Raw genomic sequence first — 57,139 nt, 5'->3', positions numbered from 1 at the left:
GCCGCGGCGCCCGCGACAGTGACCGCGCCGCTGCGGATGGTGACATCACCGATCGCCTCGGCAGCGATGCCGCCGAGGCCGGCGACCACGATCGGACCGAACACCGGGTCACGGCGCACACCCAGGAACAGGTCCACTCCGGCGTCGGCCATCGACTCCACCAGATAGGCCGGAGCACCGATGGCGTCGAGCGCGTCGAGGGCGGTGTCCAGCTCCGCCGCGCTGCCGATATTCAGGTGGACACCGCCGATATCGGTTTTGTGCAGCACCGTGGCGTCGAGGATTTTCACCGCGACCGGGTGCGGCAGTTCCGTCAGGGCGTCGTGGGCAGCGGCGCGGTCGGTGCACACGCGCCGTCGAGGCGTCGCGATACCGAGGACGTCCAGTAGATCCTTGGCCGCGGCCTCGTCGGCGGGCAGCGACATCGCGGGCACCGGCGGCAACGCTGGCGGGAGGATCGGACGCTCGGCTGCGGTCTCCGAGCGCAACCAGCGACTGCGGGCATCCGCGGCCAGGGCGCGCAGGCCGATACCGAGGGCGGTCGGGCCGGCGAGTACGGGGACACCGAGTTCACCGGCACGAGCCGTGGTGTCGGCGCGGGCCGCGCGCGGGCCGCCGAGGGCGAGCACGACAGGCAGGTGCTCGTGTACGCCCGCGCGATGGACGGCGTCGGCGAGATCGACCGCATCCGGCTCCGCCAGCGCGTAGACCGCCAGCGCGTCGATGCCGGGATCGGCGGCGGTGGCCGACAGCACGACGTCGAAGGCCGGACCGGGCCGGCCGGTGTCGACCGGGTTCGCCTGATAGGTCATCGGCGGCAGCACACGAGCGAGTTCGCGCTGAGTGCCGGGCATCAGGCGCGGCACCCGAACCTGGTGTGCCAGTAGATGATCCAGGATCACCAGGCCGGGACCGGCTTGGGCGGTCACCACCCCGACTCCGGCCGAAGGGGTCGCCGGCAGTCGAGTTCGGCTCAGTACCGCGACGGCCTCGACCAGTTCCGTCTCCGAATCCACCACCACCGCACCCGCTTCGGCCAGCAGCGATCGGGTGGTGTGCCAGGAGGTGGCGAGCGCGCCGGTGTGCGAGGCGGCGAACGCGGAGACGTTGCTGCGGCCGACGACCAGCGCCACGACGGGCTTGACCGCGGTGACCGCGCGTACCGCCGACAACAGCGCTTCGCCGTCCGCCACCGCCTCGACGTGCAGGGCCACCGCGGTGATCGACGGATCCGCGCTCAGATGGCCGAGCACGTCGGTGGCGGTCACGTCGACGCTGTTGCCCAGTCCCACACCGAGTCCCACGCCGACACCGTGTTCGGACAGCAGAAACGACAGCGCGTGATTCATTCCGCCACTGGCGGCAACGACCGCGACCGAGCCCGGGGTCAGATGCCGCACCGTCGGGACGAAACTCACCGTCACCCCGCCGGGCCGGAAGAATCCGGACGTATTCGGTCCCAGGACGCGGATGCCGGTACCGGCGACGATATCGGCCACCTGCGCTTGCAGCGCGACACCTTCGGCACCCGCTTCGGCGAATCCGCCGGAGCAGATCACGGCGGCGCCGACACCACAGTCCGCGGCGTCGCGCAGCGCCCGCGGGGTGGCCGACGCCGGGACGCACAGCACCGCGAGATCCACCGGTCCGCCGTGGGATTCGACGACCGAACCCAGGCTGCGATGCAATCCCGCTCGCTCGGCGCGGGGGTTGACACCGTACGTGGCGGTCGCATCGTCGCGGCCGACCGCCGCGAGCATGACCGAGCCGAGTTTGCCCGGCGCCTCGGAGGCGCCGACGACGGCGACCGACTCCGGCCGCAACAACCGGTCGAGGCCGGAACGTGGGGCGGTCGTTCGGGTGGAGGTCATCGCGCCTCCCGGGTCTCGAACGCCACCGCATCCGCGCGCCCCGACAGCACCAGCGTCGCCGCGCAGTCGCGCTCATCGGCGGCGCGGCGCACGCGCACGGCGGCCGGTGTGTCGATCACAATCACCGGAATGCCGTGCCGCAATCGGACGTGTTCGGCGCACAATGCCCGCGACAGCGGCGTACCACCCTGTACGACAACGGCTTTCGGTCGTGTCGCGATGACTGTGTCGAGATCGTCGCGGCTGGAGGACGGCAGCGAGGTCGTCCCGTCGACCGGTGCGGTGAACAGGCGAACGGGCCCCTCGGACGCATGCGCGTCGACCGTGGTGGCGCCGTCGCCGACGACGACCCGATCGCCCGAGTGCCGCGTCAGGACCAACAACCGCGAACGCAGTGTGTCCGCACCGATCCGCAACGGCGTATCCAGCGGCGCCGCAGCGTATTTCGCCTGCCACGCGTGTTCGGCGCTCGCCACGAAGGCATCGTCGCGGATACGGACCTTCTCCGCCGAAATCGCGCGGGTGAAGAAGTGGAAACCGAACTGCCACGGCTCGAACGCCCCGTAATACTCACCGAAGTGGTCCCACCACGCCAGACTGGGCAACGAGGCATCCTGAATCTTCGCCACCTGCGGCCGGCGGATCTCCTGGAAGCGCCGCAGCGCTTCGTCCAGATCGGCCGGATGCTCGGCGACCGTCCGCGCCAGCACGGCGGCATCTTCCATCGCCATCTTGGTGCCCGACCCCACCGAGAAATGCGCGGTGTGCACCGCATCCCCGATCAGGACCACCGGCGTGCCCGACTCGGTGCGGCAATACCAGTTCTCGGTACGGCGGGTGCGGAAGTTGGCCCAGCGAGAGTTGTTGGCCACCAGCGGATGTCCGTCGATCCGGTCGGCGAACAACCGCTCGAGATAGCGCTGCGTCACCTCGTCCGACTCGCCCGGTGGTGCGGTCGTGTCGAAACCGTCGAGACCCGCTCGCCGCCAGGTGTCCTCATCGGCCTCGACGATGAAGGTGCTCAGCCCCGAGCCGATCGGATAGCCGTGAACGGCGAAGTTGCCGTGCTCGGACCGTGCGTGCAGAAAGGTGAGTCCCCGGAACCGATACGTGGTGCCGAACCAGATGAACTTGACCGCCGCCTGATCGACGCGATGGCCGAGCTCGCTCGAAAACTGGTCGCGCACCGTCGAATTGGCGCCGTCGGCGGCGACGATCAAGTCGTAACCGCGGGCATCCAGCTCCGCCACGTCGGCCTGAACGGAGAAGTGCAGCCGCGCGCCCAATTCGGTGGCTCGTCGCCGCAACGCGTCCAGCAGCACACGGCGATGGATGGCCGACATTCCGTTGCCCCCCGCCGCGATGGTGGCGCCCTTCAGATGCACCTCGATGGTGTCCCAGTGGCGGCCGTCGGTGCGCAGCGCATTGCGCAGTACCGGGTCGACGGCGTCGATGTTGTCGGCCGTCGCGTCGGAGAACACCACGCCGAAACCGAAGACGTCGGATTCGGCGTTGCGTTCGTAGACGTCGATCTCGACGCCCGGCACGGAGTGCGCGAGCGCGATCGCGGCGAACAGACCGCCGGGGCCGCCGCCGATGCACGCCACGCGCCGCAGTGGCGGCGGCGGTGCGTAGGGATTGTCTGTCAGGGCCATCGGTTTCCTGTCTCGACTGGGTACGAATCGCTGCGGGTGCGCGGTCGGCGATCGGTTTCGGCGGTGCTCATTCGACGGCGGCCGTGACGGGCGCGCGGCGACCGAGGATCGCCGTGAGCACGTCCGACAGTGCGTTTTCCGGATCCGCGGGCAGCGTCGCCGCCCGCCACGCGACGATGTGGTCGGGGCGCACCAGCAGCGCCCCGTCGTCGTCGACCTCCGAGAGGCGGCGATAATCGCCGTAGCTGTCCTCGAAGTCACAACCCCGGCCGACGGTCCGCACCCGGATCGGCACGTCGAAGCGCGCGCCGACAGCCTCGGCCGCCTCCTGCCACGCCGCCCCGCCCACGCCGGTGATCAGCGTGAATTGCCCCTTGCCACAGAGGTCGAAGGTCGAGACCCGCTTCTGATTCCGGGTCACCCACGCATGCGGCAGATGCCGGCCGGGACGGGTCGTCGCGTAGTAGTAGACCTCCTCGTCACGCGGTGCCGGCACCTCCGGTGAACCGTCCGGCACGATCGCGCTCGACGTGTAGTTCTGGTTGGTCTCCACGCCGTGGGTGTTGAAGCACATGATCGTGCCCTGCAGGGCGGCATCGAACGCCTGCCGTTTGGCCCGGGCCTCGGGGGTGGGAGCTCGCAGCGCGGCCAGCGCGCGGCTCATCGTCTCCGGATCCGGGGCCGGCGGCAGATCCAGCGCCATGAACAGCGGCGGCATCAGTCCCTCACTGCGCTTGGCACGCCGCACGATCTGCTCGGCGACCGGTTGCCGCTCGTCCCGATAGGTCTCGAGCAGGGACGGGCCGGCCTGCCCGCGCACTACCATCGCCAGCTTCCAGCACAGGTTGTAACTGTCCTGGATCGAGGTATTGGAGCCGAGACCGTTCATCGGCGAATGCCGGTGCACGGCATCGCCGACACAGAAGACCCGCCCGCGCATGGTGTCCTCGGCGTAGACGTCGTTGACCGCCCACGTCGACATGGACTCGACCCGCACCGAGATGCTGTCGTCACCGATGAGCTGGTGCGCGATCCGGACGCCCTCGGCCTCGGACAGATCCGGGGCCGGACCGTCGACGTCGTAGCCCCACACACCGATCCACTTGTTCCAGGGCCGCACCATCCGCAGCACCCCGACGCCGTTGCCGCCGTGGCCCACACCGGGCTGCACGAACCAGTACATGTCGCCGGGGCGGTGCTCGACGAGATGGGTGAGGTCGGCCTCGAAGACCACATTGATCGAACCCCCGGCTCCCATCTTCCCGACCAGGGGCAGGCCGATCTGTTGCGCCACAAGGGAATTGCCGCCGTCCGCGCCGATCAGGTACTTGCTGCGAATCTCGTATTCGGTGCCGTTGATCCGGTCCCGGACGCGCGCGCTCACTCCGTCCTCGTCCTGAACGAGACCGAGCAACTCGGTATGGCAGCGCACCGACGAACCGCGAGCTGTGGCGGCGTTCACCAGAATCGGCTCGAGCAGATGCTGCGGCAGGTCGCACACCGATGTGGGGCTGGCCAGATCGTGCTCGGCCTGAAAATGCGGGTGGGTGTACCAGGTCCGCAGTCGCCCCAGTTCCGGCCCGGCCAGGCTCGTCGCGTACACGTGCTCGCCCATCAGACGCTGCGGGGTGGCCTGCCGCTGAACTTCCGCCTCCAGACCGAGGTCGCGAAACACCTCGACGCAACGCTGGTTGGTGATGTGCGCCCGGGGTGAATTCGACACTCCCCCATGCTTGTTGATCATGATGTTGGCGATGCCGTACGTGGACAGCAACGCGGCCGCGGCCGCGCCGGCCGGTCCGGCGCCGACCACGAGAACTTCGGTGTCCACGACGTTGTGGGTATTCATGGTGCTTGGCTCCTCAGGGAATCGGTGACTCGTCGTACCGCGTCGTTGTCAGTGCCGGTGCCCCCACAGGTCCGGGCCCGGGATCTCGGTCGGCTCCCAGGTCTCGTCGTCGATCAGGACGCCACCGAAGCCGAATTCGGTGTTCACTCCGACCGGTGACTGCGCGTAGAACGAGAAGACCTTGTCGTTGGTGTGGCGCCCCAGCGACATCGTGACCGGCACATCGCGGTCCAGCACCAGGTCGTAGGTGCGGCCGACCTGGTCCATATCGGGCACCTCGAGCATGAAGTGATGCAGGAAGGGCTCGTCGATGCCGAAGAACGGGCCGTCGACGAAGGCGATGCTGTGATGGCGGGGATTGGTGTGCAGGAAGCTCGCCCGGAACGGAGTGCGCATGGTGTCGCTGATCTTGAATCCGAGGATGTCGGTGTAGAAGTCCTGCAGCGCGGCGACGTCGGGACCTGCCAGCACGACGTGACCGAGGCCCAGGTCGCCGGTGACGAACTGCTCGACGTCCCGGGCGGAGGTGAACTGCCCCTCGCCGGCGGCGGCGCCGTGGTAGAGCTCCACGCGGTTGCCCGCCGGGTCGAGGAAGTGCACCATGGCGGCGACCCGCCGAATCTCCAGCTCGCGAGCCGTGGCCACCGAGACCAGGACGCCACGATCGGAGAGTTCGTCGGCCGCGGCGGCCAACGCGGCGCCGTCTGCCAGCTCCCAGCCGTAGTACGCGCCGCCGTCACGTTCGCCGGTCTCGACCGTGACCCGGTGGTGGCGGTCGTCGATGCGGAAATGCGTGGTGCCGTCCTCGCCCGCCACCCGCTGCATGCCGAGAATGTCGGTGGCATAAGTGACGAACGCCTCGGGGTGACGCGCCGAGAGCCCCAGATAGCCGAGCTGTTCGATATTCATGTTCTATTCCTTTCCGCGGCGATCACAATGCGCCGGACAAGAAGGCACGCAGCAATACGGCATATCCCTGCGCCTTTTCGATCTGCACCCAGTGGCCGCACTTCTCGAAGATGTGCAATTGCGCGTTCGGCAAGTGCTGCTGCAAATAGACGCTGGATTCCGGAGCTACGAATCGGTCCTCGCGGCCGTGCACGACCAGAAACGGGTGCGGCATCCGGCGCAGCGCCGACGGCGGCACCGCGGCCTCGGCCGGCGTCGAGGTCGGCGAGAAGAAACGCGTGTAGGACCTGCGCACCTCGGGGCGCATGATCTCGCGATGACGCTCGGCCACGATCGACGACACCGATCGGTCCAGCAGGTCTTCGTCGTAGACGAACCACGTGGTGAGGTTCTCCAGCGCGCTGATCGACGGGTCCTTGTAGAAAGTGACCATCCGCATCACCTCGGGCGTCGGATGTGCCTCGCCACCGGCACTGCCCATGAGCGAAACCCGTTCGAAGCGTTCGGGTTCGGCCATCAACAGGTGCATGGCCAGGGCGCCGCCCATGGAGTTGCCGACCAGATGCGCCCGTGCGATACCGAGGGCGTCCATGAGCGCGAGGACCTGCTCGACGCGCATGCGCAACCAGCCCAGCAGGGCGGCCGGGCCTTCGTCGGGATGATCGGTGCGACCGTATCCGACCAGATCCGGCGCCAGCACGCGATGCTCCGGAAGCAGCGGCATGAACCCGCGCCAGTTCGACGACGCATTGGCGCCGGGACCGCCGCCGTGCAACAGAATCACCGTTTCCGGATTCTCCGCGCCGCTCTCCAGCAGAAAGGTGGAGTATCCGTTCGTCGTTACGGTACGTTCGTGAATTTCGGTCACTGGTCTCGCTTTTCTTTCTCGCACGGCAGTTCCGCGCGGCCTCGAATACGCGCTGTCGAATGCGGTGTCGGCTGCTTCGGAATTCGGGATATCGTTATCGTGTGTGAGCCCGGTCTCACCGTATCCGGGCACACCACGGCAGCGCATCGGACGATCTGTCGCTCGTTTCAGGCGCGGACGCGACGATTTGTCGGACGAGAGGAGAAGCTCCGGTGAGCCTTGACGACACGGTCCAGGATGCCGCCGACCGGCTGAACACTCCGTTGGTGGTGCTGGATCTGGATCTGCGGATCGCGGCGTACAGCATTCACGACAACGACGTTCGACGCGCGCGATTGGCTCAGTTGCTAGCCGGCTGGAATCCGGTGACCGAGGACGTGATTCGCACCCACGACCTGCGTGCGGCCGCACGCCCGGTGCGAATCCCCGCCGGCGATTCCGGCGAAGCGGTCGTGCTGGCGCTGCGCCACGACAAACGACTGCTCGGCTATCTGTTCTACCTCGACGACCGGCCGGGACCGCAGACGATCGCCGCCGATATGGACGTGCTCGAACCGGCCCTGCCCGACATCGCCATGCTGCTCGCCCTGCACATGTCGGATCTGCGCCACGGCGTGGAGCATTCGAAATATCTGTTGTCCGATCTGCTGCACGGTTCGCAGCGGGAACGCCGCCACGCCGCCGCGACGCTGGTTCGCGAGGGACTGATCGAGGACGTCGAGCACTACACGGTCCTCGTGCACCGCGCGCCGGCGCATCTTCCGCAGTCGGTCACCCGTCTGGCCGTCGATGCGACGCTGGACTTCATCGGCCGCGCCACCACCGTCAAAGTCGTCGGCGCGGTACTCGGTGACGACGGCGTCGTCCTGTTCCCGCGCCGGGTCAACCGCGACCGGCTCGACCGGGTGCTCGACCGCCCCGGACTGGAACGGGTGCGGGCGGGAGTGGGCAGCGTGCAGGACGAGCTCGCCGACGCCGTGACCTCCTACCACGAGGCGCAGATCGCATGCCGCGCCGCCGATGCCGACCCGAAGCGCTACGGCCGCAAGGTGTTCTGGGAGGATCTCGGAATCGATCGGCTGCTGCTGCAACTTCCGCTCGACCGGATGACGGCGAGCCAGTTTCCACCGGGAGTGCAACGCCTGCTGGCGGCCGCCCAGGCTTCGGAGCTCGCCGCGACGCTGGAGGGATATCTCGACAGCGGCGGCGAAATCCAGGGCACCGCGCGCCGGCTGAACATTCACCGCAGCACGCTGTACCACCGCCTCGACCGTATCCGCGAGGTGACCGGATGCGATATCTCCGACGGCGCCACCCGCCTGGACCTGCATGCCGGACTGCGCGTCGCCCGCCTCGCCGGACTGTGGCCACAGCCGTGATCCGATCAGCGTCCCCGGCAGTCGATGGAGGACGAACCGAAGCTCGGACGCCCAGAACCGTTGTACACCAAAGTGTTCGGCGCATCGTCGTCGTCCGGATCGCCGGAGTCCGAAGGATCCGGCAGTTCCGCGCTCTCCTCGACGACGATTTGCGCTCGTGCCGCGCCGGGATCGAACATTTCCTGAAACGGCAAGACGAACGGCCCTCCGAGGCCGCGATGCTTCGCCCGAACAGCCGCCCATCCGAACAGTGCCGGCGGGCCGACCGTGGCGATCACGAGAAGCAAGTCCCCGCCCATGCCCACGAGCGTACCGATGATCCTTCGCTGCGCTGTGGCAAGAAAGGCGGAGGCGGACTACTCGGCCGGCTTCGCCGCAATCCACTGCGCCACCGGCAGATGCGGGCGCCAGGCGGTGAATCCGCCGAGCGGCTCGCCCCGGTAGATCTGGAATTTCCGCAGTTCGCCGCCATGTTCCGCGGCCCAGCGCAGCAGCAGCGCCTCCGATTCGGCGGTGACGGCGTTGGCGACGAGTCGTCCGCCCGGCCGCAGCCGATCCCAGCATGTCGCGAACAGACCGGCATGGGTGAGGCCGCCGCCGAGAAAGACCGCGTCGGGCGCCGGATCGCCGGGCGCGGGCAGATCGGCGGGCGCCTCGCCGCGCACGACGATCGCGGGCACCCCGAGTGCCGCGGCGTTGGCGGCGATCTGTTCACGGCGGGCCGCACTGCGCTCGAAGGTGATTGCGCGACAGTCGGAATGGGTGCGGCACCACTCGATCGCGATGGTGCCCGATCCGCCGCCGACATCCCACAGCAGTTCGCCGGGCGCCGGGGCGAGGGCCGCGACCGACAGGGTGCGGACCTCCGCCTTGGTCAGCTGTCCGTCGCCGCCGTAGGAGGCGTCGGGCAGACCCGGCATCCGGGTGAGCCGGGGCGCGCCCGGCTCACGGACCGCCTCGACGGCGACGATGTTCAGTGGATCGCCCGGAGACCGTGACCACTGCGTCGCCGTCGCGGCGACGATCCGTTCGCCGGGACCACCGAGCTGTTCCAGCACGGTCAGCCGTGATTCGCCGAACCCGTTGCGCCGCAACAGTTCCGCGACCCGCGCCGGAGAGTGCTCGTCGGCACTGAGCACCAGGAGCCGCCGGCCGTCGGCGAGTTCGGGCAGAACCGTTTCGAGGGGGCGGCCGACGACGCTCACCACCGGGGTGTGCGCACTGGCCCAGCCCAGTCGGGCACAGGCCAGCGTGGCCGACGACGGCTGCGGGTAGACCCGGATAGCCTGCGGCCCGAGCAGTTTCGCCAGCGTGACGCCGATGCCGTAGAACATCGGATCGCCGCTGGCCAGAACGCAGATACGCGAATCCCGATTCGCGGCAAGCAATTCCGGCAGCGCGGGCAGCAACGGGGTCGGCCAGGCCCGGCGATCCGCGGCGCTCGCGTCGACGGGAACCAGATCCAGCTGGCGGCGCGATCCGAAAAGTACCTCGGCCGAGGTGATCTCGGCCCGCACGCGCGGGCTCAACCCCGGCCAGCCGTCGGCACCGATGCCCACGACCGCTATCACGCGATCGTTCTCCGGCGTGTCCCGCATGTCGCCGGTTGCGAGGGCGGGTTTTTCGCCTGTCATACCGTCACCAGCCGCCGCCGTCACGACGCTGCCGCGCTGATGGACGACGCTTCAGCCGCGCCCCCAGCAGCGCTCCACCCGCGCCGCTGGGCAGCGTCCCAGCCGTGCGGGCGGACAGCGGCACTGCCGGGCTTCCGGCGCAGCGGCTCTGGCGCGCACGCGGTGTGGGCACGCGCATCACCGCGGCATCCGGCGCCAGACGGCCCGTGGTACCCATCGGGCCACGGCAGCGGCGGGTCCCAACGATCGCGGGACCCACACGCTGGTGGCGCGCCGGCGTAGGGCGGCGACCGCGGCTGCCGCCACCTGATCGGGCGTACTCGACAACGGCGCCGGGCTCATCCCCTCGGTCATCCGGCCGATGACGAAACCGGGACGCACCAGCAGCACATGGACTCCGCTGCCGTGCAAGGCATCCGACAGCCCGGAGGCGAATCCGTCCAGTCCCGCCTTGCTCGAGCCGTAAACGTAGTTGGCACGCCGCACCCGCGCCCCCGCGATCGAACTGAACACCACCAACTGGCCGCTGCCCTGGGCGCGCAGCAGATTCGCCAGCACGGTCAACAGGCTCACCTGTGCGACGAAGTCGGTGTGCAGTACCGCGACCGCCGCGGCCGGATCCTGTTCGGCGCGGGCCTGATCGCCCAGGATTCCGAAGGCCAGGATCGCGACCCCGATCCGGCCGTGGTCGGCGGCCAGTTTCTCCAGCAGCGGCTGATGACCGGACAGGTCGTCGGCGTCGAACTCCACCGCATGGACCGCGCGGGCGCCCGCCGCGCGCAGCATGGCGGTCTCCTCCCCCAGCCGATCGCTGCGACGTGCGGCGAGCACGATCTCGCGGTCCGCGCAGATCCGGCGGACGACCTCGAGTCCCATCTCGCTGCGCCCGCCGAACAGCACGATCACCCCGTCGTCGACCTCACGCACACCCATGGCGCATAGTCTGCCATCGGCGCCGGTTGCTAGCGTCGCAGCCATGACGAGTACCGCGGCCGCGCGCATCGACCTGTCCCCCAGCGCGCTGGAATTCGTGACCGAACGGCATCTGGCCACGCTGACCACCCTGCGCGCGGACGGTACACCGCACGTCGTCGCGGTCGGCTTCACCTGGGATCCCGACGCCGGTATCGCACGGGTGATCACCGGCGGCCCCACCACCAAGGCCCGCAATGCGGACCGGCGCGGATACGCCGCGCTGAGTCAGGTCGACGGCCCGCGCTGGCTCACCCTGGAAGGTCCGGCCGAGGTCTGGACCGACCGCGACCGGGTCGCCGAGGCCGAGGCACGCTACGCCGAGCGCTACCGCACCCCGCGCGAGAACCCGCAGCGGGTGGTGATCGCGGTCCGTGTCGCGCGCGTGTTGTCGAGCAGTACCCTGCGCGGCTGAGCGATACGCCGCGGCCGAGCGGAGCGACCGGGGCCGAACCGTACGGCCACCGTTGTCGGCCGACCGGACGCTTCGCTCCCGTTCCGGGCGACATCCTCCGATAGCTGCCTCGAACACTTCACGATGCCCGGGTGGAAGGACCTTCACCCGACACCTGTCGCTTCACCGAAACGTCGGGCGCGCGCGAGGCCTTACAGCACCGTCAAGCCGTGCGGACGTCGATTCACCGACTCGCCGCCATCCTCCGTGACGACCACGATGTCCTCGATGCGGGCGCCCCATTCACCGCCGAAGTAGATGCCCGGCTCGATGCTGAACGCCATCCCCGGCCGCAGCACGGTCTCGTTGCCCGCCACGATGTAGGGCTCCTCGTGCACCGACAGCCCGATGCCGTGGCCGGTGCGGTGAATGAACGCCTCGCCGAAACCCTCCTCGGACAACAGGTTTCGAGCCGCGGCGTCGACCGATTCGGCGGTGACACCCGGGCGCACGGCGGCCACCGCGGCGGCCTGCGCGCGTTCGAGGGCGGCGTAGCGTTCGGCGATCTCCGGATCGGGCTCGCCCAGCACGTACGTGCGGGTGGAATCGGAGAAATATCCGGGTTCGACGGGACCGCCGATATCGATGACCACCACATCACCGGCTTCGATGACCCGGTCGGAATGGCTGTGGTGCGGGTTGGCGCCGTTGGGTCCACTGCCGACGATCACGAAATCGGCCCGGTCGTGCCCCTCCGCCACGATCGCGGCGGTGATGTCGGCGGCGACCTCGGCCTCGGTGCGGCCCGGCTGCAACCACTCACCCATCCGGGCATGCACCCGATCGATGGCGGCACCCGCGCGGCGCAATGCGTCGATCTCGGCGGCATCCTTGATCATCCGCAACTCCCGGATGATCGGGGTCGCCGATACCGGCAGGGCCGTCAGCGCGTCCGCGATCGGGAGCAGATGCAGGGCGGGCATGGCATCGTCGACCGCGACCCGAGCGCCCGCGTTCAGCGTCGATTTCACGACCCCGTACGGGTCCACACCGTCCACCCACGACACCATGTGCAATCCGAGCTCACCGGCGGCCGAGCCGTCCAGCGCGGCCAACTCCAGTTTCGGCACCACCACCGACGGGGTTTCGCCGCTGGCCGGGACGACCAGGCAGGTGAGCCGCTCGAAGGATTGCGCGGCCGACCCCAGCAGATATCGCAGATCCGGCCCGGGCGTGATCAGCAGCGCGTCCAGATGCGCCGCGCGGGTCAGCTCCGCCGCCCGCTCCAGCCGCTTGCCGTAGATCTCGGCACCGAATCGTGACTCCGTATGCGCGCTCATGCGATACGACGTTACCCGTCACTCCGGACACGGTCCGGACGATCACGACGTTCGCGACCGGGTCGTGGCCGGATTGTCGGTGCGGCCCGGTAGCGTCTGCGCCATGCTCACCTCCAGTGCGAGTGACCGGCCACTGTTGCTGCTCGACGGCGCGAGCCTGTGGTTCCGGGCGTTCTACGCCATCCCGGAGAAGATCACCGCGCCCGACGGCCGCCCGGTGAACGCACTGCGCGGCTTCACCGATATGGTCGCCGCGCTGATCACCCGCCACAATCCGGGCCGCCTGGTGGTGTGCCTGGATCTCGACTGGCGTCCGGCTTTCCGCGTCGAGCTGGTGCCCTCCTACAAGGCCCACCGGCTCGACACCACCGCCGACGCCCAGCCCGGCGCCGAGGAGGTGCCCGACACGCTCACCCCGCAGGTCGACATGATCGCCGAGGTGCTCGCCGCGGCCGGGATCGCGACCGCGGGTGCGGCCGGGCTGGAGGCCGACGATGTGATCGGCACCCTCGCCACCCGCGAACGCGACAACGAGGTGATCGTGGTCAGCGGTGATCGCGATCTGCTGCAGGTGGTGCGCGCCGACGCTCCCCCGGTCCACGTCTTCTATGTAGGCCGCGGACTGGCCAAGGCCGAACTCTGGGGCCCCGCCGAGGTGGCCGCCAAATACGGTGTGCCGCAAGAGAATGCGGGCCCCGCCTACGCCGATATGGCGACGTTGCGTGGCGATGCGTCCGACGGCCTGCCCGGCGTCGCCGGGATCGGAGACAAGTCCGCCGCCACGCTGATCTCACGGTACGGCTCACTCGAAGCGCTCGTGGCCGCCGTCGCCGACCCCGCCTCCGATCTGGCGCGCGGTGTGCGCGCGAAACTGGCTGCGGCCGAAGACTATCTGAAGGCGGCCGCCCCCGTGGTGCGGGTCGTCCGCGATGCCGAGGTCGAACTGTCCGGCCCGGATCTGCTGCCGGCCGAACCTGCCGACCCGGACCGACTCCACGCGCTGGCCACCGCCTACAACGCCGAAAGCCCCGTCAAGCGACTGACCGCCGCCCTCGCGGCGAACACCTGACGCGCGCCGCCGTGTCGAAAAGCTCTGGCAGGCATGGCTCCCCGTGCTCGGCGTGGCCGGAAACGCTCGAATGCCACCGGGCACGCGAGCGCTGCGGACAGTCGCGAATCCGGTCGGCCATACCCATAGCCACCAAGTCGGAGCCGACAGGACGGGGCACGGCCGCAGCACACACTCACCGCTCCCGGCCTCGCAGCCACCCGGCGCACGCGGGGACTACGTAGGGCCGGGCGTTGCGTGTCGGCCGGCTCAGTTCGGGCGGCCGACCTCGTAGGTTCCGTCGTCCTTGGTGATCTTGACGGTGACCTTCTTCTGCTCGCCACCGACCTTCAGGGTGCAGTCGAAGGTGCCACCGACCTCGACCTTCTGACCCGAGGGGCAGCTGACGCTCTGGACGTCGTCGATGCCGTAGGAATCCTTGAGGACCTTCTGCACACCGTCCTGCACGGCCTTGTTGTCCAGTTTGTCGCTGCCCAGGAAGACGAAGGCGAGGACCACGGCGACGACCACCACGACCAGCACGCCGATACCGCCGAAGAGCAGGCCCTTCTTCGACTTCTTGGCAGGCGTGGTGCTCAGCTGCGGTTCCTGCATCCCCCACTGCTGCTGCGACTGGTCGGGCTGCGGCGCCCAACCCTGCTGAGTGGGCTGCTGCTGCGCCCACTGCTGCTGCGACGGCTGCGGCGGCTGACCCCACTGCTGCTGGGTCGGCTCCCACGGCTGCGCCTGCGCCGGCGGTTGCTGCGGCCAGGACGGCTGGCTCTGACCACCCCACTGCGGCTGCTGGGGTTGCGGCTGTTGCGGCTGCCACTGCTGCTGCGACGGTGCGGGCTGTCCCCACTGGGGCTGCTGCGGCTGCTGGCCACCCCACTGCGGCGCCGGTCCGGACTGGCCGGGCTGCGGCTGGCCCGACCACTGCTGGGTCGGATCGCTGCTGTGGCCCTCCCCTGGGCCAGGGGTCTCGTTCGGTCCGTACGGGCCGCTCATGTGCCTGCCTCCACTCGCACTCGTCGTCTCACATCCCCCCGCGTGAGGTGATCAGGCCCTCACCACGGTCGGTACCGGTAGTCATCCAATCACAGCCGGACACGCTACGCGGCGTCCACCGCCACAACGCCACGCCGGATGGCACGCACCGACTTCGCGGCGGTGGCGGCGATTTCGGTGTCGTCGGCGGTCTGGTGGATCTGGTCGAGCAGATCGATCACCTGCCGGCACCAGCGTACGAAGTCACCCGCGGACAACGCACTGCCCTGATCACCACTGGCCAGCAACGATTCGGCCAATCCGTCGCCGCGGGCCCATTTGTAGATGCCGGTGACGAAGCCCAGATCCGGTTCCCGGGTCGGCGGCAGCTTGTGCCGTGCCTCGTCGGTGCGCAACTGGCTCCACACGCCGATGGTGGCGCCGACCGCGCGCCGCACCGGTTCGGTCGGCCCGGCCGGGCCGAGGTAGCCGCCCTCCTGCCGCGATTCGAAGACCAGCACCGACACCACGCCCGCGAGTTCGGCGGGACCGAGCCCGCGCCACAGGCCCTGCCGAAGGCATTCGGCCACAACGAGATCCGCTTCGGTGTAGATCCGGGCGAGCCGTCGGCCGTCGGCGGTGACCTCCCCGCCGTCGACATAGCCGCGCTCACTCAGCAGCGCGACGATCCGATCGAAGGTGCGCGCCAGCGAATTCGTTGTCGCAGCGACCTTCTGGCGCATCGACTCGGTCTCACGCTCGAGCCGGTTGTAGCGCTCCCCCACCCGGGCCAGCTGCTCCCGGTCGGGCCGGGAGTGGGCGGGATGGGCGCGCAGCGCACGCCGCAGCGTCGCCAGTTCCCGATCATCGGCCGCGCGCGCACGACCACCGCGCCGGCCTCGTCCGGGGACCGAGATTCCCGTGCTGCGCAACGCCGATGCCAGATCGCGGCGCGCCCGCGCGGTGCGGTGGTCGACGTGGCGGGGCAGCCGCATGCGGCCCAGCGGCTGAGCGGGGGTCGGGAAATCGGCGGCCGAGACGCGACCGGCCCAGGTGTCGGCGGTCAGCACCAGCGGCCGGGGATCGCCCGGACTCGCGTCCGGTTCCAGGATCACCGCGAGGCCCTGGCGACGCCCGGTCGGGATGGCCACCACGTCACCGCGGCGCAGCGAGGTCAGCGACTCGACCGAAGCCCCGCGCCGGTCGGCCCGCCCCTGCCGTTCCAGTTCGCGTTCGCGCTGTTTGATCCGCTCGCGCAGCGACAGATATTCGAGGAATCCGTCGTCACCGATCTGCGAGCGCAGTTTCCGCACCTGCGCCTCGTTGCGCTCGATACCGCGGACCAGGCCCACCACCGACCGATCGGCCTGGAACTGCGCGAACGAGCGCTCCAGCAGCTCCCGCGACTGCACGGCGCCCATCCGATCGATCAGATTGATCGACATGTTGTAGCCGGGCCGGAACGAGCTGCGCAACGGATAGGTGCGGGTCGAGGCCAGGCCCGCGACGGCGCTGGTGTCGACGTCGGGATGCCACATCACCACCGCGTGGCCCTCGATGTCGATACCGCGGCGCCCGGCGCGCCCGGTCAACTGCGTGTACTCGCCCGGGGTCAGCTCGGCATGGGTTTCGCCGTTGAACTTCACCAGCCGTTCCAGCACCACCGTGCGCGCCGGCATATTGATGCCGAGAGCCAGTGTCTCCGTGGCGAATACGGCCCGCACCAGCCCGCGGACGAACAACTCCTCCACGGTGTGCCGGAAGGCGGGCAGCATGCCGGCGTGATGGGCGGCCAGGCCGCGGAAGAGCGCCTCACGCCATTCCCAGTAGCCGAGCACATCGAGATCGGCGCGCGGCAGATCACCGGTGTGGCGCTCGATCACCGCCTCGATCTCTGCCGCGTCGTCGGGACGGCTCAGATCCAGGCGCGAACGCAGGCACTGGGCGAGGGCGCCGTCGCAGCCGGCCCGGCTGAAGATGAAGGTGATCGCCGGCAGCAGCCCTTCCTCGTCGAGGCGGGCGAGCATCTCCGGGCGCGGCAGCGGACGGAAGTCGCGGCGCGGGCCACCGCGGTGGCGTGGCCCGGACCAGCCGTTCATCCGATCGGCGGCCTCGCGATGTTTGATGTAGCGAACCAGATCCTCGTCGACGAGGATCTTCTGGTCGCTGGACTTGGTGTCGAACAGATCGAACAGCCGCCGCCCCACCATGACGTGCTGCCACAGCGGCACCGGCCGCGTCTCGTCGACGATGACCGCGGTGTCGCCGCGCACGGTCTCCATCCACGCACCGAACTCCTCGGCGTTGCTGACCGTCGCCGACAGGCTCACCAGGCGCACCTCCGGCGGCAGATGCAGGATGACCTCTTCCCACACCGCACCGCGGAACCGGTCTGCCAGATAGTGCACCTCGTCCATGACGACGAACGACAGCCCGTGCAGCGCGTCCGAGCCCGCGTAGAGCATGTTGCGCAGCACTTCGGTGGTCATGACCACGACCCGGGCGTCCGGATTTATCGACTGGTCGCCGGTCAGCAGTCCGACCGCGTCGCGGCCGTAGCGGTCCACCAGATCGGAGTACTTCTGATTCGACAGCGCCTTGATCGGGGTGGTGTAGAAGCACTTCCCCCCGGCCGCGCGGGCCAGATGCACGGCGAATTCCCCGACGACGGTCTTACCGGCGCCGGTCGGCGCGCACACCAGCACACTGTGCCCGTTCTCCAGCGCCGCGCAGGCCTGCTGTTGGAACGGGTCCAGGGAGAATTTCAGGTCGGCGGCGAATGCCGCGAGTTCGCCAGTCAGCGACGGTTGTCCCACGCTCAGAGGGTATCGGAGTAGTCCGACACCGGGCGCGGAGTTTTCGGCGCGGGATCGGCCGAGACCGGTCCGCTCGCCGTCACCGGCTGGGCGGGCTCCACCGGGCTCACCCCGTCCAGATCGTCCGGTCCGCCCAGCGGGGAGGCCTCGTCGTCGGACAGCGCACCCCAGTTGTCGCCCCGGCGGGCGCGGCGCCGGTCGTTGAGCCGGGCGATCTGCACGGCCACCTCGAACAACACGGTGAGCGCGGCGGCCAGCGCCAGCATCGAGAACGGATCCTGCGGGGTGACGATCGCGGCGAAGACGAACAGCCCGAAGATCATGCCGCGACGCCACTTCTTGAGCCGCTCGTAGGTCAGCACGCCGACCATGTTCAGCCCGATGATCAGCAGCGGTGTCTCGAAGCTCACCCCGAAGATGATCAGCAGCTTGATGATGAACCCGAAGTACTGACTACCGCTGAGCGCGGTGATCTGCACATTGCTGCCGATCCCCATCAGGAAGCTCAGCGCATGCGCCACCACCCAGTACGCCAGCACCGCACCGGTGACGAACAGCACCACACCGGAGGCGACGAAGCTGACCGCGTATTTGCGCTCCTTGGCGTACAGGCCGGGCGTCACGAACGCCCACAGCTGATACAGCCAGATCGGGCACGCCATCACCACACCCGCGGTGAAGGCGACCTTGAACCGCAGCATGAACTGTTCGAACGGGGCGGTGGCCAGCAATCGGCAGGCGCCGTCGGTGGTCAGTTGCGCCCGATGTTCCGGCGGCAGCGAACAGTACGGCCCGCGCAGCAGATCGCCCAGGCTCTCGATGCCCAGGAACGAATGCGAGTACCAGAGGAATCCGAGCACCGTGGTCAGCGCCACCGCCAGCAACGACTTCAGCAGTCGCGAACGCAACTCGTGCAGATGTTCGACCAACGACATGGTGCCGTCGGGATTCGTCCTGCGCCGGCTACGGCGGGGGTCGAACGGAATGCGCATGGATGTGACTGCCTCGCTGATCACCTGGCCGGATCCGGATGAAACGCCCAACCGCCATCGCACCGCCACCCCGCGGGCGTTACCGGGGTGACGGCCTCGAGACGGGCCGGATCAGGCCGTGTGACGATCCTTGTCGGCCTGCGGCGCCGGATTCACCGGCTGAGCAGGCGGCAGCTCGGCCGCGGGCGCCGACTGCTGTGCGGTGCCGGACGCGTTCGCCGATCCCGTGTTCGCAGAACCCGCGTTCGCCGAGCCCTCGGACTGCATCTCGCTCATCTCGCTCTTGAAGATGCGCAAGGAACGTCCGAGACCCCGGGCGGCGTCGGGCAGCCGCTTGGCGCCGAACAGCAGCAGGATCACCAACGCAATGATGAGCCAGTGCGTCGGGCTCAATGAACCCATCGAAAACCTCCCAAGACTGTGGTATGTCCGATGCTACCGGACCCCGATCCGGCGACGACGCGCGTCGTCACCCGCGAATCGGCGAGACGGTGTCGTAGGTCAGCTCGACACCGGCCGCGTCGCCTCGCGGGCGACCGCTCCGCGCAGCTCCGCGAGCAGGTCGGGGCCGGTCCAGCGGCGTTCGTCGCCGTTCTCCGCGGCCCGGATCAGGTCGACCAGCCGTGCGTTCACCGGGGTGGGCACCGCCACCATCCGGCCCAGCTCGACGATTTCCCCACAGAGCCAATCGATTTCGGTGCGCCGGCCCAGGGCCAGATCGTCGGCCATCGACGAGCGCGCCTTCGGGTCCACCGCGAGCACCCGTCCGGCCACCCGCTCGAAGACGGCATCGGGAACCGTCAGCAGGCGGGCCATCACGCGCGGCGGCAGCACGGTCAGCCGCGCGGGGCGGATCCGGGCGCGCCGCATCGCCGCGAGCGCCTCGTCCTGCGCCAGCGCCAGACAGCGCCGGTAGTCGCGGGTGGCCAGTTCCTCGCGCAGCGGCCGGCCCGACAGCGCGTTGATCGCGTTGTTGAGGTTGAGCAGCAGTTTGGCCCACTGCACCGGGCGCAGATCCTGATGTCGGTCCAGGGGCAGCCCGGCCCGTTCGAACAGCGGCGCGAATCGGGACAGCGCCGGATCGTCGGCCACCGCCACGGTGCCGTCGGTGCCGCGATGGAAATGACCGGGACCGCTGTGGACGACGTTGAACATCACCATGCCGGCCGAGACCACCGCCGTGGGCAGCACCTCCCGGATCGCCGCATCGTTGCCGACACCGTTCTGCAGGCTGACCACCACGGTGTCCGCGCGCAACCGATTGCGCAGCTGCGCCGCGGCCTGGGCGGTCTGCGCCGACTTCACGGTGACCAGCACCAGATCGGCGGTGGCGGCGCTGTCCGGTTCGGTCTCGGTGCGGAAACCGCTCGCCGCGACGCGATCGTCGCCGCCGTCGAGATCGGTCAGCCGCAGCCCGTGCGCGCCGATCTCGTCCAGCAGCCGCGGTCGTCCGACGAAACTGACCTCGGCACCGGCGGCGGCCAGTTTGCCACCGACGAACAGACCGATACTTCCGGCGCCCAGCACCGTCACCCGGAATGTCACGCGGGCCCGACCTCCTCGACCATGTTCCGGTCGTAACCGAGGTCGCCGACCTCGTCATAGGCGGCCAGCGCCGCGGCCGACCGTTCCCGCACCGCGCTCACCAGCTCCGGCGGGCCCAGCACGGTGACACCGGAACCGAAGCCGAGCAGCAGTCGCGCGATCCAGCCCAGCGTGGCGAACCGCATCGTCGCCTCGACGCTGCCGTCCGGGTGGACCACCACCGGATGCATCGGATACTGATCCAGCACCCACCCGTAGTCGCCACGAATGCGCAAGCGCGCCAAGGCAACCGCGGGATCGTCGGAGAACAGGTCCAGCCCCGCGGACTCCTCGGTGGCGTGGCTGGGCGGGTTCGCCGGCTCCTCGAGTTCGGTGGCCTCCTCGATCCGGTCGAACCGGAACAGCCGCACCCCCTCCGCCTGCCGGCACCACGCCTGCAGATAGGAGTTGTTGTCCACCAGCACGATTCGGATCGGATCGACGACGCGCTCGGACACCACATCCCGGCTCGCCGAGTAGTACACCAGCCGCAGCGCTCGTCCGTCGGCCAGTGCGGAACGCACCGTGGTCACCGCCGGCGCCTCGACCGGCTCCGCGGTGTCGGGTTCGCTGCGAGGCCCGGCCTCGCCGGAGATGGCGGATTCGATCTTGGCGGTCGCCGACCGGGCGGCGGTCGGATCGACCATGCCCGGCAGATCCGCTATCGAGCGCAGGGCCACCAGCAACGCCGTCGCCTCGATCGAGGTCAGCCGCAGCGGACGGTCGATACCGGCGGAGAAGGTGACCTCGATGCTCTCCTCGGAGAACGACAGATCGATCAGATCGCCCGGACCGTAACCGGGCAGCCCGCACATCCAGAGCTGATTGAGATCGCTCATCAGCTGTTTGGTGCTGACGCCCAGTTCCGCGGCCGCCTCGGGCGCACTGATCCCCGGATTCGCGAGGAAGTACGGAACCATATTCAGCAACCGGGACAGCCGCGTCGACAATCTGCTGCTCATCGCCGCACCCCCGCCCGGGCCCTTGCGACGCTCGCGCGTCTCATGCCGACACCTCCGTCCGTTCCAGTACCGACCGCAGCCGCGCGATCACATCGGCCCGCAGATCCTCCGGGGCCAGCACCAGCGCATCCGGACCGAGCCCGGTGATCAGCCGGGCCAGCCAGTCCCGCGACCGCACCGGCACCTCCACCACCGAACCCGGACGACCGGCGACCGTCTCCTCGGCGATCACCACGCCCAACCGGCGGATCTCCTGCCCGCGCTCCTGCGCCACCCACACCGTCGCCGACCCGGTCACCGGCGCCGCACCGGTCACCCGCGCCACGATCTGACGCAGATCCACATCCGCCGGTTTGTGCACCACGTTCTCGGGGCCGTACACCTCGACCTCGGCCCCGATCCGCGACAGCCGGAAGGTCCGCACGGCGTCCCGGTCGCGGTCGTGGCCCACCAGGTACCACCGTCCGTGCCGGGTCACCACACCCCAGGGCTCCACATCGCGCGTGCTGTAGGGCGCGTTGTGGGTGACGCGATGTTCGAATCGCACCGCCCGCCCCGCGTCGATGGCCGCCAGCAGTTTGCCCAGCGCGGCCTCCGAGCCCCGGGTACGTGCCGGAACCGCGGGTACCGACGCCGAGGCCGCGTCCGCGTCGACGTGCACCCCGGCGGCCCGCAACTTGAGCACCGCGCTCTCCGCGGCGCTGGCCAGCTCCGGTGACTCCCACAACTGCACCGCCACCGCGACCGCCGCCGCTTCCGCGCTGGTCAGATCGATATCGGGCAGTTCATAGGCATCGCGATTGATGCGATAGCCCTCCTGCCCGGAGAACCGGCCCACCGGGCCGACCTCGAGCGGGATCCCCAGATCCCGTAGTTCGTTCTTGTCGCGCTCGAACATCCGGCTGAACGCCTCGTCGCTGGCCGACTCCTCGTAGCCGGCAACGCTGTCGCGAATGCGCTCCGCGGTCAGGAACTGCCGGGTCGACAGCAGCGCGATCACCAGATTCATCAGCCGCTCGACCTTGGAAATCGCCACCCGACACAGAGTAATCGGACTCCCGGAACGACGGTGCACCACCGCTCCGATCCGCGCCGGGATATCGCTGCCGGCAGCCGGATCGACCGGCCCCGCGAACCGCCGCGGGGCCGTCGGCCCCTCACATCGAGGCGATCAACCGATCCACGCGCTCGTCCACGGACCGGAACGGGTCCTTGCACAAGACCGTGCGCTGCGCCTGATCGTTCAGCTTCAGGTGCACCCAGTCGACGGTGAAATCGCGGCCCGCCTCCTGCGCGGCGGTGATGAAATCACCGCGCAGTTTGGCCCGCGTCGTCTGCGGCGGCGTGGTCACCGCGGCGTCGACCGCCTCGTCCTCGGTGATCCGCTTGACCAGACCCTTGCGCTGCAGCAGATCGAACACTCCGCGACCACGCTTGATGTCGTGATAGGCCAGATCCAGCTGGGCGATCTTCGGATCCGACAACTCCATCGAGTACCGGTCCTGGTAGCGCTGGAACAGCTTGCGTTTGATCACCCAGTCGATCTCGGTGTCGACCTTCGCGAAGTCCTGCGCCTCGACCGCGTCGAGCGTGCGACCCCACAGATCCACCACGGCATCCACCTGCGGATCGCGCTCGCGGTTGCGCAGATGCTCGACCGCGCGGGCGTAGTACTCGCGCTGGATGTCGAGCGCGCTGGCCTGCCGCCCGCCCGCCAGCCGCACCGGTCGCCGGCCGGTCAGGTCATGGCTGACCTCGCGAATCGCGCGGATCGGGTTGTCGAGCGCGAAATCGCGGAACGACACCCCGGCCTCGATCATCTCCAGCACCAGCGCCGCGGTGCCCACCTTCAGCATGGTGGTGGGTTCGGCCATATTCGAGTCGCCGACGATCACATGCAGGCGGCGGTACTTCTCCGCGTCGGCATGCGGCTCGTCGCGCGTGTTGATGATCGGCCGCGACCGCGTGGTCGCCGACGACACCCCTTCCCAGATGTGCTCGGCCCGCTGCGACAGGCAGAACGTGGCCGCCTTCGGCGTCTGCAGGATCTTTCCGGCACCGCAGATCAGCTGCCTGGTCACCAGGAACGGCAACAGCACATCCGAGATCCGGGAGAACTCGCCGGCCCGCACCACGAGGAAGTTCTCGTGGCAGCCGTAGGAGTTGCCCGCCGAATCGGTGTTGTTCTTGAACAGATAGATGTCACCGCCGATCCCCTCCTCGGCCAAGCGCTGCTCGGCATCGATCAGCAACTCCTCGAGCACCCGCTCACCCGCGCGATCGTGGGTGACCAGCTGAACCAGCGAGTCACATTCGGCCGTCGCATACTCCGGATGGGAACCGACATCGAGATAGAGCCGCGCTCCGTTGCGGAGAAATACGTTCGAACTACGGCCCCAGGACACCACCCGGCGGAACAGATACCGGGCCACCTCGTCAGGACTCAACCGACGGTGACCGTGGAACGTGCACGTCACCCCGAACTCGGTCTCGATCCCCATAATTCGTCGCTGCACACCATCGACATTACGGCAAAGCGAACGGCGAAAGTGGCTGTGCGAGCAAGCGGTTGCATACGGGTTCACAACAATATGGGCTCTACCGGCCGCGACGCCGTCGGCAGCACCGAGTTCGCGGTGCGGGCGCTCCCCGCAGACGACAGCCGCCCGGCCCCATCCTCACGATCACAGGATGGGGCCGGGCGGCTGATTCGAGCCCGCTACCAGCGGTTACGGGTTGGAGGGATCTCCGGCGGAGGGAGTCTCCGGCTCGGCGTTCTCCTCCGCACTCGCCGCGCCGTCGGCGGAGAGCAGCGTCTCCAGCGAGGCGTGCGGAATGCGGCGGAAAGCCCGGCGCGGGCGGGCCTGCTCCAGCGTCGCCACCTCCAGCGAGGACACCGCGATGCCGCGCTTGTCCTTGTCGCTGTTGTCCGGCGACCCCTTCTGCAGGGCGTCCACGGCGGTGCGGATCGCGGCCCGCAATTCCAGGCCCGGCTGGAAGGTGTCCTTGAGCGCGGTGCTGATCGGGTCGGTGTTGCCGCCCATCACCACGAAGTCGCGCTCGTCGACGATGGAGCCGTCGAAGTTGATCCGGTACAGGACCGAATTCGACGCCTGCTCCGGATAGCCGACCTCACCGATACAGATCTCGACCTCGTAGGGCTTGAGCTGGTCGGTGAAGATCGTGCCGAGGGTGGAGGCGTACATGTTCGCCAGCGCCCGCCCGGTCACATCCCGCCGGTCGTACTGGTATCCGCGCAGGTCGGCCTGCAGGATCCCACCACGACGCAGACTTTCGAACTCGTTGTACTTGCCGACCGCGGCGAATCCGATGCGGTCGTAGAGCTCGCTCACCTTGTGCAGCGTCGCCGAGGGGTTCTCGGCGACGAACAGCACACCCTTGTCGTACACCAGCACCACGACACTGCGTCCCCGGGCGATACCTTTGCGCGCAAGTTCGGTCTTGTCGCGCATGATCTGTTCGGCCGACGCGTAGTACGGCAGTGTCATGGACGCGCACTCCCTTCTTCGGCCACCCGCTCGCCGACGATCGAGCGCGCGATCTGCTCGAGCCGCTCGTCCGAAACCTCCAGCGCCCCTTCGGCATTGATGACGATCGCCGTCGGGAAGATACCGCGCTGTAGGTCCGGGCCGCCGGTGGCGGTGTCGTCGTCGGAGGCGTCGAGCAGCGATTCGACGGCGATGCGCAGGGCGCGGTCCTCGTCCAAATCGCGGCTGTAGGTCTTCTTCAACGACGACTTGGCGAACATCGAGCCCGAACCGGTGGCGGTGTAGCCGAAGCGCTCTTCGCTGCGGCCGCCGACCACGTCGTAGGACACGATGCGACCGGCCCGCTCCGGATCGGTGGCCTCGAGGTCGTATCCGACCAGGATCGGCACCACCGCCAGGCCCTGCAGGGCCGCGGGCAGATTGTCGCGGACCATCTTCGACAGCTTGTTGGCCTTACCGTCGAAGGTCAGCGGCACGCCCTCGATCTTCTCGTAGTACTCCAGCTCCACCGCGAACAGGCGGATCATCTCGACCGCCACGCCCGCGGTGCCGGCGATACCGGCCGCGGAGAAGGTGTCGGTGATGTACACCTTCTCCATATCGCGGCTGGCCAGCAGGTTGCCCTGGGTGGCCCGGCGGTCGCCGGCGATCAGCACACCGCCGCGGTAGGTCACCGCGACGATCGTGGTGCCGTGCGGCGCCAGGTCCCCGGCCGAGCCGTTACCGCCGGCAGCGCGCCCGAAACCGTTGCCCGGCAACAGTTCCGGCGCGTTTTCCCGCAGATATTCGGAGAATGACGAGAGGGCGTACCCCATGTGGAGCCGCAAGGGGTCACCTGATGTCACTGGCCGCCTTTCTGGACGTAGGCACGCACGAAGTCCTCCGCGTTCTCCTCGAGCACGTCATCGATCTCGTCGAGCAGGTCGTCGGTCTCCTCGGCCAGCTTTTCGCGGCGCTCCTGTCCCGCGGCCTCGACACCGGCCGCGTCGTCGTCCTCGTCGCCACCACCGGCGCGCTTGGTCTGCTCTTGTGCCATAGCAGCCGACCTCCTCTGTACTGATCATCGGCGAGCACCGGAAACCTCCGATGCTCGTCCCTCAACACTACCCAGCGACGGTGACAACATGCCGGATTACATCGCAATGTGCCCCCGCCGCAACGTCACAGCACGCCGTGCCACCCGGGCACGAGCACGCCGCCGGCGCCCGGCCGCCCGGTCAGGAGGTGAGCTGCTTGACCAGTTCGGCGGCCGTGCCCGCACCCTCGAGCAACTTGCCGACGTGGGATTTCGTCCCGCGGCGCGGCTCCAGGGTGGGAATGCGGACCAGCGAGTCGCCGCCCAGGTCGAAGATCACCGAATCCCAGCTCGCCGCCGCGATATCGGCGCCGAAGCGGCGCAGGCACTCGCCCCGGAAGTAGGCGCGGGTGTCGGTCGGCGGGTTGGTCATCGCGTCGGTGACCTGCTGTTCGGAGACCAGCCGCTCCATCGAACCGCGGGCCACCAGGCGGTTGTAGAGGCCCTTGTCCAGCCGCACGTCGGAGTACTGCAGATCCATCAGATGCAGTTTCGGCGCCGCCCAGCCCAGGCCCTCGCGGCTGCGCATCCCCTCGAGCAGGCGCAGTTTGGCCGGCCAGTCGAGCAGATGCGCGCAGTCCATGGGGTCGCGTTCGAGCAGGTCGAGCACATGCGCCCACTTCTCCAGCACATCGGTGACGCGGGCGTCGTCGGTGCCCTCGCGGTCGTGGAACTTCTCCACCCGGTCGAGGTAGATCCGTTGCAGCGCAAGGCCGGTCAGTTCGCGGCCGTCGACCAGCGCCACGGTGGCGCGCAGGCTGGGATCGTGGCTGATGGTGTGCACGGCGGTGACCGGACGCGCCAGCTGCAGATCCGACAGGTCCTCGCCGGCCTCGATCAGATCCAGCACCAGCGCGGTGGTGCCGACCTTGAGGTAGGTCGACCATTCGGCCAGGTTGGCGTCGCCGATGATCACGTGCAGCCGCCGGTACTTGTCGGCGTCGGCGTGCGGTTCGTCGCGGGTGTTGATGATGCCGCGCTTGAGGGTGGTCTCGAGGCCCACCTCGACCTCGATGTAGTCCGAGCGCTGCGACAGCTGGAATCCGGCGTGGTCGCCGGACTGCCCGATGCCGACCCGCCCCGACCCGGTGACCACCTGACGGGAGACGAAGAACGGCGTCAGGCCGACGATGATCTGGTTGAACGGCGTATCGCGGTTCATCAGATAGTTCTCGTGGGTGCCGTAGGAGGCGCCCTTGCCGTCGACGTTGTTCTTGTAGAGCTGCATGCGCGGCGCACCCGGCACGCTCGAGGCATAGCGGGCGGCGGCCTCCATGACCCGCTCACCGGCCTTGTCCCAGATCACCGCGTCCAGGGGGTCCACGACCTCGGGCGCCGAATATTCGGGGTGGGCGTGGTCGACGTAGAGGCGAGCGCCGTTGGTGAGGATCATGTTCGCCGCGCCGACCTCGTCGGCGTCGATCACCGGCGCCGGCCCGTTGAGCCGGCCCAGGTCGAAGCCGCGGGCATCGCGCAGCGGCGACTCCACCTCGTAGTCCCAGCGGGTGCGCTTGGCCCGGGGTACGCCCTCGGCCGCCGCGTAGGCCAGCACCGCCTGGGTGGACGTGAGAATCGGGTTCGCCGAGGGTTCCGTCGGTGTCGAGATGCCGTACTCGACCTCGATTCCGATGATGCGCTGCATGGGTCGAGCCTAGGCGACGCGCGCGATCCCCGGGGCCGCCCGGGTGCGGTGGCCCGTCACCGCGCCGCGCGGTGTCGCGAATTCAGTTGACCGCCAGCGGGTCCGGGGCAGCCGCCTCGGACCGGGCCACCAGGTCGGCGACGGTGGCGTCGCGGTCCAGCGGAACCCCCAGACTGCGTGCATTGCTCTCCAGCAGCCCGAGCACCGATTCGGTCACGATCGCCTCGATCTGCTCCGACCCCAGCGCCGAGGCGGAGTCGGCGCGCCAGCTGTTGACCACCCCGTCGACGAAGCCGACGATCCCGAAGGCCATCGGCCGGGCCCGCACGGGGTCGATGCCGACGCGCGCGGCGGCGGTGGCGAACAGATCCGCGAGCCGGGCGCCGATGCGGTCGCGTGCCCCGGCCAGCGCGAGCGACGAATCCCCTTGCGGGGCACTCGCCGCCAGGAATCGGTGCAGCTGCGGATGCGAGTCCACCCAGCCGACGTAGGTGCCGACCGCCCCGCGCACCGCGTCCTTGACGGTTCCGTCCGCCCGTAGCGTCGGAAGTAGTTGAGTCAGCAGCGATTCCAAAATGCGGCCGCGAATCTGCTCGTCCAGATCGGTCCGCCCGTCGAAATGGCGGTACACCACCGGACGCGGCAGGCCCAGCCGGTCGGCGATCTGCTGGACCGACACCTCGGCGCCGTTCTCCTCGATCACCGCGACCGCGGCCTCGATCACCTCGGCACGCCGCCGCTGTTTGTGCCCGTTCCAGCGGGTACTGCGACCGTCCACACCGGCTGCCGCGGACCGTTCCGCACGCCGCGGGGGCCGTTGTCCACCGGTTTCACTCACATGTCAACGATACTCATGCGGTATTGACCGATACACCCCGTCTCACTAACCTTGGTGTTACATCCTGTCTCGGTAATTCGATTCGTTTGGAGCGCAGCAATGGGCAACGACGCCACCCTGCTCCCGCGGGATACCTTCGCGCAGCGTCTGCTGCTCGGTTCGGTCCGCAAGTCCTACGACCCGGTGGTCGATCTGGACTGGGACGCCCCGCTGGATCCGGACAAGTTCTTCCTGCCGCCGGAGGTGGTCTCCCTCTACGGCACCGACCTCTGGGACGCGATATCACCCGAGCAGCGGCGCGAGCTGTCGCGGCAGGAACTCGCGAACATCCTGTCGGTCGGAATCTGGTTCGAGAACATCCTGAACCGGTTGTTGTTGCGGGAGTTGATGAACGGCGATCCCACCTCGCACCGCTCGCACTACACGCTGACCGAAATGGGCGACGAATGTCGGCACATGACCATGTTCGGCAAGCTGATCGACCGCATCGACGCCCGGCCCTACTGGCCCAAAGCCCCTGCCCGGCTGGCGATCTCGTCGTTGCAACTGCTTCTGCACGGCCCGATGGTGTGGGTGGGAGCGCTGGTCGGTGAGGAGATCTTCGACGCGCTGCAACGCCGCACGATCGATGATCCGCAGCTGCAGCCGGTGGTGGCGCGCACGTTCCGCGTCCACGTCACCGAGGAGGCGCGCCACATCGGTTTCGCCCGTGACGCCCTCGCCCGCCGTGTTCCGGCGATGTCGCGCGCGGAACGCGCCTATGTGCGGATGTGTGTCGCGGTCGCCGCTCCACTGTTCGTGCGGCTGATCACCAACCGGCACATGTACATTCGCGCCGGATTGAACGGGCGCGTGGCCGTGCGCGCCGCGCTGGCCAATCCGCACGCGCACCGCATGCTCGCGGCCGGCGGCGCCGACCTGGGCGCGTTCCTGGACGAGAACGGGCTGCTCGGCCCGATCGGCAAGCGACTCTGGCGGCGGCGGGGGTTGCTCGCATGAGGCCGGACCGGCACCGCGCGGGCGGCGTGGCCGTCGTCGCGGCCCGGCCGTCGGCACCGATCGTCGCGGCGACGCTGCGGCGCAACGGAATTCGCGACATCACCGTCCTGGGCTCGACCGCGCTCGCGGCCGATCACCCATCGCCCGCGGTGCACACCATGGAATTCGACGGCGCGCACGACCGCTGGCGGCTGCGCTCGGACGACGGCACGACCACGGCGTCGGTGGTGATCCTGGCCGATGCCGACCTCGACACTCACCGCATCACCGGAGTCGGCGCCGATCTGCACGCGCTGCTGAGCGACGGCCGGGTGGCCCATCTCGGCACGGCGATGCACGAGATGCCGAACCTGTTCTGGACGCACTCCCCCGCCGACGCGCACTGGCCGCACTATCCGGTGCAAGCCCGCGCCGAATACGCCGCGCGCTGCATCGCGACGATGTGCCGAACCGGCGGTACCCGGATCCAGCTGCGACGTGCCGTGCAGCACGAATCGGCACGTCGCTGGGCTGCGAACCCCCACCCCGGCCGGCGGCTGCCGCGACCGGATCACCGGCACTTCGACACGACCGTCGCCGCCGATCGGGCGCCCGCCTGCGAGTACGCCGGTCCCGCGGTACTCGACGCACCGGGCGCCGAACTCGCGGTGACAGCCGCACTGAACGGGCATCCCGACCCGATCGACGGTCACTACCACTGGTACGGCCGTCTCACCGCGGCGGAGGCGGACCTGCTGCCCGACCCCGGGCGCGGTGTGGTGTCGCTGCGGATAGCGGGTGGCGAGCCCGCCGCGGGCCGGCTGCAGGAGCGCGACCCGTGGGGAAATCTGCGGATCGCCGGAATCGGGCGGCCGCCGTTTCCCCTGGCGGACAACGGCATTCACTGAGACGCCGGACGGTCAGCCCGGAATCTTGTCCAGGAATCCGTGCACGCGGGCGATGCGATCACCGTCGAGAACGACCACGTCGAAGCCGACGATCAGCGGCTCGGCGCCGGGAGTCCCCAGCGTCCAGGTGAACCGCAGCTGGTCGTGGTGTCCGTCGACCGGCCCGAGGCCGAATCGCATACCGGCGAACTGTTCCCGGACGCCGGCGATCATCTCGTCGATCGCGGCAACTCCGGCGACGGCCGCGAGCGGATCGGTGTAGGTGGCGTCGGGCCGGTACAGCTCGTCGAGAAGTTTGCGCCGCGCCGCGGCGTCGGCTTCGTTCCAGGCGTCGATGTAGCGCTGGGCGATGGCGTCGTAGGTGCTGGTGGTTTCGTTTTCGCTCATAGGACGAGCATGTCGCAGAGCGGGCGGCGGGTCGATTACCCGTCGGGTAATGCCGCGGCGCACCGAAGTGGTTGCCGCGCAGCCGGACTCGTACTCCGGCCGCACACCGGGTGGGGGTCTACAGCACCGACTTCAGCGATTGCTCGTCGCGCGCGACGACAGCCCGGCCGTCGGGGGTGACCACGATCGGACGCTGGATCAGCTTCGGATTGCTCGCCAGTGTCTCGATCCACTGCTCGCGATCGGCCTCCGTACGCGACCAGCCCGACATACCGAGCTCCTTCGCCTCCGGTTCACCGGTACGGGTGATGTCCCAGGGCTCCAGCCCGAGCTGGGCCAGCACCTCCCGAAGATCATCGGCGGTCGGCGGGTCGTCGAGATACTGCCGCTCGATGTAGTCCACCCCGGCCTCGTCCAGCGCGGTTTTGGCCGCGCGGCTCTTGGAGCAGCGGGGATTGTGCCAGATCTGGGTCTGTCCGGATGTCATGGCGAAAACACTAGCGCGCTACAGGTGCATCCATTCCGGCCACATCCGCGACCACGGCCGCTTCGGGCCGGTGCAGTCGTAGATGGTGACATCGCGGGTGTTGCCGACGAAGCCGAGGCGGGTGTCGACCCTGCCGACCGGGGTGAGGAAGGTGCACCGGGCGTGCAGGTCCGCCTCGTCACCGCCGACGATCAGGGCGGTCTCGGCGCTGTCGGGCGGGGCGCCGAAGTACCCGAAGCCACGACTGGGGCTGTATATGGCCGGCAGGTCCGCGCGGCCGAGGTGGTCGAGGGCGGCGGCCTGCCAGTAGGTGTCGGTGACCACGACGGCGCGGTCGCGGCGCGCGGCGGGCAGCCCGCGATAGGCCGTCGTCACCGCCGCGGTGAGTTCCGGCCAGCCGAATTGCCCGTAGGTGCCGATCGCTATCGCCGCCGAGACATCGTCTCGGGGTGGCTCGATCGCCGCGGCCGGACGCCACGGCAGCGACGTCACGATGGTGGCCAACGCCGCAACCGTCACCACCAGAGTCGCGACACCCGCGATCCGGCGACCGACCGCCGCCCGCTTCCGCATCCAGTCCACCAGCGCGACGGCGCCGGCCGCCAGCACCACCCCGTACATCCCGGCCGGGTAATACACCCGCCCGCCGGTGATCAGGAAGACGATATCGACCACGATCAGGGTGACGCCCAGAAAACGGTACGGCCGCAACGGTTTCCAGCGCAGCAACGCCCACAACCCGCCCAGCAGGACCGGCACGCCGAGAACGCCCACCAGGATCAGCGAGATCGGCACGAACAGCAGGCGACCGCCGATGATCGCCTGTTCGGACGCGATCTCGGCGCCCATCGCCAGTTGCGGCCAGCCGTGGCGCAGTTGCCAGATCACCTGCGGCACCGCCGACAACACGGTGAGTCCCGCACCGGCCCACAGCAGCGGACGGCGCAGCAACTCACGCGGACCGAAGACCGCACAACTCACGGCCAGCGCGATCCAGAAGAAGGGAATCAGCCATTTGACCTGCAGATCCACCGCCGTCACGAGGCCGGCGATCAGCAGCAGGGCGTCGCGGCGAGTCCGCACCCACCGCACCACCAGCCAGGTGATCAGCACCCACAGCGCGGTATCGACGGTATTGGTGGTCAGCATCGAGCCCTGCAGCAGCAGGAACGGCGAGCACGCGTAGGACAGGGCGGCCAGTGCCTGCGCGCTGCGGCCGCCGCCGAATTCGCGAGTGATCATGGCGCACAGCACGATCGCCGCGACCGTGATCAGCACCGCGGGGATGCGCAACGCCGGATAGGAGCCGGGGACGAGCGTGTCCATGATCCGGGCCAGCAGCGGCAGCATCGGGCCCTGATCGGCGTAACCCCAGTTCAACCGGCGGCCGGCGGCGAGAAAGTAGAGTTCGTCGCCGAAATACCCGTACTTCGAGGCCGCGAACAGCAGCGCCGCGCCGCCGAGGGCGGCGATCGGCGCGACCACGGGCCACGCGACAGGTGCGATCGCGGCCGATTCGGTCGCGCTGCGCGCTCCGGTCGATCCGGTCGCGCTGCGCGCTCCGGTGTCGGACTCGTACACATCGGTCACCGGCACACTCCTGGAGCGGATTTCGGGGGACGTCTGCGAACGTATCGGTTTCCGGCCGCCGGGGAGTCGCCCCGCAGACCGATCCGCTGTCCACCTCGAGAGGTATACCGACCCCTCCTCGCGGCGGATCAGGGCTGCCAGGAACAGAATTCGATCAACTGGCCGGGCCGGGCCTGACCGAGCAGATCCACATCGTCGTCGATCACCGTGCCCACCACGGGATAGCCCCCGGTGATCGGCCGGTCGGCCAGCAGAACCACCGGCCGCCCCGCGGGAGGCACCTGAATCGCCCCCAAAGCCATTCCCTCAGTGGGTAATTCGGCGTCGTCGATTCGACGCAGCGGCGGGGCGTCGCCGCGGCGGTCCAGGCGCACACCGATCCGGTCGGTGTCGGTGGAGACTGCCCAGGCGCCGGTGAACAGATCGGCGGGATTGTGGAACCAGTCCGCGCGCGGTCCGAGCCCGGCGCGCACCCGCAGCGTCCCCGGAGTGAGCGGCGCGACAGGCGCCATCTCGACGGTCGGCCAGCCGCGCGGCGGGGCACCGACCGGCAGGGTGTCTCCTCGGCGCAACGGCTCCGGACCCAGGCCCGCCATGGTGTCGCGGCTGCGCGAGCCGAGGACCGGCTCCACCGCGATCCCACCGCGCACCGCCAGATAGCAGCGCAGACCCGCCTCGGCCATGCCGATCCGCACCCGCTGCCCTGCCGCGACGAACAGGACCGAAGCCGGAGGTTCCGCTCGCACGCCGACGCTGATCGGCACCGGCGCACCCGTGACGCTCACGACCGCCGGGGCGTCGAATTCCACGCTCAGCCCGCCCAGCACGCATTCGATCGCCGCCGCCGATTCGGCATTGCCCACCAGGCGGTTGGCCAGCCGCAGCGCCCGGCGGTCCACGGCCCCCGAGACCCCGACCCCGGCGTGGAACCATCCCGGCCGCCCGAGATCCTGCACGGTGCTCAGCGCGCCCGCCTCGAGCACCCGCATCCGCACCGCCGGGGCTCTCACCGATCCACCGCCACGAATCGGACGCGGGTACCCGCACGCAACAGCGCCGGTTCCGGCCGCGCCACATCCCACAGCACCAGGTCGGTGCGGCCGATGATCTGCCAGCCGCCCGGCGAGCTGCGTGGATAGACGGCGCTGTATCCCCCCGCCAGGGCGACCGAACCCGCCGGGACCGTGGTGCGTGCCTGCGGGCGCCGCGGCACCGACAGTCCGGCGTCGGGTGCGTGCAGGTAGCCGAATCCGGGCGCGAAACCGAGGAAGGCGCACCGCCACTGCGCACCGGTATGCCGCTCGACCAGTTCCCCGGGCGTGACACCCAGATGTCCGGCGGCATCGGCGAGGTCGGGCCCGTCGTAGCACACCGGAACGATCACCGTCTCCGCCTCGGCCGCGTGGTCGGAATCGGCGCCCGGCGCGAGATCCAGTGCGCGCACGCGTGATTCGATCGCCGCCGGGTCGATGCCGGGACACAGCGTGAGCAGGACGGTCCGAGCGGCGGGCAGCAGGTCGGCCACCCCGTCGATCGGTGCGCGCCGCAGGTGGTCGAGCAGCAGCGGCAGCTGGGCGGCGTCGGCCGGTTCGAGGAGCAGCGCGCGGTCACCCGCGGGCCGCACGGTCACCGCGCTCATGTGAAGCTCCGTAGTTCGACGCCCTTGTCCAGCAGCGACTGCCGGATCGAACGCGCCATCCGGACGGCATCGGGCGAATCGCCGTGCACGCAGAGGCTGCGCACCTCGACCCGCACCGGGTCGCCGGCCACCGTGTGGGCGTGTCCGTCCACGGCGATCGACACCGCCTGCCCCAGCGCCGCTTCCGCGGCCAGCACCGCACCGGCGCGCCCGCGCGGCACCAGCCTGCCCTCGGGGGTGTAGGCGCGGTCGGCGAAACCCTCCGCGTGGAACGAGATTCCGGCAGCCTCCGCGGCGCGAGCAAGCTCCGAGTCGGCGGGCCCGAGCAGGCTCAACTCGCCGAAGGTGAGCAGCGCCGCCACCACCGCCTCGGCCGCGGCCGGATCGGACGCCGCCGAGTGATACAGCGCACCATGGGGTTTCACATAGCGCACCCGATCGCCGGCCGCCCGGGCGAAGCCGTCGAGTGCGCCGATCTGATAGATCGACTCGGCGGTCAACTCGTCCGGGGACACCGCCATCTCGCGGCGGCCGAATCCGGCGAGGTCGCGATAGGAGATGTGCGCGCCGATCCGCACCCCGTGCGCGACCGCCAGATCACACGTGCGCCGCATGATCACCGGATCCCCGCCATGGAAACCACAGGCGATATTCGCGCTGGTCACGACGTCGAGCAGCGCCTCGTCGTCGCCCATCGTGTACGCACCGTACCCCTCCCCGAGATCGCTGTTCAGATCGATCACCACGGAGCATCACCTCGCCTCGCCGTTGTCCTACCACCATCGTCCGCGCTCGCCGCCGATACGCCACCGTGGGCGCATTCTCCCCCGCCCACCGCCTAGGGTGGCGGGAATGGGTGAGGTCATCGCCGTCTACGACGGCCACGGCAACGAGACCGGCAGTGCCGAACGCGCCGAGGTGTATGCCGAAGGATTGTGGCATGCCAGTGCCGGCGTGCTGGTGCGATCGCTCGACGGGCGGCGCATCTACGTCCATCGGCGGACCGATACGAAGATGGTGTTCGCCGGAATGCACGACTGTCTGGCCGGCGGCGTGCTGGCCCCCGGGGAGGATCCCGCCGCCGCGGCGGCGCGCGAGCTGAGCGAGGAGCTGGGAATCGTTGCGGCCCCGGCGGACCCACGGCCGCTGGCCCGGGTGTCCTGGGACGGCAGCTGGGCGGGCCGCCCGATGCGGTGCCATCTGTTCGCCTACGAGATCCGCTCCGACGGGCCGATCACCGTCCAGGCCGAGGAGATCGCCGCGGGCTGGTGGTGGACCGACGCCCAGCTGTGGGAGCATCTGAGCGACCCCGGCTGGCCGTTCGTCCCCGACACCCGAGTCCTGATCGGCGACCTGCTGCACCCGCGTGATCGGCCCTAACCGGACGAGGTGACCGCACCGGCCCACGCCGCGAACGCGCCCGGGTTGCGGGTCTGCAGCAGCACCCGGCCCGGGCCGGTGAAGTCGAACACCAGCCCCTCGCCCGACGTGATCGATTGCAGTGAACGACCCGAAACCGCCCGGCGGATACCGAATTTCAACGCGAGGTCGTAGGCCACCACGTGGCCGCAGTCGATGGTCACCGACTCACCCGGCTGCAGATCGATCACGTCGATGGCGCCGAAGACGCCGACCACGACCTCGCCCTGCCCCTGTGCGCGCAGGCCGAATCCGCCCTCGCCGCCGAACATGTTGGCGAACCCGCCCCACTTCGCTTCCACCTGCACGCCATGGGAATTGGCGATCCAGCCGCCGCGGCTGATGAAGTACGGGCGGTCCGGCGCGATCGGCAGCGCCAGCATGTCACCGGGTAACGCCGGCGCGACATCGACCCAGCCGCCCTGCGGAGGCGCGGTGAACGTGGACACGAAGAACGACTCGCCGGCCAGCACGGAACGCTTCAGCCCCGCCAGGAATCCGCCCTCGGCCTTCGCGGCCAGGCTCACACCGGCCGAATGGGCCACCATCGCACCGGTTTCCGCACGCAACGGCTCCCCGCCGGCGAGAAAACATCGCGCCACCGTGGACGACGGATTATGCCGCAACACCACCTGCATGGCCGCGACGTTAGCAGCGCCGGGGGCGGGATGTCCCATTCACCCGCACCCGGCGGGCGGGCGTGCGATGATGCCGGGCGACCGAACCGAATCACGAGACGAATGTCGGAGGCCCGCCCCGGTGCATATCGATTTCCCACACTCGCAGTCCGATCTCGACCACTCCGCCCGACGCGACCGCAGATCGCGCAGATTGCCGGTGCGCAGCGGCCTGGCGGCGGCGGGTGCGGCGATCGCGCTGCTGGCCGGCGGCACGACCGCGGTGGCCGCCCCGCTGCCACTGCACACCCAGGCTCCCGGCTGCATGACCCCCGGCGACGCTGCGCCCAACGGCAAGCAGTGGCCGGCCGAACCCGCGGTGACCATCGACCCCAATGCCGGTTACACCGCGACGCTGGAAACCAACTGCGGAACCATCACAGTCGCCCTCGACTCCGCGCACGCGACGCATACGGTCAACTCGTTCGCCTTCCTCGCCGGCGAACAGTACTTCGACCACACCCGCTGCCACCGCCTGACCACCGAGGGCATCTTCGTGCTGCAGTGCGGTGACCCGACCGGCACCGGCACCGGCGGTCCCGGCTACCGGTTCGGCGACGAGAACCTCGCCGGTGCGACCTACCCGGCGGGAACGGTCGCGATGGCCAACTCCGGCCCCAACACCAACGGAAGCCAGTTCTTCCTGGTCTACTCCGACAGCAAACTGCCGCCCAACTACACCCCGTTCGGCCGGATCACCGGCGGTATGGACGTGTTGCAGAACATCGCCGCGGGCGGCGTGAAGGACGGATCCGGCGACGGCGCACCGGCCACCGATATTGTGCTCGACTCGGTGGCCACTGCCCGGCGCTGACACCGGATACGGCGAAGGCCGCGCTCGCGATGCGGGCGCGGCCTTCGTGTGTGTGCGGTACTCCTAGAGGTACTGACCCGTATTGGATTCGGTATCGATCGCCCGGCTCGCCGAAGCGTTCTTACCGGTAACCAGCGTCCGGATGTAGACGATCCGTTCGCCCTTCTTACCCGAAATACGTGCCCAGTCATCAGGATTGGTGGTGTTGGGCAGGTCCTCGTTCTCGGAGAACTCGTCGACGATCGAATCGAACAGATGCTGGATGCGCAGACCGGGATTGCCGGTCTCCAGCACGGACTTGATCGCGTACTTCTTGGAACGGTCCACGATGTTCTGGATCATGGCGCCGGAGTTGAAGTCCTTGAAGTACAGGACCTCCTTGTCACCGTTGGCGTAGGTGACCTCGAGGAAGCGGTTGTCCTCGCTCTCGGCGTACATCCGGTCCACGACCCGCTCGATCATCGCCTGGACGCACTTGGCGCGATCGCCGGCGAACTCGGCGATATCGTCCGCGTGCAGCGGCAGCTGCTCGGTCAGGTACTTGGAGAAGATGTCCTGTGCCGCTTCGGCATCCGGACGCTCGATCTTGATCTTCACGTCCAGGCGGCCGGGCCGCAGGATCGCGGGGTCGATCATGTCCTCGCGGTTGGACGCACCGATCACGATGACGTTCTCCAAGCCCTCCACACCGTCGATCTCCGACAGCAGCTGTGGCACGACCGTGGTCTCCACATCCGAGGACACACCCGAACCGCGGGTGCGGAAGATCGAGTCCATCTCGTCGAAGAACACGATCACCGGGGTGCCTTCGGAGGCCTTCTCACGAGCCCGCTGGAAGATGATCCGGATGTGGCGCTCGGTCTCGCCCACGAACTTGTTCAGCAGCTCGGGACCCTTGATGTTGAGGAAGAAGGACTTGGCCTCCTTGGCGTCCTCACCGCGCGCCTCGGCGATCTTCTTCGCCAGTGAGTTGGCGACCGCCTTGGCGATCAGCGTCTTACCGCAGCCGGGCGGACCGTAGAGCAGCACACCCTTGGGTGGGCGCAGCGCGTACTCGCGGAACAGATCCTTGTGCAGGAACGGCAGCTCCACCGCGTCGCGGATCTGCTCGATCTGGCGGCCCAGGCCACCGATGTCCTCGTAACCGACATCGGGCACCTCTTCGAGCACCAGATCCTCGACCTCGGCCTTGGGGATGCGCTCGAAGGCGAATCCGGCCTTGGTGTCGACGAGCAGCGAATCACCCGGGCGCAACCGCCGCACGGGCGCGTTGGGATCTTCGACGTCGTCCGCGTCGACCAGCGCCGACAGCGGGCCCGACAGCCAGACCACGCGTTCTTCGTCGGCGTGCCCCACGACCAGGGCACGACGGCCGTCGTCGAGGACCTCGCGCAGGGTGCCGATCTCACCGGTCCGGTCGAAGGTGCCGGCCTCGACGACCGTGAGCGCCTCGTTCAGGCGCACGGTCTGTCCGTAGTGCAGTTCCGAGGTGTCGATGTTCGGCGAGCACGTCAGGCGCATCTTGCGTCCGGAAGTGAACACGTCGACAGTCTGATCCTCGTACACACCGATCAGCACGCCGTAGCCGCTGGGCGGCTGGCCCAGCCGATCGACCTCCTCACGCAGCGCCACCAACTGCTGACGAGCCTCCTTGAGGGTGTCCATCAGTTTGGTGTTGCGAATCGTCAGCGAATCGATACGAGCTTCCAATTCCCTTGAACGATCCGGCGAGTCGGCGAGTTGCCTACGGAGTGCAGCCGCCTCGGCGCGTACCACCTCGAGTTCTCTCCAGGCCGCCGAATCCGAATTCTCGATGGGGCTCATGATGCTGCTCCTCCCAGTCCCGGTCTATCAACGCTACCGGGCGCGAACCGTTCTCGCTTTCCGACATGGTTTCGTCGTGATCACATCTCAGCTGCGGTCTACCGGCCCGGGCCACCATGTTAGCCTGCCCTAACCTGCATTCGGCGAGCGAATTCGCCGGACCGAACCGAAAGGTCTAGTCGATGCTCCTTCCTACCCGCCACAGCGTTACTCCCTTCGGTGGCAGTATCCGCACCGGGAGCAACGCCACGCGGACCGCCGGTGTTTCCGGTTCGCGCCGGTTGCGTCTTGCTACGGCTACCGCGTTCGCCGCGCTCGCCGTTACCGCTATGACAGCATGCGGGTCCGACAATTCCCAGGACTCCACGCCGACGAGCGCCACCACGGCCACCTCGGCCGCGGCCGCCGCGACGAGCGCCACCGCCGCGCCCGCCCCCACCGCCGAGGAGCTGCAGGCCACCCTCAACGGTTTCGTGCATCCGGCCAAGCCGACCGCCGAGAAGGAAAAACTGGTGGTCGGAGGGGATAAGCGCGCCGCCAACATCGACACCATGACCAAGGGACTGGCCAACTACGGCACCATCACCTTCACCGTCGCCGACATCAAGACCGAGGGCGACCAGGCCACCGGCCAGGTCACCATCACCTCGCCGCACGGCCCGGCGGGCCCGATGCCGATGACCTGGCAGCACTCGGCCGCCGGCTGGCAGCTGTCGGACGCCTCCGCCTGCCAGATCCTGGCCATGGGTATGGCGCCCTGCCAGCCCTGATCGCGGCACGACACCGGCCCCGGTTTCGCCAGGCGCGAACCGGGGCCGCGTCGTCGGTAGGAGGCTGCCGATCGAGCCGAGCACGGCGAAGCGGAGGGATGAGGCCTGAGTCGCCCGCTCAGCCCTTGGAGGGCCGCCGCTGCGGTTTGGGTGCCACCACGCCGTCGGCGAGGCGCCGGGCACTCACCAGGAAGGCCGTATGCCCCTGCATGCGGTGCTCGGGGCGCACCGCCAGGCCGACCACATGCCACGGCCGCACCAGCGACTCCCAGGACCGGGGCTCGGTCCAGCACTGTTGCTGGCGCAGCGCCTCCACGACCTCCGACAGCTGCGTGACGGTGGCGACGTAGACGATCAGGACCCCGCCGGGGATCAACGCGCGCGACACCGCCGGCAGCGCATCCCACGGTTTGAGCATGTCCAGCACCACCCGGTCGACCTGCTCGCCGTCGTAGTCGGCGACGTCGCCGAGGGTCAGCGTCCAGTTGTCCGGCCGTTCGCCGAAGAATCGCTCGACGTTGCGGACGGCGTGCTCGGCGTGGTCCTCGCGGATCTCGTAGGAGCGCACACTGCCGTTCGGGCCGACCGCGCGCAGCAGCGAGCAGGTCAGCGCACCCGATCCGGCGCCGGCCTCGAGCACCCGCGCTCCGGGGAACACGTCACCCTCGTGCACGATCTGCGCGGCGTCCTTGGGATAGATGACGGCCGCACCGCGCGGCATTGACAGCACGTAGTCGACCAGCAGCGGCCGCAGCGCGAGATACGGTGTGCCGTTGGCGGATTGGACCACACTGCCCTCGTCGGCGCCGATCAGCTCGTCGTGGCGGATCGGTCCCTTGTGGGTGTGGAACTCCTTGCCCGGCTCCAGGACGACGGTGTGTTGCCTGCCCTTGGCATCGGTCAGCTGCACCCGGTCCCCCGTGGCGAATGGACCGGTCCGTCTGGCCGTCATGAATCTCCGTTCTCCTGTGCGTCATTTCCGGCGGCGGTAACGCGCCGCGGAATGTGTCGGTACCCGCCGATAGCCTGCCAGGTATGTCCGCACCACCGACGGCGACCCCGCCCGAATTACCGGCCGTTTCCCGCGGACCGGCGTTGTCGCCCTCGCGGGCAATCGATTTCAAACAATGTCCGCTCAAATACCGATTACGCGCCATCGACCGCATTCCGGAAACTCCCGGCCGCGACGCCGTGCGCGGAACGGTGGTGCACGCGGTGCTGGAATCGCTGTACGGGCTACCCAGTGGTGAACGCGTTCCGGAGCGCGCCGCGGCGCTGGTGGAGCCGGCGTGGCAGCGTTTGCTGGCAGATCGCCCCGAGATCGAGGTGGTGCTCGAACAAGGCGGTCTCCCACCGTTTCTCGACGAGGTGAGCCGCCTGGTCCGCGACTACTATCACCTCGAGAATCCCACCGGATTCGACCCGGAGTCCTGCGAATCGCTGGTGGAGGTCCGGTTGGCGGACGGGTCGCCGCTGCGCGGTTATGTCGACCGCATCGATATCGCGCCGGACGGCCGGTTGCGGGTCGTCGACTACAAGACCGGCCGCGCTCCAGCGCCCGATGCCGAGCAGAAGGCGCTGTTCCAGCTGAAGTTCTACGCGCTGATCATGTACCGCACCCGCGCAGTGGTCCCGGCCCAGCTGCGGCTGCTGTACCTGCGCGACGGGCAGATCCTGACCTATGCGCCGGACGCGGACGAACTCGTCCGGTTCGAGCGCATCGTGTCGGCCCTGTGGGCGGCGATCACCACCGCCGGCCGCGACGGAGATTTCCCGCCGCGGCCCGGATGGAGCTGCAAATTCTGCGAGTACCGCTCCCTGTGCCCGGCCTACGGCGGTACCCCGCCGCCGTATCCGGGCTGGCCGGACGATGCCGCCGCCACGGTGCCGCACCCGTGACCGGGACGCCGTCCGTCGACGTCAGAAGGCGCGGCAGGAACGGATATCGGTGGCCAGGATCGCCTTGGCACCGAGTTCGGCCAGCTGATCCATCACGCCGTTGCCCTGGTTGCGGGGCACCAGCGCGCGCACGGCGACCCAGTCCGGATCGGTCAGCGGGGACACGGTCGGCGACTCCAGCCCGGGCGTGATCGCGGCGGCGCGGTCCAGCAGATCCTTCGGGCAGTCGTAGTCCAGCATCAGATACTGCTGGGCGAAGACCACGCCTTGGACCCGGGCGATGAGCTGGTTGCGGACCTTGTCGCTGTGATCGGAACCGGTGGCCTCGATCAGCACGGCCTCCGAATCGCACAGCGAATCGCCGAAGGCGACCAGATCGTGCTGGCGCAGGGTGCGGCCGGAGCCGACCACGTCGGCGATGGCATCGGCGACGCCGAGTTGGATGGAGATCTCCACCGCGCCGTCGAGGCGGATCACCTCGGCCTCGATCCCCCGGCGCTGCAGATCCCGCAGCACCAGATTCGGGTAGCTGGTGGCGATCCGCTTGTCGTAGAGGTCCTCGACCTTCCATTCGCGACCGGCGGGGGCGGCGTAGCGGAAGGTGGAGCGGCCGAAACCGAGGCCGAGGCGCTCCTGCACCGGGGCGCCGGAATCCAGCGCCAGGTCGCGGCCGGTGATGCCGAGGTCCAGGCGTCCCGACCCGACGTAGATCGCGATGTCCTTCGGGCGGAGGAAGAAGAATTCGACCTGGTTGGCATTGTCGATCACCGACAGGTCGCGCGAATCGCTGCGTTTGCGGTAGCCGGCCTCGGTGAGAATTTCGACGGCCGATTCGGACAGAGCGCCTTTGTTGGGGACTGCGACGCGAAGCATGGGGTGTCCTTTCGGGACGGGTGGCGGACAGATGTGTCAGGGAGCGGTCGAACCGTGTCGCCCGGAAGCCGTGGTGGCCCGGGCCTCACCCGTCACAGATGTCGGTACACGTCCTCGAGCCGCAGACCGCGGCCCACCATCAGCACCTGCACCCAGTACAGGAGCTGCGAGATCTCTTCGGCCAGCTGTTCGTCGGTCTCGTGTTCGGCGGCGATCCACACCTCACCGGCCTCTTCGATCACCTTCTTGCCCTGCGCGTGGACCCCGGCGTCCAATGCCGCCACGGTTGCGGAACCTTCCGGACGGTTGGCCGCACGATCCTGCAGCTCGGCGAACAGGGTTTCGAAAGTCTTCACGGGAGGCCATTCTTTCAGACGACCGCATATGTCCCGCAATCGGTTATCGGCGCGGGCCCCGCGGTTGCCGCGGGTGTGCGCGCGGTCACCGTCCGGAGGGCGCCGATGCCGCCGGAGCCTCGCGGGGACGATCGATGCGATAGATGTAATGCCATCCGTCATCGATCGGGTTGTCCGGCGGCAGCTCCCCTGCCGCGACTCGGCGCAGACCGGCCTTCTCCAGCGCCCGCCAGGACGCGCGGTTGGCCGCCGCGACGGGGACGACGATGCAGTCGGCGCGCGGATAATCGCCCCAACTCGCCGCGACGACCGCGCGCAGCATCGCCGAACCCAGGCCGCGACCCACCCGCCCCGGCTCGCCGATCAAATAGTCCAGCGACACGGCCTCGCCGGGCACCTCGAGGATCGGCCGCATCTGCTCCACGTACTCGGGCCAATCCGCCCAGCGGATCCGCTGCACCAGCCCGACGGGTTCACCGTCGGCGCTGACGAGCAGATCCTCGGCGGCCACCTCCCCGCGCGCGGTCGGGCCGAAATCGCGTTCGACCGAGGCGGCGTCGAAGTCGTGATGCCACCACCGCCGCACATGCGGTTGCGCCAGCCAATGTCCCAGCAGCGCGAAATCCGCCGGTGTCACCTGGTGCCAGGCGAACTGCGGCATCACCGAGTCGACCACGGGAACGAGGCTAGCAATGCCCTCCGATCAGGCCGAAGCGAGCAGTCCCTCCAGTTCGGACACTGCGGTCCGCAGTTCGTCCGCAAACCGATACATCTGCTCCGCAACGGATTTCGGCGTGGCGAGGTAGATGTTCCAGCGGTCCGGCAGCAGGACGTAGGCGATGCCGATGCACTTCTGGCTGGTGCAGCCGAAACCGAAGTATTCGATATTCGCCGAGGGCGCCGAACTCGTACTCAGGTAGTCGTCGCGGGTGATGATCCAGCCCGGGCTGTCGAAGAAGGGCATCGGCTCGGTCGCGCCCAGTTCGGCGCCGCGCCGGCGCTGCACCCACTGCAGCTCCCACAGATGCTGCTCCGGCGCCTCACCGCGCTGGCACTGTTTGGCGCGCTCCACGTGGGCGGTCGCGGCCGCCCGGGCGGCGGCCAGTTTCGTCGCCGTATCGGCCGACGAATCATCCATGGCGGCAACGAATTCCAGGATCTGCGGGGTCACCACGCGCATCGCCTCGGTGCGGCCGTTGCGATACTGCCGGGTCGCGATCGATTCGTAGGTGGCCCCGATCATCCCCTTGCTGCGCTGATGGGCGAGCTGATAGCTCAACTGCGCGAAGGCGTCCGGCGAGATGCCGAGTTTCTTGGCGCGGCCGGTACCGAAGCGGTCGAACGACACCGTGGTGGTGGCGTTGTCGGCGACGAACTGCGCGAACGCGGCTGCGGCCGAGGAGATCTCACCGCGCAACCGATCGTCGAGCCGGAATTCGATCGGCTCCACCGAGGGCAGTCCCTGCGGTTGCGCCCCCGACTGCGCGGCATGCTCGCCGGCCGGAGCCTCGAGCAACCGGTCGACGAACGACAGGATGGTGGTGCCGTCGAGTCCGCAGTGCTCGACGTTGATACCGGCGCTGCCGTCAGCGAAGACGATCAGCGAGACCGCCTTGTCGAACCACCGGTTACCGCTGTCGCCGTGCAGCAGCTGATCGCCGGCCGCGAGCTGATCGGCCGGGGTCACATCGTCGAGGCAGACGCAGAACAGCGCGGTTTCGATCGACTCCAGTGCCGCCGCGTTCACCGGATCATCGAGCAGACGGGCACGCACACCGGCCCATTCGGCGCGCGCCATGGTGGTCAGATGCCCGGCCGAGGAGTCGACCGGCAGCTGCTCGGGCGCCGCCTTGAGCACGGCCCGCAGTCCGTCGGCGAGGTCCTCCGGGGCGTGCGGCGCACCGCCGGCGCCGATGACTTCCATCCGGAACATGGCGCCGTGGTGGAAGACCACGATGTGACGCGCCTGCGACGGGCCGGGCCATTCGTCGCTGTAGGGCACGCGCACGCTGTCCTGCGGATCGCCCGGAATCCTGGTCTCGGAGAACAGGAATTTGTTCTGCGCCATCGAAAAGTGCGCTCCGCGTTGCACGACCGGCGGGATCTCCTCCCGATCGAGCAGCAGTTTGTAGTTCACCGCGGCGGTGATCAGCGCGGCGGCGCGCTCGGCCTGCTGATCCGAAGTGGACTGCGCCAGTGGCGTGTCGTCGCGGAACAGGAAGAAGAAGTTGGCGTTGACCGCGATCCGGTCGCGACGGCCCAGATAACGCGAGGGCCAGAACTCGTCGAGCCAGCTGCCGACGCCGGGGCTGCTGTCGAACCGTTCCAGATCGGCGTGCAGGATCCGGGCCGGACCGTCGGCGCGCAGCAGATCGGCCACGGCGCGCTCGGTATCGGCGTATTCGTCCTCCGACAGCAGCGGCCGCGACCACTGCAGGAAACGCGCACAGCTGTCGTCGAGCGTGGGCAGCGGCACGCGCGGCAGCTGATCGTCGAAGGCGAAGGTACGGTCGGTCACGGGCGGTCCTCGGGGGTCGGTGTGGATATGTACAGTTCGGCGTGCAGCCAGCCGTCGGATTCGTAGCCGGTCGGATCGATTCCGTTGGCGGTCAACGTATTCAGTACCTGTTGCTGTTCGGCCGCGGAGGCGAAGCGGCGCTGCCGGAAAGTGCCGGGACGGCGTTCGGTCCGGTACCCCAGGGCGGCGAGCTCGCTTGCGATCGGTTCGAAGGCGTACATCCGCAGGACGAAGTGTGCCATCCACGGTAGCCGGGTACCGTGCGCGCGGGCCACCCGTGTGAGGGTGCGGCCGGTGACGTAACCGACGCAGCCCGTAGAGATCACCAGATCCGCCGAACCGATGATCTTCCGCTGCGCCTCGGTGGGATCGCCCGCCTCGAGATCGGCGTGGACGGTTTCGTGCAGCAGTCCGGTGGCGGCCGCGTAGTCCAGCGCCGGTGCGGAGGCGTCCATGCCGATGAAGCGGATCGCGGGCAGCCGGTCGTCGGCGGCCAGGCGGGCGCGGTCGCGGGCGATGCAGGTGGCGGTGTCGGCATCACCGTAGTGCTCGGCCAGATCGGCGACGGTGGTGCCGAAGCGCAGCAGCGCCGCGTTCACCCCGTAGGAGCAGCCCAGGTCCAGGACGGTGGGCGCGGTACCGGTGTGCGCCTCGTAGTCGGCGAACAGTTCGAGGAAAGCGGGCTTCGCCAATTCCGGTATGCAGTAGTCCAATTCGGCCATCCGGCGGCAGTAGGCGCTCGGATCGGGGCGGTCGTAGATATCGTCGAACGAGGCTTTTCCGGTGCTGTGCATCGAAACCGTCACGGGCGATCCTCCTGAGTCGAACGGGTGATCAGTCGAGAAGTCGGTCGCCGCGTACGGCATTGCCCGCCGCGGCCAGATGGTCCGGCAGAACCCGCCCGAACAGTTGCCGGGTGCGTTCGACCGCGCCCACGATGCCCGGGCGGTCGCTGTAGGCGAAGATCGCGCTGTGACGCTGGGTGGCGCCCTCCACCGGTGAGACGCGGTGCAGGGAGAAACGGCCCTGGAACAATTGCAGATCGCCGGGGCGCAGTGTGAGCCGCCGGATGAGTGGCTCACCCGATCCGGTGAGCACCGCCCGTACATCGGCCAGATTCTCCGATTCCGGTGTGCGGATACGCGGGCAGTATTCGAAGACCCCGCCCGCGTCCGGCTCCTGGGTCAGCATCGAGACCGTGAATTCGTTGGTGTCGAAATGCCACGGATGCGACATGCCGGGCGCAACCACGTTGAGGCACAACCCCGCCAGCGGATCGGTGTATTCGTGCAACTGCGGCAGACCGAAGCATTCGGCGACCAATCGCTGGAACGCCGCACTCGTGTAGAGCACCTGGATCACCGCGGTCCGGGGAATGAGATCCCGCGCGACGAAGGCGTTTCCGCGCTCGAGCACGATCGTGGCCGGGTGGTCGGGCGGCAGGTCGCTGTCGAGCGGAATGTTGTACGCGTTGACCTTCTGGACCGTGTAGTAGGCGTGTGGGGCGAGTTCGGCGCCCTCCTCGCGCAGCGTGGCCAGCAGGTCCGGGCGCACGAAGCCGGGCAGGACGGTGCAGCCGTCGGCGGCGAGGTCCTCGCGCGCTCGGCGCACCACCTCGTCCCACCGCGCGCTGCCGGGTGCGTCCAGCGGATAGCGCTCGGTGTCGACGACGGCGGTCAAAGCCGGTCCGGCCGCACCACCCAGCCGTTCCGAAGTGCTCTCTCCCCCAGCCGTTTCACCGCTCCCCCGGCCCATTTCACCCACGTTGCCACAACCCCCTGTCGCCGCCATGAAGATCATTGTGACCTGCCGGACGCCATCGCACAGCAGATTCCCGGATATCATTGGGAAACCTCACAAACCCTCGAGTAACCATGTGCGCCAGCGATATTCGCGACCACAACGCCGCGGCGCACCGCTGCCCGCCCGGCCGGCGCGCACGGGCGGTAGGGTCGCGAGATGGCGCCACTGCGGGTGGGCACCGTCCCGACCACCTCCGACGAATTCATCGGCCGCGAACCGGAACTGGGGCGGCTGGCCACCCTGCTGTCCGGGCCCGCGCGACTGATCACGGTCATCGGCGCGGGTGGGCTGGGCAAGACTCGCCTGGTCACCGAGGCCGTGCACCGGTTGCCCCGGACCGGCGGGCGACGCGTGCACTGGGTACGTCTGGCGCGCCTGGCGGCGGGGACGGACGCGGCCGGCGTGGCCGAGGAAGTGGTGCGCGCGGTCGTCGATCACGACTTCTCCGGGCGGGATCCCTGGCCCGCGCTCAGCGATACCCTCACTGCCGCCGCCGCGCCACCGGTGCTGGTCATGGACAACTGCGAACACGTCACCGACGGCGCGGGACAGGTGATCGCCGAGCTGATCGAGACGGTGCCGGGCCTGACGGTGCTGGCCACCAGCCGTCGCCCCCTCGGCTGGATCGACGAGCAGCTCCTACCGCTCCCGCCGTTGACGCAGCGCCAGGCCGTGGAGTTGTTCCACAAGCGCGCGGCGCTGACCGGTACCGTGCTGAGCCCCGACAGCGCCGGCACGGTGGCCTCCATCTGCCGGCATCTGCACCACTACCCGCTGCACATCCGGCTCGCGGCGGCCCGGCTGCGGCGGCGGCCGCCGGCCGTGATCCTGCGCGATCTCGACGGCCGGGCCGGCGACACCCGCCTGCACTGGCCGCCCGCCACTCTGGTCGGCGCGGACACCCGGCATCGCGGTATCACCGACGTGATCGCGTGGTCGTTCGAACTGTGCGACGCGCGCGAACGGCTGCTGTTCGAGCGGATGTCGGTCTTCGCACCCGGATACGACGTCAATCCCGCCGACGCCGACGACGACTCGGGTCTCGAGGTGGGCGCCGACCTCGACGCGATCGTGGCCGTCTGTTCCGGCCTCGACACCTCCGACGGTTCCGCAGCGGAGCCGGCCGCCGCGGAGGTCGAGGAACTGCTCGAACGACTGGCCGACCAATCGCTGGTCACCGTGCATCTGAGCGCCCGCGAGGTGCGCTATTCGCTGCTGGAGAGTCTGCGGCTGTTCGCCCGGGAGCGCCTGGCCGAACGCGATCCGTGTGAGCCGCGGCGGCTGGCGGACCGGCACCGCCGCTATTACCGCGACCGGATCACCAGTTCCGACGACGGCGACGGCCGGTTGCCGCAGTGGGCGCGCGCGTCGTGGGACAACCTGCTGATCGCCATCGACCGCAGCCTGGACTCGCCCGACGACGCGGTGGCCGGGCTGGAGATCGCACTGGGGATGATCGCGTTGCATGTGCCCTTCTTCCGGGGTTCGTTGCGCGAATCACGGCGTCGCGCCGAGAAGACCCTGGCCGTCGCCGAATCCGCGCCCGAGCCACTGCGGATCCGCGCGATGGCCACGATCGCCTGGATCTGCCTGTGCCAGGGGCAGCCCGGCGAGGCGGAGGAGCTGCTCGACCGCTGCGTGGCGGCCGCGGTGCCCGAGCCGGCGGCACGGGCACGGTTGGCCGCCGACCCCACCGCCGACGTTCCGCTGCCCGCCCCGGTGGTATTCACCCTGGGCTGCCGGTTGATGCTCGTCGATCAGGATGTGCGCGCACTGGTGCTCCTCTCCCGTGCTCGCGAAATGTTCACCACCGCAGCCGATTACGGGCACGCGGCGATCAGCGCGCTGTTCGAGGCACTCGCCGCCGCCTTCCTCGGTACGCCCGAGCAGGCTCTCGCCGTGACCGCCCGCCACCTCGAAGCGGCGGATTCGGGTGCGGACTGGGCGAAGTCGTGGGCCGAGATCGCGCGCATCATCGCCGAAACCTTGCACGGCGACGCGCGGTGGGCCGCCGCGGCCGCGCCCGCCACCTTGGCCCGGCAGGTCGCGACCCGCGACACGTGGGGTGTGGTGTGGTCGGTCCACGCGCGGGCGTGGGCACTGGCGCGGCTGACCCTCGACGCGCGCCCTCCGGCCGTGCCCCGCGCGACGGCCGTGGAGATCGCGCGACTGCTCGGCGCCGCGGCGGCGCTGCGACGCCGGCTCGGCGTCGAGATCGCCCAGCTGCGACCCTTCGTGGCGGAAACCGACCGCGCGGCCGACGGGATGCGGCGGTTATCGGGTCCGCGCGCCTTCGACGCCGCCTACCGCGAGGGCACCGAGATGTGCCCGACATTGACCGAGATCAGCAGACTCGCCTGCGATATCGCTGCGCCGGACGAGCGCCCGGCCCGCCCGCACGCACCGGAATGGGATCTACTGACCCGGGCCGAACAGGAGGTCGCCGCTCTGGCGGCGGCGGGCTGGACCAATGGCGACATCGCGGCGCGACGCGGCAGTTCGGCGCGCACGGTGGACGCTCAGGTCGCAGCCGTCCTGCGGAAGCTCGCGGTGACTTCGCGCGCCGACATCGCACCGCGGGTGCCGCCCGAGCGCCGCGCCCGCGCCGAACACACACCGCGTCCGCGGCGGTACCGCACCGAGTCCGCGGGGCCGACGAGCGCGGTGACTCGTGTCAGCGAGCGCCCGCGTGAACCAGGGCCAGCTCGTCGACGGTGAGGCCCACCAGCGATTCGCGGAATTCGAGTCCGGGCCGCGACGGGACCGCGATTTCGCACGGCACCACCAGCACCCGGCATCCGGCGGCCAGCGCCGCGGCCGAGCCGGTCGGCGAATCCTCCACGGCCACACAATCTTCCGGTGCGACGCCGAGCAACCGCGCGGCGCGCAGATAGGGATCGGGCGCGGGTTTGCCGCTGTCGACCTCGTCGCCGCAGACCGAGGCGTCGAACATGTGACGACCCAGCGTCTCCAGGCACAGCTCGGTGATCGATCGCTTGGTGTTGGTCACCAGCGCGGCCGGCAGACCCGCCGTCCGCAGCGTGGCCAGCGCGTCCTGAGCACCGGGCCGCCACGGAATGGGCCCGGCCATCAGTTCGGTGACCCGGCGCTCGAGCCACTGTCCCGCCGCCAGCATCGCCGCCGGGTCGAGTTCCAGGCCTAGTCCGTCGAACAGGATCCGCAGCGCGTTGCGGGCGTCGGCGCCGATCAGCGCGTGCCGGAGGGCGTCGGTCATCCGGCCGCCGAGTTCCTCGGCGAGTTCGCGCACGCCGATATCCCAGAGCTTCTCCGAATCCAGCAGGGTGCCGTCCATATCCCACAGCACGGCGGCCACAGTCACCCGGAGCTCTCCTTCCGATTCCGCATCAGGTTCCCGACGCGGTGATGAGCATCCGGCCGGTGGCCGTATCCACCGTGAACCAGCGGCTCTCGGAGGTGACGGTCCCGTTCTTCAGGGTATAGGTGAGCGTCGCGACCGCCCGCCCGGGACCGCTCTGCGTCACCCCGCCGACCCGCACCGACGACACCGTCGACCAGAAATTCGAGTACTGCGCGTAGCCGCCGGTCTGGGATTGGTACGACGGTGCCAACTCGGCCCAGGCACCGCTGGTGTTACCGGGCAGCATGCCGTAGTAGCCGGAGATGAAGCCCGCGACGTCGGCCGACTGGGCCGGGCCGTAGGGAGCGCTGGTTCCGGGAGGGGCCGTCCGGGACGCGCTCGCACCGGGCGCCAGGACGCCGTTCGGCGCCGGAGGCGGGGTCTGTCCGCTGGGCACGGGGCTGCCGAGCGATGCGCTGCCACCCGCACCGTTGGACGAGGATCCGCCGGGCGCATCCGGGGTCGCGGCGCCGGGCGGTGCGAAGGCGGTCGCCGAGGGCTGCTCCGGCGCCGAGGTGGTGCCGTTCCCCGCCGCCGCGGTGTGGTTGTCATCGGACCCGGATGTCGCCACCAATCCGATGATCACGGCGACGACGAGGACGGCGGCAGCGGCGGCCGCCCAGATCCGCCGGTCGCGCAGCGGGCCCGGCTTCGGTTGCGGCGCGGGTGTTCTCGCGGTGGATCCGCCTGCGACGGCGGCGGCACCGGCCGCCGCGGTGGTCTTCTCGGGAGCCGACAGCACCGTGGTCGCGACGGCGTCGGCGCCCGGTTGCGGGAGCACCTTGGTGGCCGCGGGGACCAACGCCGCCGATCGGCCCTCGGCGACGGCCTCGAGCGCCTGTTGGGCCTCCCGCATGGTGGGCCGGTCGGCGCCGTCGGCGGCCAGCAGGCTCATCAGCACCGGGCCCAGCGATTCGGCGCGCTTCGGCTCGGGCACCTTGGCACTGACCACCGAATGCAGCACCGCCAGCGGGTTGTCCCCCTCGCCGAACGGCGGCGCGCCCTCGACCGCGGCATACAGCGTCGACCCCAGCGCGAACACATCGGACGACGGTTCCGGATCCTCACCGCGCGCGATCTCCGGCGACAGATACGCCGGGGTGCCGGCCAGGAATCCGGTCGAGGTGACCGTGACGTCACCGACGGCGCGCGAGATGCCGAAGTCGGTGATCTTCACCGTCCCGTTGTCGGCGACGAGGATGTTCGCGGGCTTCACGTCCCGATGCACGATGCCGGCGTCGTGCGCGGCGGCGAGCGCCGCGGCGACCTTCGCCCCGATCCGGGCCACTTCACGCGGTTCGAGCGGGCCTTTGTCGCGCATCAGCGCCGCCAGGCTCTGCGCGTCGACGTACTCCATCACCAGCCAGGGCTGGCCGTCCTCCTCCGCGACGTCGAAGACGGTGACCGCGTTCTGGTGGTGCAGCCGTGCCGCGATGCGTCCCTCCCGCATGGCGCGCATCTTCGCTTCGAGCGCCTGCGCCTTGGTCAGTCCGGGCGCCAGCAGCAGCTGCTTGACCGCGACGGTGCGCCGCAGCCGAACGTCACTGGCGCGCCACACCACGCCCATGGCTCCGCTGCCGATGGGATCGGCCAGTCGGTACCGCCCGGCGATCAGCCGATCTGAAGTCATGGTGTCGAACCCCTCCTGCGCTCACACGCCGAGCACCCCACCACTATGTGTGACGCACGGAAACGCTAAAAGTTTACGCGTTGAAGTACTTGGCTTCCGGATGCAGCAGAACGAAGGCGTCGGTCGACTGTTCCGGATGCAGCTGCAACTCCTCCGACAGCGATACACCGATCCGGTCCGCCTCGAGCAGCGACACCAGTTTCGCGCGGTCCTCGAGTTCGGGGCAGGCGCCGTAACCGAAGGAGTAGCGTGCGCCACGGTAGCCGAGTTTGAAGTAATCCGTCACCTCGGCGGGGTCCTCGTCGGCAACCGAATGCCCTTCCAGCACAAGCTCTTCCCGGATCCGGCGATGCCAGTATTCGGCCAGCGCCTCGGTGAGCTGCACCCCGATGCCGTGCACCTCGAGGTAGTCGCGGTAGTTGTTCGCCGCGAACAGTTCGTTGGCGAAGTCGGCGATCGGCTGCCCCATCGTGACCAGCTGGAAAGGCAGGACGTCGACCTGGCCGCGCTCGGTGGCCAGCTTCCGCGAGCGCACGAAGTCGGCGATGCACAGGAACCGGTCGCGCTGCTGACGCGGGAAGGTGAACCGATACCGTTGCGGCGCAGCGGGATCCGGTTCGGTGAGAACGATCACGTCGTCGCCCTCGGACACGGCCGGGAAGTAGCCGTAGACCACCGCCGCGTGCTGCAGCACTCCCTCGGTGGACAACCGGTCCAGCCAGTACCGCAGCCGAGGGCGGCCGTCGGATTCGACCAGATCCTCGTAGCTCGGCCCCTCGTCGCCGCGCTGTCCACGCAGACCCCACTGCCCCAGGAACAGCGCGCGCTCGTCGAGCAGGCCCGAGTATTCGCCCACCGCAAGGCCTTTGATCACCCGGGTGCCCCAGAACGGCGGCACCGGCACCGGCAGGTCGGCGGCGACGTCCGAGCGCTCGGGCACCTCGACGGGCGCCTCCTTGGCGCGCCGTTCGGCCGCGATGCGCTTGGACCGCTCGTGACGGGCCTTGCGCTCGGCGGCCTTGGCGCGTTCGGCCTCGGCCTCGGGGCTGTCCGGATCGACCGCGCCGCCGCGCTTGCGGGTCATGATGTCGTCCATCAGGCGCAGGCCCTCGAACGCGTCGCGGGCGTAGTGCACATCGCCGGCGTAGACGTCGGTGAGATCGTTCTCGACGTAGGAGCGGGTCAGCGCGGCGCCGCCCAACAGCACCGGGAACTGGTCGGCGACCCCGCGGGTGTTCATCTCCTCGAGGTTCTCCTTCATCACCACCGTCGACTTGACCAGCAGGCCCGACATGCCGATCACATCGGCCTTCTTGTCGGTGGCCGCGTCCAGAATCGCCGAAATCGGTTGTTTGATACCGAGATTGACGACCTCGTAGCCGTTGTTGGACAGGATGATGTCGACCAGGTTCTTGCCGATGTCGTGCACATCGCCCTTGACCGTCGCCAGCACGATGCGGCCCTTGCCCGAATCGTCGGTGGCCTCCATATGCGGTTCCAGGTGCGCCACCGCGGTCTTCATGACCTCTGCGGACTGCAGCACGAACGGCAACTGCATCTGCCCCGAACCGAACAGCTCACCGACAGTCTTCATCCCCGCGAGCAGGGTTTCGTTGATGATCTGCAGCGGCGGCACTTCCCGCATCGCCGCGTCCAGATCGTCCTCGAGGCCGTTGCGGTCGCCGTCGACGATGCGCCGCTCCAGGCGTTCGAACAGCGGCAGCGCGGCCAGCTCGTCGGCGCGCGAGGCCTTCGCCGAGGCCGCCGAGACGCCCTCGAACATGGCCATCAGCGTCTGCAGCGGGTCGTAACCCTCGCGGCGGCGGTCGTAGATCAGATCCAGCGCCGCGGTGCGCTGATCCTCCGGGATCCGGCTCATCGGCAGGATCTTGGAGGCGTGCACGATCGCCGAATCCAGCCCGGCTTCCACACATTCGTGCATGAACACCGAGTTCAGCACCTGCCGGGCGGCGGGGTTGAGGCCGAAGGAGATGTTCGACAGGCCGAGGGTGGTCTGCACCTGCGGGTGCCGCCGTTTGAGCTCGCGGATGCCCTCGATGGTCTCGATGCCGTCGCGACGCGATTCCTCCTGCCCGGTACCCAGGGTGAAGGTCAGGCAGTCGACGATGATGTCGCTCTCGGCCAGCCCCCAGTTGCCGGTGATGTCGGCGATCAGCCGCTCGGCGATCTCCACCTTGTGCTCCGCCGTGCGGGCCTGGCCGTTCTCGTCGATGGTCAGCGCCACCACGGCGGCGCCGTGCTCGGCGACCAGGCGCATGATCTGCTGGAAGCGCGAATCGGGCCCGGCGCCGTCCTCGTAGTTCACCGAGTTGACCGCGCACCGCCCGCCCAGATGTTCCAGACCGGCCTGCAGCACCGGCGGCTCGGTGGAGTCGAGCATGATCGGCAGCGTCGAGGCGGTGGCGAGCCGGCCCGCCAGCTCCGCCATGTCGACGCTGCCGTCGCGGCCGACGTAGTCGACACACAGATCCAGCATGTGCGCGCCGTCGCGGGTCTGGTCCTTGGCGATGTCGAGGCATTTCTGCCAGTCGCCGGCCAGCATCGCCTCACGGAAAGCCTTGGAGCCGTTGGCGTTGGTGCGCTCGCCGATCATCATGATCGAGGCGTCCTGTTCGAACGGCACCGAGGTGTACATCGACGACACACTCGGCTCGTGCTCCGGATTGCGCTGGACCGGAGCCACATTCGCGACCGCGTCGGCGACCTCGCGGATGTGCTGCGGGGTGGTGCCACAGCAGCCGCCGACCAGCGCGAGGCCGAATTCGGTGACGAAGCCGTGCAGCGCGCTCGCCAATTCGCCCGGGGTGAGCGGATATTCGGCGCCGTTGGCCCCCAGCACCGGCAGCCCCGCATTCGGCATCACCGACACCGGCAGCTGGGCGTGCTTGGACAGATGGCGCAGATGTTCGCTCATCTCGTCCGGGCCGGTGGCGCAATTGAGACCGATCATGTCGACACCGAGCGGTTCGATCGCGGTCAGCGCCGCGCCGATCTCACTGCCGACCAGCATGGTTCCCGTGGTCTCGACCGTGACGTGGGTGATGATCGGAATGCGCCGCCCGGCCCGCTCCATCGCCCGGCGGCTGCCGGTGACCGCGGCCTTCACCTGCAGCAGGTCCTGACACGTCTCGATCAGGATGGCGTCCGCGCCGCCGTCGAGCATGCCCAGCGCGGCCTCGGTGTAGGCATCGCGCAGCGCGACGTAGGGAGCATGGCCCAGGGTGGGCAGTTTGGTGCCGGGGCCCATCGATCCCAGCACGTAGCGGGGCGTGCCCTCGCCGGAGGGACCCATCTCGTCGGCCACCTCGCGGGCGAGCCGGGTGCCGCGTTCGGACAGATCGCGGATCCGGTCGGCGATGTCGTAGTCGGCCAGGTTGGGCAGATTGCAGCCGAAGGTATTGGTCTCGACCGCGTCGGCGCCGGCCTCGTAATAGGCGCGGTGGATGCCGCGCAGCACGTCCGGGCGGGTCTCGTTGAGAATCTCGTTGCAACCCTCGAGGCCGCGGAAGTCGTCGAGCGTCAGATCCGCGGCCTGCAACATGGTGCCCATCGCCCCGTCGCCGATCACGACACGCCGGGCAAGCGTGTCGAGCAACGTGGTATCGAACTCGGCGCGGGAGGACACAGACATGTACCCCAGAGTAGTGGGCGGCCCCGACAATCCTGACCACCGGACCGGGCGGCCCGCACCACATCGTCCTCGACACGCGGTATCCCGCAATATGCGGTGAACGACACCGCCGCCACGCCGTAGGCTGACCGGGTGAACCCCAGTGCCTCATCCGATCCGGCAATGCCTACGTTGCGCGATCCGGTTCTCGTCGCCGCCTTCGAAGGCTGGAACGACGCGGCCGACGCCGCCAGCGGCGCCGTCGAACATCTGGAATTGATCTGGGACGCCGAACCGCTGGCCGAACTGGATTCCGAAGACTACTACGACTACCAGGTCAACCGGCCGACCGTACGCCAGGTCGACGGCGTGACCCGCGAGATCCAGTGGCCCTCGACCACCCTGTCGGTGTGCTCGCCTCCCGGTAGCGAGCGCGACATCGTGTTGCTGCACGGCATCGAGCCGAATATGCGCTGGCGAGCGTTCTGCTCCGACATCATCGAGCTGATCGAGCAACTACAGGTGACGACGGTGGTGATCCTGGGAGCACTGCTCGCGGACACCCCGCACACCCGGCCGGTCCCGGTCACCGGCACCGCCTACAGCAAGGAAGCGGCCGAACAGTTCAGCCTGGAACAAACGCGCTACGAGGGACCGACCGGCATCACCGGCGTGCTGCAGGACGCGTGCGTGCGAGCGGGCGTGCCGGCCATCTCCTTCTGGGCAGCGGTTCCCCACTACGTCTCCCAGCCGCCGAATCCGAAGGCGACCATCGCGCTGCTGCGCCGGGTCGAAGACGTGCTCGATCTCGAGGTCCCGCTGGGCGAGCTGCCCGCGCAGGCCGAGGACTGGGAGTCGGCGGTCGACGAGATGACCGAGGGTGACGAGGAGGTCACCGAATACGTGCGGTCGCTGGAAGAGCGCGGCGATGCCGCGGTCGACCTCGACGACGCGATGGCCAAGATCGACGGCGACGCGATCGCCGCGGAATTCGAGAAGTATCTGCGCCGGCGAGGCGGCGGCAAGGGCGGATTCGGCCTGTAACCGGTGGCGGCGGCGGACACTCGGCCGGCGGGCGGGTCCCGCGGCCGCGTGCCCGGCGACCGGCCGCACACGGTCAGGTCTCGATGGTCAGCACCTGGGCTTCCGCGTCGTGGGCCAGCTTCGCGATCAGCACGTCGCGCGGAATCGTCTGGCCCGCAAGATGATCGAGCGACGGAACCACCACATGGT

53 protein-coding genes (2 of these 53 only partly in view) are annotated in these 57,139 nt (G+C 69.2%); 11 read left to right on the top strand and 42 right to left on the bottom strand.

Annotation, left to right across the window (positions count from 1 at the left end; translation table 11 throughout):
• The 5 genes from AC5592_RS22400 to AC5592_RS22380 form a co-directional block, all read right to left on the bottom strand.
• Positions 1-1,871 carry the 5' portion of an acetate--CoA ligase family protein gene (locus AC5592_RS22400; RefSeq protein ID WP_063065332.1) on the bottom strand. Its footprint begins 232 nt before the window's first position, so the window shows 1,871 of its 2,103 coding nt (coding positions 1-1,871); its start codon is at positions 1,869-1,871; the stop codon falls past the left edge of the window.
• Positions 1,868-3,526, bottom strand: coding sequence for an FAD-dependent monooxygenase (locus AC5592_RS22395; protein WP_063065331.1), 1,659 nt, complete (start codon positions 3,524-3,526; stop codon positions 1,868-1,870). The genes AC5592_RS22400 and AC5592_RS22395 overlap by 4 nt, the downstream gene beginning before the upstream one ends.
• A 67-nt stretch (positions 3,527-3,593) precedes the next feature.
• The gene (locus tag AC5592_RS22390) at positions 3,594-5,375 is read right to left on the bottom strand and encodes an FAD-dependent oxidoreductase (RefSeq protein ID WP_063065330.1); all 1,782 of its coding nucleotides are present in this window, start codon (positions 5,373-5,375) and stop codon (positions 3,594-3,596) included.
• Positions 5,376-5,423: 48 nt separating this feature from the next.
• On the bottom strand, positions 5,424-6,284 hold the full coding sequence (locus AC5592_RS22385; RefSeq protein WP_063065329.1) for a VOC family protein: 861 nt from the start codon (positions 6,282-6,284) through the stop codon (positions 5,424-5,426).
• Positions 6,285-6,306: 22 nt separating this feature from the next.
• Entirely contained in the window at positions 6,307-7,152 is an 846-nt protein-coding gene (locus AC5592_RS22380; protein ID WP_063065328.1) for an alpha/beta fold hydrolase, read from the bottom strand.
• Between the two features lie 212 nt (positions 7,153-7,364).
• On the opposite strand from AC5592_RS22380, the gene AC5592_RS22375 reads away from it, so the two are divergent.
• Positions 7,365-8,531: a PucR family transcriptional regulator gene (locus tag AC5592_RS22375; protein ID WP_036501708.1), complete on the top strand. Its 1,167-nt coding sequence runs from the start codon at positions 7,365-7,367 to the stop codon at positions 8,529-8,531.
• Positions 8,532-8,536: 5 nt separating this feature from the next.
• Here AC5592_RS22375 and AC5592_RS22370 read toward each other — a convergent pair whose 3' ends face one another.
• From AC5592_RS22370 to dprE2, 4 genes are read right to left on the bottom strand one after another with little or no spacing between them, the layout of a single operon-like run.
• Complete coding sequence (locus tag AC5592_RS22370) at positions 8,537-8,830, bottom strand: hypothetical protein (RefSeq protein ID WP_063065327.1); 294 nt, start codon at positions 8,828-8,830, stop codon at positions 8,537-8,539.
• Between the two features lie 57 nt (positions 8,831-8,887).
• Entirely contained in the window at positions 8,888-10,129 is a 1,242-nt protein-coding gene (locus AC5592_RS22365) for a bifunctional cobalt-precorrin-7 (C(5))-methyltransferase/cobalt-precorrin-6B (C(15))-methyltransferase (RefSeq protein WP_063065326.1), read from the bottom strand.
• A gap of 40 nt (positions 10,130-10,169) precedes the next feature.
• Positions 10,170-10,382, bottom strand: coding sequence for a hypothetical protein (locus tag AC5592_RS22360; protein WP_157122119.1), 213 nt, complete (start codon positions 10,380-10,382; stop codon positions 10,170-10,172).
• The gene (dprE2, locus tag AC5592_RS22355; protein ID WP_174372297.1) at positions 10,343-11,098 is read right to left on the bottom strand and encodes a decaprenylphospho-beta-D-erythro-pentofuranosid-2-ulose 2-reductase; all 756 of its coding nucleotides are present in this window, start codon (positions 11,096-11,098) and stop codon (positions 10,343-10,345) included. Before dprE2 ends, AC5592_RS22360 begins: the two co-directional genes overlap by 40 nt.
• A gap of 43 nt (positions 11,099-11,141) precedes the next feature.
• Between dprE2 and AC5592_RS22350 the strand changes: the two genes are divergently transcribed.
• Positions 11,142-11,552 (top strand): TIGR03618 family F420-dependent PPOX class oxidoreductase, encoded by a 411-nt coding sequence (locus tag AC5592_RS22350; protein ID WP_036501711.1) that lies wholly within the window; start codon positions 11,142-11,144, stop codon positions 11,550-11,552.
• 191 nt (positions 11,553-11,743) lie between these two features.
• Here the strand turns inward: AC5592_RS22350 and AC5592_RS22345 are convergent, their stop codons facing one another.
• A complete protein-coding gene (locus AC5592_RS22345) occupies positions 11,744-12,871 on the bottom strand; it encodes a M24 family metallopeptidase (protein ID WP_036501715.1) in 1,128 nt (375 codons plus the stop codon).
• 103 nt (positions 12,872-12,974) lie between these two features.
• Here AC5592_RS22345 and AC5592_RS22340 point away from each other — a divergent pair, with 103 nt between their 5' ends.
• Complete coding sequence (locus tag AC5592_RS22340) at positions 12,975-13,940, top strand: 5'-3' exonuclease (RefSeq protein ID WP_063065361.1); 966 nt, start codon at positions 12,975-12,977, stop codon at positions 13,938-13,940.
• Positions 13,941-14,189: 249 nt separating this feature from the next.
• Here the strand turns inward: AC5592_RS22340 and AC5592_RS22335 are convergent, their stop codons facing one another.
• The 13 genes from AC5592_RS22335 to AC5592_RS22275 form a co-directional block, all read right to left on the bottom strand.
• Positions 14,190-14,927 carry a DUF4333 domain-containing protein gene (locus AC5592_RS22335; protein ID WP_051024644.1) on the bottom strand — a complete coding sequence of 246 codons (738 nt, stop codon included), beginning with the start codon at positions 14,925-14,927 and terminating at the stop codon, positions 14,190-14,192.
• Positions 14,928-15,031: 104 nt separating this feature from the next.
• The gene (locus tag AC5592_RS22330; protein ID WP_036501777.1) at positions 15,032-17,728 is read right to left on the bottom strand and encodes a DEAD/DEAH box helicase; all 2,697 of its coding nucleotides are present in this window, start codon (positions 17,726-17,728) and stop codon (positions 15,032-15,034) included.
• Positions 17,725-18,714, bottom strand: a complete 990-nt coding sequence (gene tatC / locus AC5592_RS22325; RefSeq protein WP_063065325.1) for a twin-arginine translocase subunit TatC — start codon at positions 18,712-18,714, stop codon at positions 17,725-17,727. Before tatC ends, AC5592_RS22330 begins: the two co-directional genes overlap by 4 nt.
• Positions 18,715-18,825: 111 nt before the next feature.
• Entirely contained in the window at positions 18,826-19,116 is a 291-nt protein-coding gene (tatA, locus tag AC5592_RS22320) for a Sec-independent protein translocase subunit TatA (RefSeq protein ID WP_063065324.1), read from the bottom strand.
• Between the two features lie 99 nt (positions 19,117-19,215).
• Positions 19,216-20,259 (bottom strand): 2-dehydropantoate 2-reductase, encoded by a 1,044-nt coding sequence (locus AC5592_RS22315; protein ID WP_063065323.1) that lies wholly within the window; start codon positions 20,257-20,259, stop codon positions 19,216-19,218.
• Complete coding sequence (locus AC5592_RS22310) at positions 20,256-21,260, bottom strand: helix-turn-helix transcriptional regulator (RefSeq protein ID WP_036501721.1); 1,005 nt, start codon at positions 21,258-21,260, stop codon at positions 20,256-20,258. Before AC5592_RS22310 ends, AC5592_RS22315 begins: the two co-directional genes overlap by 4 nt.
• A 40-nt stretch (positions 21,261-21,300) precedes the next feature.
• Entirely contained in the window at positions 21,301-22,296 is a 996-nt protein-coding gene (locus AC5592_RS22305; RefSeq protein WP_086007245.1) for a helix-turn-helix transcriptional regulator, read from the bottom strand.
• 121 nt (positions 22,297-22,417) lie between these two features.
• Entirely contained in the window at positions 22,418-23,776 is a 1,359-nt protein-coding gene (gene pafA, locus AC5592_RS22300) for a Pup--protein ligase (RefSeq protein ID WP_181320965.1), read from the bottom strand.
• Between the two features lie 213 nt (positions 23,777-23,989).
• Positions 23,990-24,769 (bottom strand): proteasome subunit alpha, encoded by a 780-nt coding sequence (gene prcA, locus AC5592_RS22295; protein WP_036501725.1) that lies wholly within the window; start codon positions 24,767-24,769, stop codon positions 23,990-23,992.
• Complete coding sequence (gene prcB / locus AC5592_RS22290) at positions 24,766-25,584, bottom strand: proteasome subunit beta (RefSeq protein ID WP_051024645.1); 819 nt, start codon at positions 25,582-25,584, stop codon at positions 24,766-24,768. The genes prcA and prcB overlap by 4 nt, the downstream gene beginning before the upstream one ends.
• Positions 25,585-25,610: 26 nt before the next feature.
• Positions 25,611-25,805, bottom strand: a complete 195-nt coding sequence (locus AC5592_RS22285; protein ID WP_030518123.1) for a ubiquitin-like protein Pup — start codon at positions 25,803-25,805, stop codon at positions 25,611-25,613.
• Positions 25,806-25,986: 181 nt separating this feature from the next.
• Positions 25,987-27,486: a depupylase/deamidase Dop gene (gene dop, locus AC5592_RS22280; protein ID WP_030518124.1), complete on the bottom strand. Its 1,500-nt coding sequence runs from the start codon at positions 27,484-27,486 to the stop codon at positions 25,987-25,989.
• An 82-nt stretch (positions 27,487-27,568) separates the two neighbouring features.
• Positions 27,569-28,324 carry a TetR/AcrR family transcriptional regulator gene (locus AC5592_RS22275; protein WP_051024646.1) on the bottom strand — a complete coding sequence of 252 codons (756 nt, stop codon included), beginning with the start codon at positions 28,322-28,324 and terminating at the stop codon, positions 27,569-27,571.
• Between the two features lie 99 nt (positions 28,325-28,423).
• Between AC5592_RS22275 and AC5592_RS22270 the strand changes: the two genes are divergently transcribed.
• Together AC5592_RS22270 and AC5592_RS22265 are read left to right on the top strand one after the other, a co-directional pair.
• Positions 28,424-29,323, top strand: coding sequence for an AurF N-oxygenase family protein (locus tag AC5592_RS22270; RefSeq protein WP_036501729.1), 900 nt, complete (start codon positions 28,424-28,426; stop codon positions 29,321-29,323).
• On the top strand, positions 29,320-30,210 hold the full coding sequence (locus AC5592_RS22265; RefSeq protein ID WP_232329498.1) for a DUF4873 domain-containing protein: 891 nt from the start codon (positions 29,320-29,322) through the stop codon (positions 30,208-30,210). Before AC5592_RS22270 ends, AC5592_RS22265 begins: the two co-directional genes overlap by 4 nt.
• Before the next feature lie 12 nt (positions 30,211-30,222).
• On the opposite strand, the gene AC5592_RS22260 is transcribed toward AC5592_RS22265, so the two are convergent.
• The 6 genes from AC5592_RS22260 to AC5592_RS22235 form a co-directional block, all read right to left on the bottom strand.
• Entirely contained in the window at positions 30,223-30,597 is a 375-nt protein-coding gene (locus AC5592_RS22260; protein ID WP_063065322.1) for a nuclear transport factor 2 family protein, read from the bottom strand.
• A 118-nt stretch (positions 30,598-30,715) separates the two neighbouring features.
• Positions 30,716-31,084: an arsenate reductase family protein gene (locus AC5592_RS22255; protein WP_036501735.1), complete on the bottom strand. Its 369-nt coding sequence runs from the start codon at positions 31,082-31,084 to the stop codon at positions 30,716-30,718.
• Between the two features lie 18 nt (positions 31,085-31,102).
• Positions 31,103-32,674 carry an ArnT family glycosyltransferase gene (locus AC5592_RS22250; protein WP_232329497.1) on the bottom strand — a complete coding sequence of 524 codons (1,572 nt, stop codon included), beginning with the start codon at positions 32,672-32,674 and terminating at the stop codon, positions 31,103-31,105.
• A gap of 128 nt (positions 32,675-32,802) precedes the next feature.
• Entirely contained in the window at positions 32,803-33,663 is an 861-nt protein-coding gene (locus tag AC5592_RS22245; RefSeq protein ID WP_063065321.1) for a 5-oxoprolinase subunit C family protein, read from the bottom strand.
• Positions 33,664-33,680: 17 nt separating this feature from the next.
• A complete protein-coding gene (locus AC5592_RS22240) occupies positions 33,681-34,313 on the bottom strand; it encodes a 5-oxoprolinase subunit B family protein (RefSeq protein ID WP_036501793.1) in 633 nt (210 codons plus the stop codon).
• Entirely contained in the window at positions 34,310-35,059 is a 750-nt protein-coding gene (locus tag AC5592_RS22235) for a LamB/YcsF family protein (RefSeq protein ID WP_036501795.1), read from the bottom strand. Before AC5592_RS22235 ends, AC5592_RS22240 begins: the two co-directional genes overlap by 4 nt.
• A gap of 106 nt (positions 35,060-35,165) precedes the next feature.
• Here AC5592_RS22235 and AC5592_RS22230 point away from each other — a divergent pair, with 106 nt between their 5' ends.
• The gene (locus tag AC5592_RS22230) at positions 35,166-35,693 is read left to right on the top strand and encodes an NUDIX hydrolase (RefSeq protein WP_036501797.1); all 528 of its coding nucleotides are present in this window, start codon (positions 35,166-35,168) and stop codon (positions 35,691-35,693) included.
• Here AC5592_RS22230 and AC5592_RS22225 read toward each other — a convergent pair.
• A complete protein-coding gene (locus AC5592_RS22225; RefSeq protein ID WP_232329496.1) occupies positions 35,690-36,409 on the bottom strand; it encodes a TIGR00266 family protein in 720 nt (239 codons plus the stop codon). The two genes, AC5592_RS22230 and AC5592_RS22225, sit on opposite strands and share 4 nt — an antisense overlap.
• Positions 36,410-36,491: 82 nt before the next feature.
• On the opposite strand from AC5592_RS22225, the gene AC5592_RS22220 reads away from it, so the two are divergent.
• The gene (locus AC5592_RS22220; protein ID WP_371507397.1) at positions 36,492-37,223 is read left to right on the top strand and encodes a peptidylprolyl isomerase; all 732 of its coding nucleotides are present in this window, start codon (positions 36,492-36,494) and stop codon (positions 37,221-37,223) included.
• A gap of 63 nt (positions 37,224-37,286) precedes the next feature.
• Here AC5592_RS22220 and arc read toward each other — a convergent pair whose 3' ends face one another.
• Positions 37,287-39,047, bottom strand: coding sequence for a proteasome ATPase (gene arc, locus AC5592_RS22215; RefSeq protein ID WP_036501801.1), 1,761 nt, complete (start codon positions 39,045-39,047; stop codon positions 37,287-37,289).
• 281 nt (positions 39,048-39,328) lie between these two features.
• On the opposite strand from arc, the gene AC5592_RS22210 reads away from it, so the two are divergent.
• Positions 39,329-39,817, top strand: coding sequence for a WKL family lipoprotein (locus AC5592_RS22210; protein WP_498974572.1), 489 nt, complete (start codon positions 39,329-39,331; stop codon positions 39,815-39,817).
• A 118-nt stretch (positions 39,818-39,935) separates the two neighbouring features.
• Here AC5592_RS22210 and AC5592_RS22205 read toward each other — a convergent pair whose 3' ends face one another.
• Positions 39,936-40,769, bottom strand: a complete 834-nt coding sequence (locus AC5592_RS22205; protein ID WP_036501807.1) for a tRNA (adenine-N1)-methyltransferase — start codon at positions 40,767-40,769, stop codon at positions 39,936-39,938.
• An 83-nt stretch (positions 40,770-40,852) separates the two neighbouring features.
• Here AC5592_RS22205 and AC5592_RS22200 point away from each other — a divergent pair, with 83 nt between their 5' ends.
• A complete protein-coding gene (locus AC5592_RS22200) occupies positions 40,853-41,716 on the top strand; it encodes a RecB family exonuclease (protein WP_063065320.1) in 864 nt (287 codons plus the stop codon).
• 21 nt (positions 41,717-41,737) lie between these two features.
• Here AC5592_RS22200 and hisG read toward each other — a convergent pair whose 3' ends face one another.
• From hisG to AC5592_RS22170, 6 genes are all read right to left on the bottom strand, one after another.
• Positions 41,738-42,589, bottom strand: coding sequence for an ATP phosphoribosyltransferase (gene hisG, locus AC5592_RS22195; protein WP_036501811.1), 852 nt, complete (start codon positions 42,587-42,589; stop codon positions 41,738-41,740).
• 92 nt (positions 42,590-42,681) lie between these two features.
• Positions 42,682-42,945, bottom strand: coding sequence for a phosphoribosyl-ATP diphosphatase (locus AC5592_RS22190; protein WP_030518144.1), 264 nt, complete (start codon positions 42,943-42,945; stop codon positions 42,682-42,684).
• Positions 42,946-43,030: 85 nt separating this feature from the next.
• Complete coding sequence (locus tag AC5592_RS22185) at positions 43,031-43,621, bottom strand: GNAT family N-acetyltransferase (RefSeq protein ID WP_232329495.1); 591 nt, start codon at positions 43,619-43,621, stop codon at positions 43,031-43,033.
• 27 nt (positions 43,622-43,648) lie between these two features.
• The gene (locus AC5592_RS22180; protein WP_063065319.1) at positions 43,649-45,463 is read right to left on the bottom strand and encodes a choline/carnitine O-acyltransferase; all 1,815 of its coding nucleotides are present in this window, start codon (positions 45,461-45,463) and stop codon (positions 43,649-43,651) included.
• Positions 45,460-46,269, bottom strand: a complete 810-nt coding sequence (locus AC5592_RS22175) for a class I SAM-dependent methyltransferase (RefSeq protein ID WP_198163911.1) — start codon at positions 46,267-46,269, stop codon at positions 45,460-45,462. Before AC5592_RS22175 ends, AC5592_RS22180 begins: the two co-directional genes overlap by 4 nt.
• Before the next feature lie 28 nt (positions 46,270-46,297).
• Positions 46,298-47,254 (bottom strand): HalD/BesD family halogenase, encoded by a 957-nt coding sequence (locus tag AC5592_RS22170; protein ID WP_232329494.1) that lies wholly within the window; start codon positions 47,252-47,254, stop codon positions 46,298-46,300.
• Between the two features lie 168 nt (positions 47,255-47,422).
• Here AC5592_RS22170 and AC5592_RS22165 point away from each other — a divergent pair, with 168 nt between their 5' ends.
• Complete coding sequence (locus tag AC5592_RS22165; protein ID WP_063065318.1) at positions 47,423-49,984, top strand: ATP-binding protein; 2,562 nt, start codon at positions 47,423-47,425, stop codon at positions 49,982-49,984.
• Here AC5592_RS22165 and AC5592_RS22160 read toward each other — a convergent pair.
• From AC5592_RS22160 to metH, 3 genes are all read right to left on the bottom strand, one after another.
• Positions 49,941-50,606: an HAD family hydrolase gene (locus tag AC5592_RS22160; RefSeq protein WP_036501835.1), complete on the bottom strand. Its 666-nt coding sequence runs from the start codon at positions 50,604-50,606 to the stop codon at positions 49,941-49,943. The genes AC5592_RS22165 and AC5592_RS22160 overlap by 44 nt on opposite strands.
• Before the next feature lie 25 nt (positions 50,607-50,631).
• Positions 50,632-52,275 carry a serine/threonine-protein kinase gene (locus AC5592_RS22155; RefSeq protein ID WP_063065317.1) on the bottom strand — a complete coding sequence of 548 codons (1,644 nt, stop codon included), beginning with the start codon at positions 52,273-52,275 and terminating at the stop codon, positions 50,632-50,634.
• Between the two features lie 73 nt (positions 52,276-52,348).
• Entirely contained in the window at positions 52,349-55,927 is a 3,579-nt protein-coding gene (metH, locus tag AC5592_RS22150; RefSeq protein ID WP_063065316.1) for a methionine synthase, read from the bottom strand.
• 162 nt (positions 55,928-56,089) lie between these two features.
• On the opposite strand from metH, the gene AC5592_RS22145 reads away from it, so the two are divergent.
• On the top strand, positions 56,090-56,950 hold the full coding sequence (locus AC5592_RS22145; RefSeq protein ID WP_232329493.1) for a PAC2 family protein: 861 nt from the start codon (positions 56,090-56,092) through the stop codon (positions 56,948-56,950).
• 73 nt (positions 56,951-57,023) lie between these two features.
• Here the strand turns inward: AC5592_RS22145 and AC5592_RS22140 are convergent, their stop codons facing one another.
• Positions 57,024-57,139, bottom strand: the 3' end of a protein-coding gene (locus tag AC5592_RS22140; RefSeq protein WP_036501858.1) for a hypothetical protein. It continues 190 nt past the right edge of the window; the window shows 116 of its 306 coding nt (coding positions 191-306); the start codon falls outside the window, past its right edge; it ends in the stop codon at positions 57,024-57,026.

The organism is Nocardia violaceofusca NBRC 14427 (assembly GCF_963869435.1).
GTDB classification, from domain to species: domain Bacteria; phylum Actinomycetota; class Actinomycetes; order Mycobacteriales; family Mycobacteriaceae; genus Nocardia; species Nocardia aobensis.
The sequence above is the reverse complement of the archived record's forward strand: the minus strand, read 5'-3'. Positions and strand labels throughout refer to the sequence as shown.

Excerpts from the sequence above, each read along its gene's own strand:
- AC5592_RS22345 (WP_036501715.1), bottom strand. The coding sequence starts at position 12,871 with ATGAGCGCGCATACGGAGTCACGATTCGGTGCCGAGATCTACGGCAAG.
- AC5592_RS22390 (WP_063065330.1), bottom strand. The coding sequence starts at position 5,375 with ATGAATACCCACAACGTCGTGGACACCGAAGTTCTCGTGGTCGGCGCC.
- metH (WP_063065316.1), bottom strand. The coding sequence starts at position 55,927 with ATGTCTGTGTCCTCCCGCGCCGAGTTCGATACCACGTTGCTCGACACG.
- AC5592_RS22170 (WP_232329494.1), bottom strand. The coding sequence starts at position 47,254 with ATGGCGGCGACAGGGGGTTGTGGCAACGTGGGTGAAATGGGCCGGGGG.
- tatC (WP_063065325.1), bottom strand. The coding sequence starts at position 18,714 with ATGCGCATTCCGTTCGACCCCCGCCGTAGCCGGCGCAGGACGAATCCC.
- dop (WP_030518124.1), bottom strand. The coding sequence starts at position 27,486 with ATGCAGCGCATCATCGGAATCGAGGTCGAGTACGGCATCTCGACACCG.
- AC5592_RS22365 (WP_063065326.1), bottom strand. The coding sequence starts at position 10,129 with ATGCGGGACACGCCGGAGAACGATCGCGTGATAGCGGTCGTGGGCATC.
- hisG (WP_036501811.1), bottom strand. The coding sequence starts at position 42,589 with ATGCTTCGCGTCGCAGTCCCCAACAAAGGCGCTCTGTCCGAATCGGCC.
- AC5592_RS22245 (WP_063065321.1), bottom strand. The coding sequence starts at position 33,663 with ATGCGGGTGCTCGAGGCGGGCGCGCTGAGCACCGTGCAGGATCTCGGG.
- AC5592_RS22205 (WP_036501807.1), bottom strand. The coding sequence starts at position 40,769 with ATGACGGCCAGACGGACCGGTCCATTCGCCACGGGGGACCGGGTGCAG.
- AC5592_RS22340 (WP_063065361.1), top strand. The coding sequence starts at position 12,975 with ATGCTCACCTCCAGTGCGAGTGACCGGCCACTGTTGCTGCTCGACGGC.
- AC5592_RS22255 (WP_036501735.1), bottom strand. The coding sequence starts at position 31,084 with ATGACATCCGGACAGACCCAGATCTGGCACAATCCCCGCTGCTCCAAG.
- AC5592_RS22165 (WP_063065318.1), top strand. The coding sequence starts at position 47,423 with ATGGCGCCACTGCGGGTGGGCACCGTCCCGACCACCTCCGACGAATTC.
- AC5592_RS22270 (WP_036501729.1), top strand. The coding sequence starts at position 28,424 with ATGGGCAACGACGCCACCCTGCTCCCGCGGGATACCTTCGCGCAGCGT.
- AC5592_RS22360 (WP_157122119.1), bottom strand. The coding sequence starts at position 10,382 with ATGGGTACCACGGGCCGTCTGGCGCCGGATGCCGCGGTGATGCGCGTG.
- AC5592_RS22155 (WP_063065317.1), bottom strand. The coding sequence starts at position 52,275 with ATGACTTCAGATCGGCTGATCGCCGGGCGGTACCGACTGGCCGATCCC.
- AC5592_RS22145 (WP_232329493.1), top strand. The coding sequence starts at position 56,090 with ATGCCTACGTTGCGCGATCCGGTTCTCGTCGCCGCCTTCGAAGGCTGG.
- AC5592_RS22285 (WP_030518123.1), bottom strand. The coding sequence starts at position 25,805 with ATGGCACAAGAGCAGACCAAGCGCGCCGGTGGTGGCGACGAGGACGAC.
- AC5592_RS22350 (WP_036501711.1), top strand. The coding sequence starts at position 11,142 with ATGACGAGTACCGCGGCCGCGCGCATCGACCTGTCCCCCAGCGCGCTG.
- prcB (WP_051024645.1), bottom strand. The coding sequence starts at position 25,584 with ATGGGGTACGCCCTCTCGTCATTCTCCGAATATCTGCGGGAAAACGCG.
- AC5592_RS22385 (WP_063065329.1), bottom strand. The coding sequence starts at position 6,284 with ATGAATATCGAACAGCTCGGCTATCTGGGGCTCTCGGCGCGTCACCCC.
- AC5592_RS22230 (WP_036501797.1), top strand. The coding sequence starts at position 35,166 with ATGGGTGAGGTCATCGCCGTCTACGACGGCCACGGCAACGAGACCGGC.
- prcA (WP_036501725.1), bottom strand. The coding sequence starts at position 24,769 with ATGACACTGCCGTACTACGCGTCGGCCGAACAGATCATGCGCGACAAG.
- AC5592_RS22370 (WP_063065327.1), bottom strand. The coding sequence starts at position 8,830 with ATGGGCGGGGACTTGCTTCTCGTGATCGCCACGGTCGGCCCGCCGGCA.
- AC5592_RS22225 (WP_232329496.1), bottom strand. The coding sequence starts at position 36,409 with ATGGGACATCCCGCCCCCGGCGCTGCTAACGTCGCGGCCATGCAGGTG.
- AC5592_RS22310 (WP_036501721.1), bottom strand. The coding sequence starts at position 21,260 with ATGAGCAGCAGATTGTCGACGCGGCTGTCCCGGTTGCTGAATATGGTT.
- tatA (WP_063065324.1), bottom strand. The coding sequence starts at position 19,116 with ATGGGTTCATTGAGCCCGACGCACTGGCTCATCATTGCGTTGGTGATC.
- AC5592_RS22240 (WP_036501793.1), bottom strand. The coding sequence starts at position 34,313 with ATGAGCGCGGTGACCGTGCGGCCCGCGGGTGACCGCGCGCTGCTCCTC.
- dprE2 (WP_174372297.1), bottom strand. The coding sequence starts at position 11,098 with ATGGGTGTGCGTGAGGTCGACGACGGGGTGATCGTGCTGTTCGGCGGG.
- arc (WP_036501801.1), bottom strand. The coding sequence starts at position 39,047 with ATGAGCCCCATCGAGAATTCGGATTCGGCGGCCTGGAGAGAACTCGAG.
- AC5592_RS22335 (WP_051024644.1), bottom strand. The coding sequence starts at position 14,927 with ATGAGCGGCCCGTACGGACCGAACGAGACCCCTGGCCCAGGGGAGGGC.
- AC5592_RS22395 (WP_063065331.1), bottom strand. The coding sequence starts at position 3,526 with ATGGCCCTGACAGACAATCCCTACGCACCGCCGCCGCCACTGCGGCGC.
- AC5592_RS22260 (WP_063065322.1), bottom strand. The coding sequence starts at position 30,597 with ATGAGCGAAAACGAAACCACCAGCACCTACGACGCCATCGCCCAGCGC.
- AC5592_RS22200 (WP_063065320.1), top strand. The coding sequence starts at position 40,853 with ATGTCCGCACCACCGACGGCGACCCCGCCCGAATTACCGGCCGTTTCC.
- AC5592_RS22265 (WP_232329498.1), top strand. The coding sequence starts at position 29,320 with ATGAGGCCGGACCGGCACCGCGCGGGCGGCGTGGCCGTCGTCGCGGCC.